This window comes from Streptomyces sp. NPDC028991 (assembly GCF_055564775.1).
Map to the genome: position 1 here is coordinate 1 of NZ_JBVHVP010000014.1, position 54,845 is coordinate 54,845.

The following is a 54,845-nucleotide window of genomic DNA, read 5'->3' on the forward strand; positions in this document are numbered from 1 at the left end:
GATCAGGTCGGGGTATCAACATATCTGGCGTTGACTTTTGGCACGCTGTTGAGTTCTCAAGGAACGGACGCTTCCTTTGTACTCACCCGAGAGACCCTCTCAGGCTTTCCTCCGGGCGCTTCCCTTCGGTCTTGCGTTTCCGACTCTATCAGATCCTTTTCGATCCGATTCCCTGTCGGCGGGTTTGCCGAAAGTCTTTGGGCTTTCGCCCGTCGGCCTTTCGACATTCACTACGTTAGCCGATTCCTCCGTGGACTCATAATCGAGTCTCGCGAGTTTGAATTCAGACATGCGGACACGCCGAATTCGCCCCCGCTGAGGGGAAGTCGAAGGTAGTGGGTGGCCGCTTCCGGCTGCAGGCGATCGCCGTACCCGGGTCAAGCGGCTCGGGCTACGTTACGCCCCTGCCTAGGCGGAGTCAACTTCGGCGTCGACGCGGCACATGGGCCCGGTACGGGCTGACCGTCGGGTCGTCGGCGACCCAGTAACGCCAGGGGTGGACGCCGCCCTCGCCGGCCACCCCGGTGCGCGGACCGTTGTCCACCCGGTCGCGGGGCACGGCGGCGCCGGTCAGGATGCGCAGGGGGGTGTCCCCGGCCGTACACGCGTCCGTGCCGTTCAGGGAGCGGTCGACGTCCAGAGCGGTGGCCAGGCGTGCCGGGCCCTTGGCCAGTTCCTTGTCATTACGGGCGGAGAGTCGTCGGGTGCGGGCCAGCTCGGCGCCCTCGATGATCTCGCCGGCGCGGAGCAGGACGGCGCTCGCTCTGCCCTCGGGACCGCACACCAGGTTCATGCAGAACCACATGCCGTAGGTGAAGTAGACGTACACGTGGCCGGGCGGACCGAACATCACCTCGTTGCGGGGTGTGCGACCGCGGTAGGCGTGGGAGCCGGGGTCGTTCTGACCGTCGTAGGCCTCGACCTCTGTCAGGCGGAGGGCGATCGGTCCGTCCGGGGTGTTGCGGACGAGGATGCGGCCCAGGAGGTCGGGGGCCACCTCGAGGATGGGGCGGTCGAAGAAGGTCCTGGGCAGAGGCGTACGGTCGGGGCTCGCGATCATGCCGTCCGAGCGTAACGCAGCCGGGGCCGCGCACGGGGTGGTCGGGGAGTGCCCGCCTTGCCAGGGTGTGGGGCGTGGAACCGGCCACGGCGGAATCGCGTTTCTAGGGGTCAAGGGTTCACACAATGCCTGGAGAGGGAGAGACATGGCGTTCAAGAAGCTGCTCGCGAGCCTGGGGGCCGGCGGGGCTTCGGTCGAGACCGTGCTGAGCGAGGTCAACGTCGTTCCGGGCGGTGTCGTCCAGGGCGAGGTGCGGATCCAGGGCGGGTCGGTCGATCAGCGGATCGAGGCTTTGTCGGTGGGGCTCCAGGCCAAGGTCGAGGTGGAGAACGGCGACCAGGAGTACAAGCAGGACATCGAGTTCACGAAGAGCCGGCTCGGCGGTGCCTTCGAGCTGAAGGCGAACGCGGTGCACGCGGTGCAGTTCGGGCTCGAGATTCCGTGGGAGACGCCGATCACCACGATCGATGGGCAGCCGCTGCGTGGCATGAACATCGGCGTGACCACGGAGCTGGAGATCGCGCGCGCCGTGGACTCCGGTGACCTGGACCCGATCGACGTGCACCCGCTGCCGGCGCAGAAGGCGATCCTGGACGCGTTCATCCACCTGGGCTTCCGCTTCAAGAGCGCGGACATGGAACGCGGCCACATCCGGGGTACCCGGCAGAAGCTGCCCTTCTACCAGGAGATCGAGTTCCTTCCCCCGCAGCAGTACCGGGGGCTGAACCAGGTCGAGCTGAGCTTCGTGGCCGACGCGCAGGCGATGGACGTCGTGCTCGAGATGGACAAGAGGCCGGGGCTGTTCAGCGAGGGCAGCGACACGTTCCGTTCCTTCAAGGTGGGGCTGGACGACTACCAGGGGACCGACTGGGTCGCGTACCTCAACCAGTGGCTGTCGGAGGTCGGCAGCAAGCGCAACTGGTTCTAGGGTCCTAGGCTCGGTCGTCTCTGCACCAAACGATCAGGAGGTACCGAGGTGACCGAGCTCAAGCGGCGTCCGCTCCCCCATGACTTCCACCCGCCCGTGCCGTCGTTCACGGTCACGAGTGAGGACGTCCAAGAGGGCGCGACGCTCAAGGACGCTCAGGTTCACGCGGCCGGCAACACCTCGCCGCAGCTGCGGTGGGAAGGTTTCCCCGCCGAGACCAAGAGCTTCGCCGTGACGTGCTACGACCCGGACGCCCCGACGGGCAGCGGGTTCTGGCACTGGGTGGTGTTCGACATCCCGGCCTCTGTGACCGAGCTTCCGGCGGGCGCGGGCAGTGGCAAGTTCGAGGGGCTGCCGGAGGGCGCCGTACAAGCGCGCAACGACTACGGCAGCAAGGACTTCGGCGGTGCCGCGCCGCCGGCCGGAGACGGACCGCACCGGTATGTGTTCACTGTGTACGCCGTGGACCAGGAGAAGCTGGGGCCGGACGCGGAGGCCACTGCGGCGTTCGTCGGCTTCAATCTGCGGTTCCACACGATCGCGCGTGCCCAGCTGATCGGTGAGTACGAGGTGCCCGCCGAGGGCTAGTGTTCCGAGCGTTCACGGAACGTTTGCCCGCCCCTGGTCTTGGAATGGATCAGGGGCGGGCATTTTTGTTGCGGGGGTGGCGGGGGTGCGTCCCCCGTGGGAGCAGCGGATATTGCGTTGTCCATCTCGGCGTGCCCGGCCAGAGTTGACCACAGCCCGCCAGGGGGTGGGCCGGTGCGCACGGGAGGTGGGGCTGGTATGCGGGACACGCTGGTACTGAACGCGAGCTTCGAGCCGTTGTCGACGGTGACGCTCAACCGAGCCGTCGTTCTGGTGCTCCAGGACAAGGCCGTCGTCGAACAGGCCCACCCCGAACTGCGCATGCGCGGAGCCGCGCTCGACATACCGGCGCCCCGTGTGATCAGGCTGTGCCAATACGTACGGGTGCCTTTCCGAAGACGCGCTCCGTGGTCGAGGCGGGGTGTGCTGGTCCGGGACCGGCACCGGTGCGCGTACTGCGGGCGGCGGGCGACGACCGTCGACCACGTGGTGCCGCGGTCGCACGGCGGGCAGGACACCTGGCTGAACACGGTGGCCTCCTGCGCGGAGGACAATCACCGCAAGGCGAACCGGACGCCGGAGCAGGCGGGGATGCCGCTGCTGCGGAAGCCGTTCGAGCCGACGCCCGCCGACGCGATGTTGCTGGCGCTGGCGCAGGACGACTTCGAGGCGCTGCCGGGGTGGTTGGCACTGGCCGCGGCGTGACGGCTTCGCCGTGGGAGCTGCCGTAGGAGCTTGGGTTTCGCCCGGGTGCCGGCCGTGTGTGGCTGGTCGCGCGGTTCCCCGCGCCCCTGAAAGGGCGCGGGTGAAGCCCTGCGTCAAGGAGTACCGGCTAGTCGATCGACGGCTTCTCGCGGCGCTCCTGAGGTGGGACCGTGGCGCCGCCTCCGGTGCCCGAACCGCCGCCGAGGCCACCGAGGTTGCCCATGGCGCCGGACAGGCCCTTGAGGGCGTCGCCGATCTCGCTGGGGACGATCCAGAGCTTGTTGGCGTCGCCCTCGGCGATCTTCGGCAGCATCTGGAGGTACTGGTAGGAGAGCAGCTTCTGGTCCGGGTCGCCGGCGTGGATGGCTTCGAAGACCGTACGGACGGCCTGGGCTTCGCCCTCGGCGCGGAGAGCGGCGGCCTTGGCCTCGCCTTCGGCGCGCAGGATCTGGGACTGCTTCTCGCCCTCGGCGCGCAGGATCTCGGACTGCCGGACACCCTCGGCCTGGAGGATCGCGGCGCGCTTGTCGCGGTCGGCGCGCATCTGCTTCTCCATCGAGTCCTGGATGGAGGTGGGCGGTTCGATGGCCTTGAGTTCGACGCGGTTGACGCGGATGCCCCACTTGCCGGTGGCCTCGTCGAGGACGCCGCGCAGGGCCGCGTTGATCTCCTCGCGGGAGGTCAGGGTGCGCTCCAGGTCCATGCCGCCGATGATGTTGCGCAGGGTCGTGACGGTCAGCTGCTCGATGGCCTGGATGTAGCTGGCGACCTCGTAGGTCGCGGCGCGTGCGTCGGTCACCTGGTAGTAGATGACGGTGTCGATGTTGACGACCAGGTTGTCCTGGGTGATGACCGGCTGCGGTGGGAAGGGAACGACTTGTTCGCGCAGGTCGATGCGGTTGCGGATGGTGTCGATGAACGGGACGACGATGTTGAGGCCCGCGTTCAGCGTCCGCGTGTAGCGGCCGAAGCGCTCGACGATGGCGGCGCTGGCCTGCGGGATGACCTGGATGGTCTTGATCAGGGCGATGAAGACCAACACCACCAGGATGATCAAGACGATGATGACCGGTTCCATCGCGGTTGTCCGTCTCCTTCTCCGCCTCGGCGCTCTGGCAGATCCTATTGACCCTGACGACTGCTCATCTTACGGCTGTTGAGGATCTTGCTGGTCGAGTCTGACAGACCGTCCCGCACCCCGGAGGGTCTTCGGTCCACTTGCGTCCGGCGAGGTCACATGATGATCGCCGTGGCCCCCTCGATGTCCACGACGTCCACTTCCTCGCCCGTCTCGTAGGTCCGCCCGGTGTCGAGTGCGCGCGCCGACCAGACTTCTCCCGCGAGCTTGATCCGGCCGCCGGAGCCGTCGACCCGCTCCAGTACGACCGCCTGTCTGCCCTTCAGGGCGTCCACGCCCGAGGCCAGTTGGGGCCGTTGGGAGCGGTGCCGGGCGGCGATGGGCCGCACGACGGCGATGAGGGCGACCGAGACGATGACGAAGACGAGTACCTGGACGACGACGTCCGCGCCGACCCCGGATGCGACGGCGGCGGCGACCGCGCCGACGGCGAGCATCCCGAACTCCGGCATCGCGGTCACGACGAGCGGGATTCCGAGCGCTGCCGCGGCGACGAGCCACCACACCCATGCGTCGATGTCGTTCACATGGTCATGGTAGGTCCGCAGCCCGTGCCGGGGACAGGGCGCATGGGGGGCGGGTCAGGACAGCGGGAGCCCCTGCGCGGTCCAGCGGTCGCCGGCCTGCTCGACGACGAGCGGGAGCCCGAAGCAGAGGGAGAGGTTGCGGGAGGTGAGCTCGAGCTCCAGCGGGCCCGCTGCCATGACCTCGCCCTGACGGATCATCAGGACGTGGGTAAAGCCCGGGGCGATCTCCTCGACGTGGTGGGTGACCATGATCATGGAGGGGGCGATCGGGTCGCGGGCGAGGCGGCCGAGGCGGCGGACGAGGTCCTCGCGTCCGCCGAGGTCGAGGCCGGCGGCCGGCTCGTCCAGGAGCAGCAGCTCGGGGTCGGTCATCAGGGCGCGGGCGATCAGGGTGCGCTTGCGCTCGCCCTCGGAGAGGGTGCCGAACCTCCGGTCCAGGTACTCGGTCATGCCGAGGCGGTCGAGGAAGGCGCGGGCGCGCTGCTCGTCGATGTCCTCGTACTCCTCCTGCCAGCCGGCGGTCATGCCGTAGGCGGCGGTCAGCACGGTCTGCAGGACGGTCTGGCGCTTGGGCAGCTTGTCGGCCATGGCGATGCCCGCCATGCCGATGCGCGGGCGCAGTTCGAAGACGTCGGTACCGGGCGCGCCGAGGGTCTCGCCGAGGATCGTGGCGGTGCCCGTGCTGGGGTAGAGGTAGCTGGACGCGACATTGAGGAGGGTGGTCTTGCCGGCGCCGTTGGGGCCCAGGATGACCCAGCGCTCACCCTCCTTCACCGACCAGGAGACCTGGTCCACCAGAGCCCGGCCCTCGCGGACCACGGATACGTCCTGAAGCTCCAGAACATCGCTCATGAGCGCGTTGTCTCCCCTTGCATTGTGGCCGGTCTCGGCTGTCGCGTACGCCTCTGGCTCGGGCCGCCGCGCCGGTGGGCGCAGGCCCTCCAGGAAATCTACGCCACCGGTCGGCTTCACCGTTCCATCGGTCCGGTCCTTAGGGTGGGGGCATGCTCTCGGAACCACGCGCAGGGCGCCTTGCCGCCTGGGGAAATGCCCTTATTGCCGGAATGGTCTCGCCGGATGACGCCGCGCTCGCGATCGTCGGCGATGACGTGGTGCACCGGGTGGAGGGACTGCCGGGCGAGTCGGCGCCGGTCGGTCTCACGCTGGCGCTGGGGCGGCTGCGGGCGCTCGGGGCGACCGGGCTCCGCATCGCGCTGCCCGCACCCGGGCATCCGCTGGGGCTGAGCGGGCCGCCGGCCTTCAACGCGCGGGCGCTGGAGGCCGAGGAGGCGGTGATCTGTCACGGTGCCGCGCTCGGGCTGGTGCCGGAGGTGTACGAGGCCGGGCCCGAGGGTGATGTGCATGTGGAGGTCGTCTGGCACTGCCTGCCGGCGCGGGAGACGCCGCCGGCCGATGTGCCCTCCCTCGGGGAGGCGGAGCGGGAGCTGGCGGAGGCGCTGCGGGAGGCGACGGAGGTGCTGACGCGGCTGGACGTCGCCGGGTCGGGGCCGGTGGCGGAGGCGGCGGTCGCCGCGTACCGGGCACGGGCGGAGCGGGGGCGGGAAGTGCTGGCGCCGGGGTATCCGCCACGGGCGGTACGGGTGCTGGAGCTGGCTCAGCGAGTGGGGGCGTTGGTGTCGCTGGCGGGTGGGAACGGGCACGGGGGTGCGGTGAGCGCGTCCGAGATGGCGGCTCGGGGTGAGGCGTTGCGGCCGGTGGAGCGGACGGCTCGGCGGGCGCAGGTCGCGGCGTACAACTCCGTTGTGGAGGAGCGGGAGCGGGGGGCGCGGTGACGACGTCCTTTGGAACTGTCCGCAGCGGGGGTGTGCGACTGCCCGAAGCGGGAGGATGGGCGGCTGCCCGCGGTGGAGGAAAGCGACCGGCCTCCCGGGTGGGGGCCCGGGAGGCCGTGGTTGGCTTGGTGGCCTGGGTCAGTGGTTGACGCCGAGGTTGCCGAAGGCCGGGTTCAGGACGCCGATGACGTTGACGCTGTTGCCGACGGCGTTCACCGGGATGTGGACCGGCGCCTGGACGACGTTGCCCGAGGCGACGCCCGGGGAGCCGATGGCCTCGCCGTGGGCGACGGAGCCGTCGGTGGCGGAGGCCATGCCCGCACCGGCGGCGATCAGCCCGCCCGCCATCATCGTCACGGCCGCTGCCTTCTTCAGGTTCTTCACTTGCAAGCCCTCCTCGCGATTGCCGCGGCAGTCGCCGCAGCACGCACTGGAGAACGGCCGGACCCCTCGAAGGATGCGCCAAATGGGGGACATTCCCACGACGGTATGAATCTCTGACCGGAAGGGAACCCTCCAGGTTGCCGCCGCGTACGCGGTCAGCCGGTCACACCGTGCCGCACGGCCCACAGCGCGGCCTGGGTGCGGTCCGCGAGATCGAGCTTCATCAGGATGTTCGACACGTGGGTCTTCACGGTCTTCTCGGAGAGGACGAGGGCGCGCGCGATCTCCCGGTTGGAGCGGCCGTCCGCTATCAGGCCCAGCACCTCGCGCTCCCGCTCCGTGAGGGAGCCCGCTCTGCCCTGGCCGGAGTTGCTCTCCTCCTGGGAGAGCAGCGCACCCGCGACCTCGGGCTGGAGCAGGATGTGGCCTGCGTGGACGGAGCGGATGGCGCCCGCCAGCGCGTCGGGATCGACGTCCTTGTAGACGTAACCGGCCGCGCCCGCCCGCAGGGCCGGGACCACCGTGCGCTGTTCGGTGAAGCTCGTGACGACCAGCACGCGCGCGTGGTTGTCCAGCTCACGGAGTCTGCGCAGCGCGTCGACACCGTCCATGCCCGGCATCTTGACGTCCATGAGGATCACGTCGGGTTTCAGCTCCTCGGCGCGGTCGACTCCCTCGGCGCCGTCCGCGGCCTCGCCCACCACCTCGATGTCGTCCTGCACCTCCAGGAAGGTGCGCAGGCCCCGGCGGACCACCTGGTGGTCGTCGACGAGCAGCACCCTGATTGCGTCAGCCACCGGGGACCTCCATCTCGATCGTGGTGCCCTTGCCGGGCGCCGACTCCACGGTCAGTCTGCCGCCGGCGCCGTTCGCCCGGTCGCGCATGGAGACCAGGCCCAGGTGGCGCCCCGCGCGGCGCACCGTACCCGGGTCGAATCCGCTGCCGTCGTCGGCGACCCGCAGTACGGCTCCGGTGCCGCGCCGGTGCAGCGTCACGTCGACGTGCTCCGCCGCGGAGTGGCGCAGGGCGTTGTGCAGGGCCTCCTGGGCGACGCGCAGCATCGCCTCCTCCTGGGAGGCGGGCAGGGCCCTGACTCCGTGGCCGGCGAAGGTCACGCGCGCGCTGTGGGCGCGGTCGAGGACCTGGATCTGGGTGCGGAGGGTGGCGACCAGGCCGTCCTCGTCCAGGGCGGCGGGGCGCAGTTCGACGACGGCGGCGCGCAGTTCGTCGGCGGCCTCCGCGGCGAGCGCGGCGACCTGTTGCAGTTCGCCCTTGGCGCGCGTGGGGTCACGGTCGACCAGGGTGGCCGCGGCCTGGGCGGTCAGGCGCAGCGAGAACAGTTTCTGGCTGACCGCGTCGTGCAGTTCGTGGGCGAGGCGGGAGCGCTCCTCGGCGATGGTCAGCTCGCGGCTGCGTTCGTACAGGCGGGCGTTGGTGAGGGCGATCGCGGCGTGCTGGGCGAGGATGCCCAGCAGTTCCTCGTCGTCCGGAGTGAAACCGCAGGTGCCCTCGGGCTTCGGGCAGTTCTTGTTGGCCAGGAAGAGCGCCCCGATGACCTCGTCGCCGTCGCGGATCGGCAGCCCCAGGAAGTCGACCAGGTCGGGGTGGGCCGACGGCCAGCCCTCGAAGCGGGAGTCCTTGCGGACGTCGGCGAGGCGCTGGGGGGTGGCCTCGTGCAGCATCGCGGCGAGGATGCCGTGCTGGCGCGGCAGGGGGCCGATGGCCTTCCACTGCTCTTCGCTGACGCCGTCCACCACGAACTGGGCGAAGCCACCGTGATCGTCGGGGACGCCCAGTGCGGCGTACTGCGCGTCGAGCAGCTCGCGGGCCGAGGCGACGATCGTCTTGAGGACGTCGCGCACCTCGAGGTGTCTGCTCATGGCCAGCAGCGCGGAGCTGACCGCGGCGAGGCCGGACCGGGGGCCGTGACTCATGTCCTCACGGTACCGGCGGGCGCCGACAGCGGGATCGGACCTGTGGCCGTCGTCGCCTAGGGCGGTGGGCCTAGGCCCGAGGTCCCGCCCGTCGGTCCTAGGGCGAAGGGCCCCGCACGGTTGCGGCCCGTGCCCGAGGCGGCCGGTACGGCCCGGTTCCTACGTTGAGGACCACCGCCGGACGGATCGGGCGGTGTGGACGACGAGGGGACGTGTGTCATGCCGGTTGCCATCATCACGGGGGCTTCGAAGGGACTGGGCCGGGCGCTCGCCGAGGCCCTGGCGGCACGGGGCTGGGACCTGGTGCTGGACTCCAGGACGCAGGCGGCACTCGAGGAGACGGCCGCGGCGCTGGCGGCGTACGGCACGCGCGTGACGGCGCTGCCCGGGGATGTGACGGACGCCCGGCACCGGGCGGCGCTGGTGTCGGCGGCCTGGCGGCTGGGAGGTGTGGACCTGCTGGTGAGCAACGCGAGCGCGCTGGGCGCGGAGCCGCTGGTGCGGCTGGAGGAGTTGCCGGTGGAGGGACTGCGGCGAGCACTGGAGGTGAACGTCGTGGCCGCGCTGGGCCTGGTGCAGGAGGCGCTGCCGCTGCTGCGGGCGGCCCCGGCGGGCGCGGTGCTGACCGTCAGCTCGGACGCCGCGGCGGAGGCGTACGAGACCTGGGGCGGCTACGGGGCGTCGAAGGCGGCCCTCGACCAGCTGGCGGCGGTGCTGGGCACCGAGGAGCCGGGGCTGCGGGTCTGGGCGGTCGATCCCGGGGACATGGCCACGGATCTGTACGCGGCGGCCGTACCGGACGACGACGATCCGCGGCCCGATCCGGTGAGCGTCGTGCCGGCCCTGCTCAGGCTCCTGGACGAGCGGCCGGCGAGCGGTCGCTACGGTGCTCCGGCGTTGCTGGAGGGACCGCGGTGACGCTCGCACTGCGCGTTCCGGAGGATCTGTCGGCGCGGGTGCCGGTCGAGCAGCGGGGGCCGGGGCTGGACCGGGACGGTGTACGGCTGCTGGTGTCGCGGGGCACCGAGGTGTCGCATCACGGGTTCCGGCAGCTGCCGGGGCTGCTGCGGGCCGGGGATCTGCTGATCGTCAACACCTCGGCCACGCTGGCCGCCGCCGTGGACGGGCGGGTCGGGCACGCGCGCGTGGTGGTGCACTTCTCCACGCGCGGGGACGACGGCCGGTGGGCGGTGGAGCTGCGGGATCCCGACGGACGGGGCACCACGCGCGCGCGTGCGAGGGCAGGGGCAGGGGCAGGGGCAGGGGCAGGGGCAGGGGCAGGGCGCGAAGAGCTTCCTTCGAAGGGCGGTGGCGGGAAACGGGCGGGCGGACCGCGTGGGACGGAGGTGCGGCTGCCGGGCGGTGCGCGGCTGGTGCTGGAGGAGCCGATGAGTCCGCGCGGGGAACGGTTGTGGTGGGCGCGGGTTTCGGGGGCGGAGGTGCCTGTGGTGCTGCGGGAGCACGGGCGGCCCATTCGCTACTCCTATACGGAGCGGGACCAGCCGTTGTCCGCGTACCAGACGGTGTTCGCGCTGCCGTCCGCGGACGGGACGGGCAGCGCGGAGATGCCGAGCGCGGCGCGGCCCTTCACAGCGCGGCTGGTGGCGGAGCTGGTGAGCCGGGGGGTGCAGTTCGCGCCGGTGGTCCTGCACACGGGAGTGGCGTCGGCCGAGGCGCACGAGCCGCCGTATCCGGAGCGGTTCTCCGTGCCGGAGGCGTCGGCACGGCTGATCAACGCCGCGAAGGCGGGTGGCGGCCGGGTGATCGCGGTCGGAACCACGGCCGTGCGGGCAGTGGAGTCGGCGGCCGGGGCCGGCGGGGTCGTACGGGCCCGGGCGGGGTGGACCGGTCTGGTCGTGACTCCGGAGCGCGGGGTGCGTGCGGTGGACGGGCTGCTGACGGGGCTGCACGAGCCCGAGGCCTCGCATCTGCTGATGCTGGAGGCGGTGGCGGGGCGGGCGGCGATCGACCGCGGGTACGAGGCGGCGGTGCGTGGGCGCTACCTGTGGCACGAGTTCGGCGACGTCCATCTCCTCCTGCCGTAGAAGGGCGGTGCACAGGCCCTCACGCCCTGCATTGCTTCAGCAACCAACGGTGAGAAGGGCGGGGGTCGGATGTGAGCCCGCGCATAGGGCGCACATCACGTACGAAGGGGAGTAGGAGACGACTCGTCCGTTTTGAGCGGGGCAGACAGTCCAATCTGCCCCGTTTTGCACTTCCCTGATCCACTAGCTCGGATAGTACGTCACACCTTTGCCTCCGAATTTTGCGGCCGCTAAGAATTGCTCTCGTCGCTCAACGCCGTGGGTTGTCGCCCCGCGGCGTTCGTGCCGGAAGCATCCCTGTCCCCACCGGACGAGAGCGACCTCCGCGCTATTCGAAGAGGTCTATCCCGCCATGCCCAAGAACATCTTCACCCGTGGTCATAGTCGTCCCCTGAACCGCACCCACAAGTTCGCGATAGCCGGTGTCGGCACGCTCGGCGCCGCCGCCGTCGCGCTCACCGCGGTCCCGGCCAGCGGGCAGACGACCACGAGCGAGGCTGCCGCTCCGAAGGCCAAGGTGGCGTACAGCACCGAGCAGATCCAGGACGTGCACGCCGGTGTGACCGGCCAGCTCGCCGGCGCCAGCCAGAAGGTCGCCGCCATCGAGGCGAAGAAGGAGGCGGCCACCGAGGCCGCCGCCAAGCAGAAGGCCGCTGCCGAGAAGAAGGCCGCTGCCGAGAAGGCCGCGGAGAAGCGCGAGGCCAAGGAGACCGCCAGCCGGTCCGCCAAGCGCGCCGAGGTCAAGAAGGCCTCGACGAAGTCCTACCCGGACAACCTCGACGGCTGGATCCGCGAGGCCAGGGCCATCCTGGCCAAGCACGACATCCCCGGCAGCTACGAGGGCATCCACCGCAACATCATGCGGGAGTCCTCCGGCAACCCGAAGGCCATCAACGACTGGGACATCAACGCCATCAACGGCATCCCGTCCAAGGGCCTGCTCCAGGTGATCCCGCCGACGTTCAAGGCCTACCACGTGCCCGGCACGTCCTGGAACATCTACGACCCGGTCGCCAACATCGCCGCCGCCTGCAACTACGCCGCGGACAAGTACGGCACCATGGACAACGTCGACAGCGCGTACTGAGGTCGGCGCGGACCTCTTCACGACGTCGCCGACGCCGATCCCAACGCCGAAGGGCGGCACCCTCCTGACGGGGTGCCGCCCTTCGGGGCCTCGCGGCCGCGGGCTGCTCGCGGATGACGGGACTACTTGCGCATGACCTCCGGCTCGTGGCGACGCAGGAAGCGCGCCACGAAGAACCCGCAGATCACGCCGAGGGCGATCAGCGCGGCCATGTTCAGGCCCCACGTGCCGACGGTGTGCTCCCACAGCGGGTCGGCCTCGGCACCCTGCTCGGGCGGGCTGATCTTGTTGAAGTCCAGCGTGGCGCCGGCCGCGGCGACCGCCCAGCGCGAGGGCATCAGGTACGAGAACTGGTTGACGCCGACCGCGCCGTTGAGGGCGAAGAGGCAGCCGGTGAAAACGACCTGGATGATCGCGAACATGACCAGCAGCGGCATCGTCTTCTCGGCGGTCTTCACCAGCGAGGAAATGATCAGACCGAACATCATCGAGCTGAAGCCCAGCGCCATGATCGGCAGCGACAGCTCGACGAGCGTCAGGCCGCCGAGGACGAGGCCCTCCTCGGGGATCTCCCGGGAGGCGAAGCCGATGACGCCCACCAGCAGGCCCTGCAGCACGGTGATCATGCCGAGCACGAAGACCTTGGACATCAGGTACGCGGAGCGCGACAGGCCGGTCGCGCGCTCCCGCTCGTAGATGACCCGTTCCTTGATCAGTTCCCGGACGGAGTTCGCGGCACCGGCGAAGCAGGCGCCGACCGCCAGGATCAGCAGGACCGTGGTGGCGGTGCCGTTGGGAATGATCCGGCCGGTCTGCGGGTTGGCCGGATTGGGCAGCAGGCCCTTGTCGGCGTCGATGAGCAGGCTCACCGCACCCAGTACTGCCGGCAGGATCACCATCAGGGCGAGGAAGCCCTTGTCCGAGACGATCACCGACACATAGCGCCGCACCAGCGTGACGAACTGGGACATCCAGCCCTGCGGCTTCGGCGGCTTCATCGCCTGCATCGCCGGTACCTGTACGGACTGCGGCGCGACGGCGTCGATGTCCGCGGCGTACATCTGGTAGTGCTGCGAGCCCTTCCAGCGGCCTGCCCAGTCGTAGTCGCGGTAGTTCTCGAAGGCGGAGAAGACGTCGGCCCAGGTGTCGTAGCCGAAGAAGTTCAGCGCCTCCTCCGGCGGGCCGAAGTAGGCCACCGAGCCGCCCGGCGCCATCACCAGCAGCTTGTCGCAGATCGCCAACTCGGCCACCGAGTGGGTGACGACGAGGACGGTGCGGCCGTCGTCGGCGAGGCCACGCAGCAGCTGCATGACGTCGCGGTCCATGCCCGGGTCGAGGCCGGAGGTCGGCTCGTCCAGGAAGATCAGCGACGGCTTGGTGAGCAGCTCCAGGGCCACGGAGACGCGCTTGCGCTGACCGCCGGACAGGGACGTGACCTTCTTGTCCTTGTGGATGTCCAGCTTGAGCTCGCGCAGCACCTCGTCGATACGGGCATCACGCTCGGCGGCCGTGGTGTCGGCCGGGAAGCGCAGCTTCGCCGCGTACTTGAGGGCCTTCTTGACGGTCAGCTCCTTGTGCAGGATGTCGTCCTGCGGGACCAGACCGATGCGTTGGCGCAGCTCGGCGAACTGCTTGTACAGGTCCCGGTTGTCGTAGAGGACCTCGCCCTGGTCGGCGGGCCGGTAACCGGTGAGTGCCTTGAGCAGGGTCGACTTGCCGGAGCCGGACGGGCCGATGACCGCGATCAGCGACTTCTCGGGGACGCCGAAGGAGACGTCCTTGAGGATCTGCTTGCCGCCGTCGACCGTGACGGTCAGGTGACGGGCGGAGAAGGACACCTCGCCGGTGTCGACGAACTCCTCGAGCCGGTCCCCGACGATCCGGAACGTCGAGTGGCCGACGCCCACGACGTCGGCCGGGCCGAGCAGCTGTGAGCCGCCCTTGGCGATCGGCTGGCCGTTGACGTACGTGCCGTTGTGCGAGCCCAGGTCACGGATCTCCATGCGCCCGTCGGGCGTCGCGTGGAACTCCGCGTGATTGCGGGACACCTGCAAGTCGGAGACGACCAGCTCGTTCTCCAGGGCACGGCCGATGCGCATCACGCGGCCGAGCGAGAACTGGTGGAACGTGGTCGGACTGCGGTCGCCGTAGACCGGCGGCGCCCCCGCCGCGCCGCCGGGCCCCTGCTGCTGGGGAAACTGCGGTGCGGCCTGCTGCGGCTGCGGCGCGTGCTGCTGCCAACCGGCCTGCTGCTGTCCGTGCTGCTGAGCCTGCTGCTGTCCGTGCTGCTGGGCCTGGTGGTGCGGTGCCTGCTGCTGCTGCGGCTCCTGCGGCGGTGCCTGCTGGGCCCAGCCGGCGTTCGCGCCCTGCGCGGCGTACGGCTGCTGCTGGGGCTGGGCCTGCGGCGTGCCGACGGCGGCCTGTGCGCCGGTCAGGCTCACGCGCGGTCCGTCGGTCGCGTTGCCCAGGTTCAGCACCGTGCCGGCGCCGAGCTCCAGCTGCTGGATCCGCTGCCCGTGCACGAACGTGCCGTTGGTACTGCCGTGATCCTCGACGACCCAACCGCGGCCGTTGAAACTGATCGTGGCATGCCGCCAGGAGACCCTGGCGTCGTCGAAGACAAGCTCCCCCTGCGGATCGCGTCCGAGCGCGTATGACCGGGACGGATCGAGCGTCCAGGTCTGTCCATTGGATTCCAGTACGAGTTCCGGCACTCCATGCCCCACTGAGTTGTCCCCCGATTTGCCCCCGTCGCGGGGAGTCTAGGGATGTCGAACATCGGGGGGAACTATTTCAGGCTCGGCCCCCTGACCGAAAGTCGGGCCTTGTGAAAACTGCGTAGGCACCCTTCGGCCGTTCCCGTTGACGGGGTTGAAACCTGCCCGGAAAGTGGTAATCCACGCGAGGGGGACATGCGCGGCAACTCCGCCGCGCAGCGGATCGGGGGGTCTGCCATGAGCGCGTCCACAAGCTTCGGAACCGGGGGCCACGGCACCAAGGTGCCCTGGGGAGACGTCCTGCTGTCCGCGATCGCCTCCGTGAGCTGGGCGTTGATCGGCATGGCGGGCACGGCGGCGCTCGGGCTGCACCTGCTCGACGCGGACTCGGCGGGCTCGCTGGGCCCGCTGACGGCTGCGGTCGTGGCGCTCGGGGCGGGTGGTTCGGTCACGCCGTCCGGTGATGTGTCCGCGTTCGGACTGAAAGGGGCGGAGGCACACACGGCCATCGAGATCACGCCACTGGGTGTCGGTCTCGTAGGTGCGCTGCTCCTGTCGTTCTTCTTCCTACGGTCCCTGCGGGCGGCCGGAGTCGTGGTCGCACCCGCCGAACTCTTCGCGCGCGCGGGCGCGGTGATCGCCCTCTTCGCGGCGATGACGGGCGGACTGGCCTGGGCGGGACACGACGTCGTCACGATCGACGGCGGCTCGCTCGGACTGGACGACCTGCCGGGCGCCGGGGGCGGGGGCGGGGGCGGGGGCCTCGAGATTCCCGGACTCGGTGACGTGGGGGACATCGGCGGGCTGCTGCCCGACCGGATCGGTGACCTCGTCGGCGCCGAGGCCTCGGTCGGCTTCACCGTCGACACCGCGCCGACGCTGCTGGGCGGGCTGGTCTGGTCCGCCGGAGTCCTGCTCATCGCGCTGCTGGCCGCGCGCCGCACTCCCCTGCCGCGCGGGTGCGAGGCCGTGCACCGAGTGGTGCGGCCGGCCGTGTCGGCCGTCGTCACCGTGGCTCTCACCGCGGTGGCGGCCGGCTTCGCGGCGGCGGCCTACGCGGCGATCGGCGACGACCATCCCCGGCGGATCGCGGGCGCCGCGCTGCTCGGCGCACCGAACGGGGTCTGGCTCGGCATTCCGGTCGGCCTGTTCGTGCCGTGGGACGGACACGCCACGGGCGGGCTGGTGGGGGTGCTCCCCGCTCCGCTGGACGAGCTGCTGAGCGCGGGCGCGGAGGAACCGGTCACGCTCGGTCGGCTGGCGGAACTGGACGGGCGGGTGTGGCTCCTGGGGGTGGCGGCGGCACTGACGATGGTGCTGGCCGGCGTACTGACGGCGGTACGGACGCCGGTGACCCGGGGCGACGCGCGCTCCCTCGCTTTCGCCGGGCGGTGCGCGCTGCGGCTGGGCTTCGTGACCGCGCTGACGCTCCCGCTCCTGGCCTGGCTGACGGAGGTGTCCGTGAACGCCTCGCTGTCGGTGCTCGGCGTCGACGCGTTCGGCGCGGGTATCGATCTGCGTGGTCACCTCGGAACGGCGCTGCTGCTGGGCGCGGTGTGGGGTGTGGCCGCCGGGGCCGCCGGGGCGCTGCTGGCGCGGGCGAGCGGGGCGGCCGGGGCTCGGGCGACGCCGTTGGCACGGAGTGCCGGGACGGCGGGGGCGGACGCCGCGGACGGGGGTGGCGTGATCGCGGGCGCCGCGACGTGCGCGGGGCCCGTGGCGGGCCCGTACCGGCCGGGCGCGCCACACCGGCCGCCCGGCCCCGGCGCCAATCCGTACACACAGCCTCGGGAGGCGGCGGGGGCGGGAGAGCCCGAGGATGCGCGGGCGGGGACGCGTACGCCGCCACCGCCCGCCGCCGGGCGGATGCCGGGGAGCGGACGGCCCGCCGGTCCGGGGAAGGGGCCCGGGACCGCGGGTCGGCCGCCGGAGGGCGCGGGGCGACAGCCCGAGGGCGACGAGCGGCAGCCCGGCGGCGACGATGTGTACGGGGCCCCTACCGTGGCCGGGCCGCTGGGGCCTCCGACGGGAAGGCCTCGGCGACCTCCCCGGCCAGGGGAGCGCCCCGGAGGCCGGCCGCCGTCCCGGTGGGGCGAGGGCCCGCCTCCGCCACCGCCCCCGCCCCCGCCTCCGGCGCCACCGCGGCGCCCCGGAAACGGCCAGTAGGGGGCTCGGGCCGGCCAGGCGGATGGCGTCCGTCCCCACCTCCGCCGGATTCACCGAACCGCCCCCTCCCGGGGAACGGAAGTGGTCGCCTGCGTCCTGCATCGTGTCCTGCCGCCCTTCCAGCGTCCGTCCCGGTGCTTCGAAGTCGACGGCAGGGCACCGGTGCGGCGGCCTCCGCGGCCCGGAGGACGGGCCCGAGGCCGGTCGCCTTCCTCACCGGGACCAAAGGCGGCCGGCTCCCCCGTGTCCGGGGCCGACGGCGAGGACGGAGCGGGCCGGGCAGGCCTCGGGTGTCGTGTCCGTCAGGCGGACCGCGGCGGCGGAAGGCACCGGGTGCCGGATACGGTTGGAGCACCATGAGCGCTTCGCAGACCTCTGACGTTCCCACGCTTCTCGTCAAGATCTTCGGCAAGGACCGGCCGGGCATCACGGCCGGCCTGTTCGACACCCTCGCCGCCTACTCCGTCGACGTGGTCGACATCGAGCAGGTCGTCACCCGTGGCCGGATAGTGCTGTGCGCACTGGTGACGGAGCCGCCCCGGGGCCTCGAGGGCGATCTGCGGGCGACCGTCCACAGCTGGGCGGAGTCGCTGAAGCTGCAGGCCGAGATCATCTCCGGCATCGGCGACAACCGGCCGCGCGGTCTCGGCCGCTCGCTGGTCACGGTGCTCGGTCACCCGCTCACCGCGGAGGCGACCGCCGCCATAGCGGCCCGGATCACCGAGTCCGGCAGCAACATCGACCGTATCTTCCGGCTTGCCAAGTACCCGGTCACCGCGGTCGAGTTCGCGGTCTCCGGTGTGGAGACCGAGCCCCTGCGCACCGCGCTGGCGACCGAGGCCTCGGCGCTCGGTGTGGACGTCGCGGTCGTCTCGGCGGGACTGCACCGGCGGGCGCAGCGCCTGGTCGTGATGGACGTGGACTCCACGCTGATCCAGGACGAGGTCATCGAGCTGTTCGCCGCGCACGCCGGCTGCGATGACAAGGTCGCCGAGGTGACGGCGTCCGCGATGCGCGGGGAGCTGGACTTCGAGCAGTCGCTGCACGCGCGCGTGGCGCTGCTGGCGGGGTTGGACGCCTCGGTGGTGGAGAAGGTGCGCAGCGAGGTGCGGCTGACGCCGGGTGCCCGCACCCTGATCCGCACGCTGAAGCGGCTCGGCTACCAGGTGGGGGTCGTCTCCGGCGGCTTCACCCAGGTCACCGACGATCTGAAGGAGCGGCTGGGGCTGGACTTCGCCCAGGCCAACACGCTGGAGATCGTCGACGGGAAGCTGACCGGGCGGGTCACCGGGGAGATCGTCGACCGGGCCGGCAAGGCGCGGCTGCTCCGCAGGTTCGCCGCCGAGGCGGGCGTACCGCTGTCGCAGACCGTGGCGATCGGTGACGGCGCCAACGACCTGGACATGCTGAACGCGGCGGGGCTCGGCGTCGCCTTCAACGCCAAGCCGGTGGTGCGGGAGGCCGCGCACACGGCGGTGAACGTGCCCTTCCTCGACACCGTCCTGTACCTGCTGGGCATCACCCGCGAAGAGGTCGAGGCTGCCGACACACTGGACGAGGGCCTCGGCGAGGGCCTCGGCCTGCCTCTCGACCGGATCTGACCCGGCGGTCGAGCGACCGGCACAGTGGTGCCGACGGCGGCGGGGACCCGACACGGGTAAGGACCCGACACCGGCGAGCACCCGACACCGGCGAGCACCCGGCGCCGGCGAGGGCCGGACCCAGCGGGCACCCCGACCCGCCATAGGGCCCGGACCGCGAGGGGGCCGGGCCTTATAGCGCGTGGTCGGATCAGCATGGAGCCGGCTCGGCATGGAGCCGGATCGGCCTGGGCCGGATCGGCCGGGCCCGCCCCGCGGAGACTGGCCCCGCGAAGACCGGACCCACGAAGACCGGACCCACGGAGACGGGAGCCGCGGAAACCGGACCCACGAAGACGGGAGCCGCGGAAACCGGAGCCGCGGAGGCCGGATCAGTCGGTCGGCGCCCAGTAGTCGGCCAGGGAGGCCGTGCCCGGTTCCACGTCCTTCCAGGAGCCCGTGAAGGTCAGAACGGCGAAGGCGGCGGTCGGGAAGCCCCGGCTGCCCATCCGCTCCCGGGCTTCGTCCTCGGACGAGCCGGCCAGGATCTCGACGAGCCCCTCCATGCCCGGGTTGTGGCCGATCACCAGCACGTTACGCAGGTCGTCGGGGGTTTCGTTGAGCACGGCGATCAGCTCACCGGGCGAGGCCTCGTAGATCCGCTCCTCATAAACGGTCTTCGGCCGCTGCGGGAACTCCTGGACGGCGAGCTTCCACGTCTCGCGGGTCCGGGTCGAGGTGGAGCACAGGGCCTGGTCGAAGGGGATGCCGGTATCCGCCAGCCGGCGCCCGGCCTCTGCGGCGTCCTTGCGGCCCCGATCGGCGAGCGGTCGCTCGTGGTCGGTCACCTGTGGCCAGTCGGCTTTCGCATGCCGGAAAAGGACAATCCTGCGGGGTTCTGCGACGCTCATGGCATCCAGCTTCGCATGAAACAGGCCACGGGGCGCAGGGAGTTGACATGCGGATTCACCGCCTCGAGCGCTTCCCGGGCGCCGATCGGGCTCAGTACGCGATCAGCTGCCGCACCCGCTCCAGGAGGTGGGAGATCGCCGGCTCGCCGGCGGCGGCGTGGGCCTCGGAGGGGTCGAGTATCAGCAGGAGCAGCGTGGAGAAGGCGAGCACGGGCAGGGCGAGGGCCCACCAGGGCAGCCGGATCTCGACGCCGCCCCGGGTCGCCTGGGGAGGCCGGGTGTGGATAGGGGCCGACATGAGTGCCTCCGCTGGTCTTCGGGCGTCCCGGTCCGTGCTCCGCGGCCCGCCTGTCGCGGGCACATCTCGAAGCTACGGAATCCGCGGGCCCCGGCCCATCCGGAGGTCCACCCACTTGACCCTGACCCCCACCCCTAGGGGATGGGGGGGGGTTAACCCCACCATCGGGCGGACGGGGCCGTCGTCACGGCGAGGCGATCGTGGCGATGATGCCGATGATCACGAAGATCGCCAGGAAGGCACCGAAGACGATCAGCATCTTCTTCTGGCCGTGCTGAGGGTTTGGGTCGAGGACTGGCATACGGCAAGTCTCGCATCCGTCGCCCGCACCGGGGCAGGCGGGCCGGGCCAGAGGCGGGCGGGCCGCCGACCGGGGCAGGCGGGCCGGCGCCGGGGTCAGCGGGCCGCTTCCTCCTCCACCGTGCGGTCACGGCCGGCCAGGAAGCCCACCACGATCTGCGGCACCATCAGGGCGCTCATCAGCGCGATCGGCAGGCCCCAGCCCCCGCTGTGCTGGTAGAGCACGCCCACCAGCAGCGGCCCGGGGATGGAGATCAGGTAGCCGGTGCTCTGCGCGAAGGCGGACAGCTGGGCGACGCCGGCACCGGTCCTGGCCCGCATCCCGACCATGGTCAGGGCGAGCGGGAAGGCGCAGTTGGAGACGCCGAGCAGCAGGGCCCAGGCCCAGGCGCCGCCGGCCGGGGCGAAGTACAGGCCGGCGTATCCGGCGAGCCCGCACAGACCCAGTACCAGCACGATCGGGCCCTGGTGGGGCAGGCGGGTCGCCACGCGCGGGATGACGAAGGCGAGCGGCACGCCCATCACCATGATGACGGCGAGCAGCAGCCCCGCGGTGCCGGCGGAGACGCCCGCGTCCCGGAAGATCTGCGCCATCCAGCCCATCGTGATGTAGGCGGCGGTGGCCTGGAGGCCGAAGAAGACGGCGAGCGCCCAGGCCGTCCGGCTGCGGGTGATCCGCAGCGGGGGTTGTCCGGCGGACCGCTCCGTCGGCCGGTCCGCACGCGCGGTCGCGGACTCGGCGGTGGTCCCGTCAGCCGCGTCCCCGTCCCCGTCCCCGTCGGAGATGTTCCCGTCGGAGATGTTCCGGTCGGAGACGTCCCGGGCGGGCGGCGGCGTGGACGGTGCCTTCCGGTCCCGTACGAACGGGATCCACGGCAGGACGGCCGCCGCCCCCACCGCGGCCCACACGGCGAGGCCCGGCTGCCAGTGCCCGCCCAGCGCGTTCGTCACGGGCACGGTCGCCGCGGCGGCGATCGAGGTGCCGAACGCGAGCGCCATCGAGTACAGGCCGGTCATGGAACCGACCCGGTCGGGGAAGTAGCGCTTGACGATGACCGGCATCAGGACGTTGCTGACCGCGATCCCCATCAGCGCGAGGGCGGTGGCGGCCAGGAAGCCTGCCGTGCCGCCCGCGTACGGGCGTATGAGCAGGCCTGCGGTGATGGCGGCCATGCCCGCGCAGACCACCGCGCCGGGTCCGAAGCGGCGAGCCAGCCGCGGGGCGGTGACCCCGAAGACGGCGAAGCAGAGCGGGGGCACGGACGTGAGCAGTCCGGCCACGCTGCCGCTCATGCCCAGCCCGTCGCGGACCTCTTCCAGGAGTGCGCCCAGGCTCGTGATCGCGGGGCGCAGATTGAACGCGGCCAGGACGATGCCGAGGAGGAGCAGGCGGGTCGTCCACGTCGTCCACGCGCGCGTGCCGGGCGTTTCGGGCGCGCTGCCGGGCACCCGGGCGTGGGGCCCGGCCGGCTCGCCGTGGGTCGTGGACTTCGGGGATTCCGTCCGAGTTTCGGTCCGAGTCTCCGTCCGGGTTTCGTCATGAGGCATGAGACCCATCATAGGATCATGGGATGATTGATTGTCCACTCGCGTGCGAAGGTGAGCCATGCCCCTGAGTCACCCCCGTCGTTCGGCGCTGTCCGAGCAGGTCATCGCGGCGCTGCGCCAGCAGATCGCCTCGGGCGAGTGGCCGGTCGGCTCCCGCATCCCGACCGAGCCCGAGTTGGTCGAACAGCTCGGTGTCGCCCGGAACACGGTCCGCGAGGCGGTCCGCGCGCTGGCCCACAACGGCCTGCTGGACATCCGCCAGGGCTCCGGCACGTATGTCGCGGCGACCAGCGAGCTGGCGGGCGTGATGCAGCGCCGCTTCGCCGACACCGACCCCCGGCACATCGCCGAGCTGCGTTCGACCCTGGAGTCCGCCGCCGCCCGGCTCGCCGCCGAGCGGCGCACGGAGAGGGACCTCAAGCAGCTCGACGCCCTGCTGGTGCGCCGCGAGGAGGCCTGGGAGTCGGGCGACGCGGAGACGTTCGTGACGGCGGACGCGACCTTCCACCTGGCCGTCGTGGCCGCCTCGCACAATGACGTGATGATCGCGATGTACGCGGATCTGGGCGAGGTGATGCGGGACTGGCTGCGCGTGGACGTCGGCAGCGTGCTGACGCCGGAGACGCACATGGACCACACACGGCTGGTCGACGCGATCCGCGCGGGGGACGCCGTGACGGCCGCCGAAGAGGCCGCCGGCTATCCGTTCCTGTGCCGCCCGGGCCGGCTCAGCGCGCCCGCCGGTGGCTGACCCACGCCGCCCGGACCTCCTTCCAGCAGCGTCCGTCCAGCCGTACGGTCTGGGCGGGCCCCGCCCGGACCGCCGGACCGTCGCCGTCGAGGTCCCACCATCGGGCGCACTCGACGTGCAGACGCACGTGGTCGGCCTCGGGGTACGGGTTGTGGCAGTAGGCGGTCACGTCGGATTCGTCGACGCGCACCCTGCACTCGGCGCCGAAGAGCCGTCCCGACACGGTGTCCGCGGTGTCCGCGGCGGGCACGCGCGCGTGGGACATCGCTTCGTACGGCAGGAGCAGCACGCACGCGAGGGCGACGGTCGCTGAGGCCAGGCGGGGGAAAAGTCGCACAAGGGACCTCCTCGGCCGTACTGGGGAGGAAAAGCGCGTGGTGAAGACGTACTTCAGCGTGCGCCGCCGGCCGCCCCGCCGCCCCACCGACAGAGCCGAACGGGTGACAAGCCAAGGGCCCGCGCCCGTGACGGACGCGGGCCCCGAGAGGGCGGCGGGTCAGGCGCCGACGGCGTGCAGGCCACCGTCCACGTGGACGATCTCGCCCGTGGTCTTCGGGAACCAGTCGCTCAGCAGCGCGACGACACCGCGGCCGGCCGGCTCCGGGTCCTTCAGGTCCCACTCCAGCGGGGCGCGGTTGTCCCACACCGCGGCGAGCTCGGCGAAGCCCGGGATGGACTTGGCGGCCATGGAACCGATCGGGCCCGCGGAGACGAGGTTGCAGCGGATGTTCTGCTTGCCCAGGTCACGGGCCATGTAGCGGCTGGTGGCCTCCAGGGCGGCCTTGGCCGGGCCCATCCAGTCGTACTGCGGCCAGGCGTACTGGGCGTCGAAGGTGAGGCCGACGACCGAGCCGCCGTTCTGCATCAGCGGCAGGCAGGCCATGGTCAGCGACTTCAGGGAGTACGCCGAGACGTGCATGGCGGTGGCGACCGACTCGAACGGCGTGTTCAGGAAGTTGCCGCCGAGCGCGTCCTGCGGCGCGAAACCGATGGAGTGGACGACGCCGTCGAGACCGCCCAGCTCCTCGCCGACGATGTCGGCCAGGCGCCCGAGGTGCTCGTCATTGGTGACGTCGAGCTCGATGACCTTGGTGGGCTTGGGCAGCTTCTTGGCGATGCGCTCGGTCAGCGTGGGCCGCGGAAACGCGGTCAGGATGATCTCGGCGCCCTGCTCCTGGGCCAGCTTGGCGGTGTGGAAGGCGATGGAGGACTCCATCAGCACACCGGTGATCAGGACGCGCTTGCCCTCGAGAATTCCGCTCATGGTGATCAGTGACCCATTCCCAGTCCGCCGTCAACGGGGATGACGGCTCCAGTGATGTACGAGGCGTCGTCCGAGGCGAGGAACCGCACCGTCGCGGCGACCTCCTCGGGCTGCGCGTACCGGCCCAGCGGCACCTGCGACACGATGTTCGAGCGCTGCTCGTCGGTGAGCGCCTTGGTCATGTCCGTGTCGACGAAGCCCGGCGCGACGACGTTGAAGGTGAGGTTGCGCGAGCCCAGCTCACGGGCGAGGGAGCGCGCGAACCCGACCAGGGCGGCCTTGGAGGCGGCGTAGTTCGCCTGCCCCGCGGAGCCGAGCAGCCCGACCACCGACGAGATGAGCACCACGCGGCCCTTCTTGGCGCGCAGCATGCCACGGTTGGCGCGCTTGACCACGCGGAAGGTGCCGGTGAGGTTCGTGTCGACGACGGAGGTGAAGTCCTCCTCGGACATGCGCATCAGGAGCTGGTCCTTGGTCACGCCGGCGTTGGCGACCAGGACCTCGACGGGACCGTGCGCTTCCTCGACCTCCTTGTAGGCCTGCTCCACCTGCTCGCTGTCCGTGATGTCGCACTTGACGGCGAGGCAGCCCAGGTCGGTCAGGGCCGTCGGCGGCTCACCCGAGCGGTACGTGATCGCGACCTTGTCGCCGGCGTCGGCGAAAGCGCGGGCGATGGCGAGGCCGATGCCCCGGTTGCCTCCGGTGACGAGAACCGAGCGGCTCAACGGATCACCCTTTCGATAGCGGTCTGGTATCCGCCCGGACATCCGATTGGCATGCGGCGATGACAGGCGGCTTCCTCGAAAACCTATCGGTCCCCGTCGGTCCGCAAAGACTCGGGCACCCACAGTGGCTTACGGGGCTGGCTGTCGGGTCCCTACAGAAGCGGCCCGGCCGGGGCAGGACCCGGTCGCGAGGGCCCGGCCTCGACCCGAAAGGTGTGGTCCCCGTCCGGCCCGACGCGACATGATGCGGCGCAGCCCCCGGTGTCGCGGCAGACGACCGGTCATGTCGACAGAAAGAGACGCAGGTGCCTCAAAGCATCGACGAAGCCTTCACGGCACTCCCCCTACGCGCCCTCGCCGACGCGGCCCTCGCACGCGCGCGTGCGCTCGGTGCCGAGCACGCCGACTTCCGCCTTGAGCGGGTCCGCAACGCTTCCTGGCGGCTGCGGGACGCCAAGCCCGCCGGGTCCTCGGACACCACCGACCTCGGGTACGCGGTACGCGTGGTGCACGGCGGTACGTGGGGTTTCGCGTCCGGTGTGGACCTGACGATGGACGCCGCCGCCAGGGTCGCCTCGCAGGCGGTGGCGATGGCGAAGCTGTCCGCGCGGGTGATCAAGGCGGCGGGGTCCGAGGAGCGCGTGGAGCTGGCCGACGAGCCCGTGCACGCCGACCGGACGTGGATCTCGTCGTACGAGACCGATCCCTTCGCCGTGCCGGACGCGGAGAAGTCGGCGCTGCTGGCCGACTGGAGCGCGCGGCTGCTGGCGGCCGACGGGGTCGACCACGTCGACGCCTCGCTGCTCACCGTGCACGAGAACAAGTTCTACGCGGACACCGCCGGGACGGCGACCACGCAGCAGCGGGTGCGGCTGCACCCGATGCTCACCGCCGTGTCCGTGGACGACTCCAGCGGCGAGTTCGACTCGATGCGCACCCTGGCGCCGCCCGCCGGGCGCGGCTGGGAGTACCTGACCGGCACCGGCTGGGACTGGGACGCGGAGCTGGCCGCGATTCCCGGGCTGCTGGCCGAGAAGATGCGGGCGCCGAGCGTCGAGGCGGGCCTGTACGACCTCGTCGTGGACCCGTCGAACCTGTGGCTGACCATCCACGAGTCCATCGGGCACGCGACCGAGCTGGACCGCGCCCTCGGCTACGAGGCCGCCTACGCCGGCACCTCCTTCGCCACCTTCGACCAGCTCGGCAAGCTGCGCTACGGCTCCGAGCTGATGAACGTGACCGGCGACCGCACCGCCGAGCACGGGCTCGCGACCATCGGGTACGACGACGAGGGTGTCGAGGGCCAGTCCTGGGACCTGGTGAAGGACGGCACGCTGGTCGGCTACCAGCTCGACCGGCGCATCGCGCGGCTCACCGGGTTCGAGCGGTCCAACGGCTGCGCCTATGCCGACTCCCCCGCCCATGTGCCCGTGCAGCGCATGGCCAACGTGTCGCTGCGGCCGGATCCCGGCGGGCTGTCCACCGAGGATCTGATCGGGGGCGTGGAACGGGGGATCTACGTCGTCGGGGACCGGTCCTGGTCCATCGACATGCAGCGCTACAACTTCCAGTTCACCGGACAGCGGTTCTTCCGGATCGAGAACGGGCGGCTCGCCGGTCAGCTGCGGGACGTGGCCTACCAGGCGACGACCACCGACTTCTGGGGGTCCATGGCGGCCGTCGGCGGCCCCCAGACGTACGTCCTCGGCGGCGCCTTCAACTGCGGCAAGGCCCAGCCGGGACAGGTCGCGGCCGTCTCGCACGGCTGCCCGTCCGCCCTCTTCAAGGGAGTCAACATCCTGAACACCACCCAGGAGGCCGGCCGATGAGCGCGGGTACGAGCAGGCCGCACGAGATCGTCGAGCGGGCGCTGGAGCTGTCCCGGGCCGACGGGTGCGTGGTCATCGCCGACGAGGAGTCCACCGCCAACCTGCGCTGGGCGGGCAACGCGCTCACCACCAACGGCGTCACCCGCGGGCGCACGCTCACCGTCGTCGCCACCGTGGACGGGCAGGAGGGCACGGCGTCCGGGGTCGTGTCGCGTTCGGCGGTGACCGTGGAGGAGCTGGAGCCCCTGGTGCGCGCCGCGGAGGCCGCCGCGCGCGGCGCCGGACCGGCCGAGGACGCGCAGCCGCTGGTCACCGGCGTACCCGCCTCGCCCGACTTCACCGACGCGCCCGCGGAGACCTCGTCGGACGTGTTCGCCGACTTCGCGCCGGCCCTCGGGGAGGCGTTCGCACGCGCGCGTGCGGGCGGCCGGGAGCTGTACGGCTTCGCCAACCACGAGCTGACGTCGACGTACGTGGGGACGTCCACGGGGCTCCGGCTGCGGCACGACCAGCCCAACGGGACGCTGGAGCTGAACGCCAAGTCGCCCGACCGCACCCGGTCGGCGTGGGCGGGGCGCGCCACGCGGGACTTCGAGGACGTCGACCCGGCGGCTCTCGACGCCGAGCTGGCCGTACGGCTGGGCTGGGCCGAGCGGCGGGTGGAGCTGCCCGCGGGCCGGTACGAGACGCTGCTGCCGCCGACCGCGGTCGCGGACCTGCTGATCTACCAGCTGTGGTCGGCATCGGGGCGGGACGCGGCCGAGGGACGCACGGTGTTCTCGAAGCCGGGTGGCGGCACGCGCGTCGGCGAGCGGCTCGGCGAGCTGCCGCTGAACCTGCGCAGCGATCCGCACGAGCCGGGTCTTCAGTGCGCGCCGTTCGTGGTCGCGCACTCCTCGGGCGGCGACCAGTCGGTGTTCGACAACGGGCTGCCGGCCGGGGCCACCGACTGGATCCGCGCGGGCGAGCTGAACCGGCTGACGACCACCCGGCACAGCGCCGGGATGACCGGGCTGCCGGTGGCACCCGCGATCGGCAACCTGATCCTGGACGGCGGCACCGACCGCTCCCTGGAGGAGATGGTCGCCTCCACGGAGCGCGGGCTGCTGCTCACCTGCCTCTGGTACATCCGCGAGGTCGACCCGGCGACGCTGCTGCTCACCGGGCTGACCCGGGACGGCGTCTACCTCGTCGAGAGCGGCGAGGTCGTCGGCGAGGTGAACAACTTCCGGTTCAACGAGTCGCCGGTGAGTCTGCTGGGCCGGGCCACGGAGGCGGGGCGCACGGACAAGACGCTGCCCAGGGAATGGTGCGACTGGTTCACCAGGGCCGCGATGCCCGCGCTGCGCGTCCCCGATTTCAATATGAGCTCTGTCAGCCAGGGCGTATAACCTCGTAGTCGGCCGTCACCCGACTGCCCGAAGATCATCAGCACGCATGAGCACGTAGGAGACACGAGAACCGTGACGGACATCGTCGACGAGTTGCAGTGGCGCGGGCTGTTCGCCCAGTCCACCGACGAGAACGCACTGCGCAAGGCGCTCGCGGACGGTCCCGTCACGTTCTATTGCGGTTTCGACCCGACCGCGCCGTCCCTGCACGTGGGGCACCTGGTGCAGGTGCTCACCGTGCGCCGGCTCCAGCAGGCCGGTCACCGGCCGCTGGCGCTGGTCGGCGGTGCCACGGGCCAGATCGGCGACCCGCGTCCGACCGCTGAGCGCACGCTGAACTCGCCGGAGACCGTCGCGGGCTGGGTCGAGCGGCTGCGCGGCCAGATCGAGCCGTTCCTGTCCTTCGAGGGCGAGAACGCGGCCGTGATGGTCAACAACCTCGACTGGACCGAGGGGCTCTCCGCGATCGAGTTCCTGCGGGACATCGGCAAGCACTTCCGGGTCAACAAGATGCTGACCAAGGACTCGGTCGCCCGGCGGCTGGAGTCCTCCGAGGGCATCAGCTACACGGAGTTCAGCTACCAGCTGCTCCAGGCCATGGACTTCCTCCAGCTCTACCGGAGGTACGGCTGCACGCTCCAGGGGGGCGGCAGCGACCAGTGGGGCAATCTCACGGCCGGCCTCGACCTGCTGCACCGGCTGGAGCCGGACGCCACCGTGCACGCGTACGCGACGCCGCTGATGACGAAGGCGGACGGCACCAAGTTCGGCAAGACCGAGGGCGGCGCCGTCTGGCTCGACCCGGAGCTGACCACGCCGTACGCGTTCTACCAGTTCTGGCTGAACGCGGACGACCGGGACATCTCGAAGTACCTGCGCATCCTGTCCTTCCGGTCCCGCGAGGAGCTGGAGGAGCTGGAGCGGCAGACCGAGGAACGTCCGCAGGCCCGGGCCGCACAGCGCGCGCTGGCCGAGGAGCTGACGACGCTGGTGCACGGTGCCGGCCAGACGGCCGCCGTGATCGCCGCGTCCAAGGCTCTCTTCGGCCAGGGCGACCTGGCGGAGCTGGACGAGCGGACGCTGGCCGCGGCCCTCTCCGAGCTGCCGCACGTCAAGGTCGCCGAGCCGGGCCCGGTCGTGGACCTGTTCGCCGAGGTCGGCCTGGTCGCCAGCAAGTCCGCCGCGCGCCGCACGGTCAAGGAGGGCGGCGCCTACGTGAACAACGCCAAGGTCACCGGCGAGGACGCCGTCCCCGCCGAGACGGACCTGCTGCACGGGCGCTGGCTGGTGCTGCGCCGCGGCAAGAAGAACCTGGCCGCGGTGGAGGTCACCGGCTCCTGAGTGTGCGTACGAGGGGCGGTTCCCGGTACCTCGCGGCCACCGGAGACCGCCCCTTCGCCGTACGGGGTCCGGGCGGACGGTCAGGCCCGCTCGCGCGTCTTCCTCTTGCCGCGCACCGACATGTAGATCGCGTCACCGACGGCGACGATGATGACGGCGGCCACCAGCTGGAAGACGTGCCGCCACCAGTCGATGCCGGAGGTCGCGTCCACGCCCGCCGCCCGCGCGACCGCGTTGCCCGCGATGGCGCCGAGCATGCCGAAGATGGTCGTCAGCCACAGAGGGCTGTGCTGCTTGCCGGGAATGATCGCCTTGGCGATCAGCCCGAGTACGAATCCGACGATGATCGCCCACAACCAGCCCATGACTGCCTCCTCGTACGGTTCCACGCGAGCATTACCGCAAGTGTTCGGCCGTACCGCGTACGGCGCATGCCGGGTACGGCCGAACGAGGTGTCCCGGTACGTGGCGCGGCGCACGCGGTGCGCGCGGCCCGTGGGTGCCCCGGTCTCGTAGGCGGCGCAGGTGCGGCGTAACGTGGAGAGTTGTCCGGGACCGGCGTCCCCGAGCGGCCGCGGACGAGAGCGGGGCGGGGGCAGTCCGATGCGGGCGGATGGTGGAACCAGATGCGGAAGCAGAGTGCCGGCGGCAACGTCGAGGTGTTCCGGATCACCGGGGCCCGGACGGGTCTCCAGGAGGACGTGCGCGGGCGGCAGCGCCGGTACATCATCTCGATGTCGGTCCGTACGGTGTCGGTGGTCCTCGCGGCCTGTCTGTGGAACGTGGAACGGCACGTCGCGATCGTGGCCCTGGTCCTCGGTGCGGTCCTGCCGTACATCGCGGTCGTGATCGCCAACGCCGGGCGCGAGAACGCGCCATCGTTGCCGTCGACGTTCGTCACGGCGCCGAGCCGGCAGATGATCATGCCTCCGCGGGCCGACGACGGCCCCGCGGAATCCGTCCCGGAAGATGTCGTGTCCGACCCGGCGCCGGGTGCGGCGGGCGAGCCGCGCGGCAGATCGTGACTGTGGGTGCCTCGCCGGGAGGGCCGTCGATTCCGCGCCAGGCCTGAGAAATCCTCAGATCAATCATGTAGTTCCGGTGCCGGGTGGCGGGTGACCCGTGACATACTTCGTACGCGCTCCGCATCCCCCGTCGGAGCGACGGACCGACGCCGGGCAGCTCCCCCCGTGGCTGCTCGGCGTCGCCTTGTTTGTGGACCTGTGAGACGAACTGTGAGTGACGACACCACCCCGATCTGCTCCGCCAAGGGCTGCCGCACCGCCGCCGTGTGGGTGCTGGCGTGGAACAATCCGAAGCTTCACACGCCGGAGCGGCGCAAGACGTGGATCGCGTGCGAGGAGCACCGTGAGCATCTGTCCCAGTTCCTCGGCGTCCGGGGTTTCCTGAAGGACGTGGTCCCGCTGGCGGACTGGGAATCCTCCGACGACGCCTAGCAGCGGGCCGGTGCCGGCCGGCCACGTCACTCACCTGCGACCCGGCCCGAACGGCAGACCCTAGCCCCCGATCGCCGACATCGGCCGGTCGGGCTGGACGAAGGTCGGGTCGTCGAGGCCGGCGCCGGCCTTCTTGCCCCACATGGCCAGCCGCCAGATGCGGGCGATCTCCTCGTCGGGGGCGTCGGAGCGCAGGGCGGCGCGCAGGTCGGTCTCCTCGCGGGCGAACAGACAGGTGCGCACCTGGCCGTCGGCGGTCAGGCGGGTGCGGTCGCAGGCCGAGCAGAACGGGCGGGTGACGGAGGCGATGACGCCGACGCGGTGCGGTCCGCCGTCCACGAGCCAGCGCTCGGCGGGGGCCGAGCCGCGCTCCTCGGAGCCCTCGGCGGTCAGCTCGAAGCGGGTGCGCAGGGAGGTGAGGATGTCACCGGCGGTGACCATGCCCTCGCGCTTCCAGCCGTGCTGGGCGTCCAGGGGCATCTGTTCGATGAAGCGCAGCTCGTAGTCGTGCTCGACGGCCCAGGCGAGGAGGTCGGGTGCCTCGTCGTCGTTGAGCCCGGGCATCAGGACGGAGTTGACCTTCACCGGGGTCAGACCGGCCTCGCGGGCGGCCTCCAGGCCCTCCAGGACGTCCTTGTGGCGGTCCCGGCGGGTGAGGGTCTTGAAGACGTCCGGGCGCAGGGTGTCCAGCGACACGTTGACCCGGTCCAGGCCCGCGGCCTTCAGGGCCGGCGCGGTGCGCCTGAGGCCGATGCCGTTGGTCGTGAGGGACGTCTGGGGGCGCGGCTCCAGGGCGGCGACCCGCTCGACGATGCCGGTCAGGCCGGGGCGCAGCAGGGGCTCACCGCCGGTGAAGCGGACCTCCTCGATGCCCAGCGAGGTGACCGCGATGTCGATGAGGCGGACGATCTCGTCGTCCGTGAGCAGGTCGGGCTTGGCCAGCCACTGGAGGCCCTCTTCGGGCATGCAGTAGGTGCAGCGCAGATTGCAGCGGTCGGTGAGCGAGACCCTCAGGTCGGTAGCCACTCGGCCATAGGTGTCGATGAGCACGTGGGCCCCCTCCCTCGACGCGGATCGGTGGAGCACTTCTCTCCTCCGATACCTGCGAGCCTACGTGACGGGTCCGACATCGACAGCGGCCCGATCCCACGACGTGGGACGCGGCCGCGTCGTAGGGATCTACGAGCGGCCGCGTCGCCGGGGGCCCGGTGGGCGGCCCCCGGGTGGCTCGGTGCGTGGCTCAGTGTGCTCCGGTGCCGGTCAGGGACCGGACCTCCAGCTCCGCGTACTTCTTCACGTCGGGCTCCTCCTTCGACAGGACGGTGCCGAGCCAGCCCATGAGGAAGCCGAACGGGATGGAGATGATCCCCGGGTTCTTCAGCGGGAACCAGGCGAAGTCGACGTCCGGGAACATCGCCTTGGGGTCGCCGGAGACCACGGGCGAGAACAGCACCAGGCCGACGGCGACGATCAGACCGCCGTAGATCGACCACAGGGCGCCCTGGGTGGTGAACCGCTTCCAGAAGAGGCTGTACAGGATCGTCGGCAGGTTGGCGGACGCGGCGACCGCGAAGGCCAGGGCGACCAGACCGGCCACGTTCAGGTCGCGGGCGAGGGCGCCGAGCGCGATGGAGACGATGCCGATGAGGACGGTCGCCCAGCGGGCCGCCCGCATCTCCTCCTTCTCGGTGGCCTTGCCCTTGCGGATGACGCTGGCGTAGATGTCGTGCGCGAAGGACGACGACGAGGCGAGGGTGAGGCCGGCGACCACGGCGAGGATGGTCGCGAAGGCCACCGCCGAGATCGTGGCGAGCAGGATCGCGCCCCAGGTCGAGTCGACGCCGCCCACGTGCAGGGCGAGCAGCGGTGCGGCCGTGTTGCCGGAGGGGTTGGACGCGATGATCTCCTTCTGCCCTACCAGCGCGGCGGCGCCGAAGCCGAGCGCGATGGTCATCAGGTAGAAGGCGCCGATGATGCCGATCGCCCAGTTCACGGACTTACGGGCGGCCTTGGCGTTGGGCACCGTGTAGAAGCGGATCAGGATGTGCGGCAGGCCGGCCGTGCCGAGCACCAGGGCGATGCCCAGGGAGATGAAGTCGAGCTTGGTGGTGCCGCTGGCGCCGTACTGGAGGCCGGGCTCCAGGAAGGCGGCGCCCTTGCCGCTGTTCTCGGCGGCCGTGCCCAGCAGGTCGGAGATGTTGAAGTTGAACTTCAGCAGCACCAGGAAGGTGATCAGGATGGTGCCGCCGATCAGCAGCACGGCCTTGACCATCTGGACCCAGGTGGTGCCCTTCATGCCGCCGATGGAGACGTACACGATCATCAGGAGACCGACGAGGGCGACGATCAGGATCTTGCCCGCGTCGGAGGTGATGCCGAGCAGCAGCGAGACGAGGATGCCCGCGCCCGCCATCTGGGCCAGCAGGTAGAAGATCGACACGACGATCGTGGAGGTGCCGGCGGCGGTGCGCACGGGGCGCTGGCGCATGCGGTAGGCGAGGACGTCGCCCATCGTGTAGCGGCCGGAGTTCCGCAGCGGCTCGGCCACCAGGAGCAGGGCGACCAGCCAGGCGACCAGGAAGCCGATGGAGTAGAGGAAGCCGTCGTAGCCGAAGAGGGCGATGGCGCCGGCGATGCCGAGGAAGGACGCGGCCGACATGTAGTCGCCGGAGACGGCGAGTCCGTTCTGGAAGGCGCTGAACTGGCGGCCGCCCGCGTAGAAGTCGGCGGCGTCCTTGGTCTGGCGGCCCGCCCAGACGGTGATGCCGAGCGTCGCGAGGACGAAGACCGCGAAGAGCGTGATGATCAGCGGGCGGTGCTCGCTGGCCTCGTTGGCGGCCAGTTCGGCGGCGAAAACGGTCTGTGCGGGGCTCATGCGCCGCCCTCCATCCGGGACTTGATGGCCTCCGCCTTGGGGTCGAGCTTCGCGGCGGCGTACCGCGAGTACCACCAGGCGATGAGGAACGTGGTGACGAACTGGGCGATGCCGAAGACGAAGGCGACGTTGATGTTGCCGAACAGCTTGGTGCCCATGAAGCCGCCGGCGTAGTTCGACAGCAGCACGTACAGCAGGTACCAGGCCACGAAGGCGATCGTCAGCGGAAACGCGAAGGAGCGGAAGGAGCGGCGCAGTTCGGCGAACTCAGCGCTCTGCTGCACTTCGGAGAACTCCTCGGCGGAGGGAAGTGGGCGTTCCTCTTTCGAGGGGGGCGGTGCGTCGGTGGCCACGGAGTCTCCTCGTACGACGGACATGACGGCTTGGACCTCGGTGTTCTCGCAGGGGGCTGATCGTGCTCGGGCTCCCTGTCCAACGACACGGCGCCCCCCGCGCACCGGTTCAACACCCGGAGCACTTTCCGAAGTCACCCGCGGCGGGTCATTGCTGGCCAGGGAGTGCGGGGGATAGCTTCGCCCTGCACCACTCCGTCATGTACCTGCCCGACCACCACCTGTGACTCGGGCCGGTTTCGTTTCCGGATGATGTGGAGACCCCATGGATCATCTGTATGCGCCGCACTCGTCGCGAACCCGGCGTTCCAGACGGCGGCTCGCCCTCGCCGTACCCGTCGTACTGTCACTGACCGCGTCGCTCGGCTTCCTGCCGGCGGCCGCCTCGGCCGCCCCGCAGGCGGAAGCCGCCGCCCAGGCGGCGCGGGCCGCCCCGGCCGCGGACGCGCCCAGCCTGGCGTACGTCGTCAACACGAGGACGGACCACCGCACGATCGCGTCGGTGAAGCGGGCGATATCCGAGGCCGGCGGCAGCGTCGTCACCACGTACCGGAAGATCGGCGTGATCGTCGTCCACTCGTCGAATCCGGAATTCGGCGAGCGGATACGCGAGGCCCCCGGGGTGCGCTCGGCGGGCGCGACCCGTACCGCGCCGCTGACCGCCGCCGGGACCACGGACCAGGGCGCCGCCGAGCTGCTCTCCGCCGAGCAGGCCGCGCGGACCGCGAAGGCGTCCGCCGCCGCGGGCGCCGGCGAGCCGCTGGAAGCGGACCAGTGGGACCTGCGCGCGATAGGCGCCGACAAGGCCGCGCAGATCAACCCGGGCAGCTCCCGGGTCACCGTCGCCGTCATCGACACCGGCGTGGACGACACCCATCCCGACCTCGCCCCGAACTTCTCCGCCTCGCAGTCCGCCAACTGCGTCGGTGGCAAGGCCGACACCAGCGAGGGCGCCTGGCGGCCGTACACCGCCGACGACTACCACGGCACCCACGTGGCCGGTGAGATAGCCGCCGCCCGCAACGGCATCGGCGTCGCGGGCGTGGCGCCGGGCGTGAAGGTGTCGAGCATCAAGGTGAGCGACCCGGACAACGGGCTCTTCTACCCCGAGAACGTCGTGTGCGCGTTCATGTTCGCCGCCGACCACGGCGTGGAGATCACGAACAACAGCTACTACGTGGACCCCTGGCTGTACAACTGCATGGACGACCCGGACCAGCGGGCGATCGTCGACGCGGTCAACCGGGCCCAGCTGTACGCCCAGCGCAAGGGCACGCTGCACCTCGCCTCCGCCGGCAACTCCAACCACGACCTGGACTCCGACGCGATCGTCGACGACTCCAGCCCCGACGACTCCACGCCGGTGACGCGGACCATCGACCCGCACGAGTGCTACGACGTGCCGACCCAGCTGCCGGGCATCGTCACCGTCAGCGCGACGGGCGTCGACAAGGAGAAGTCCTACTACTCCTCGTACGGCAAGGGTGTCGTGGACGTCGCGGCGCCGGGCGGCGACGGGCGGTACCAGATCCCGGACACGCCGTCGAAGAACGGCCGCATCCTGTCCACCATGCCGAACAACGAGTACGGCTACCTGCAAGGCACTTCGATGGCCTCGCCGCACGCCGCGGGCGTCGCCGCGCTGTTGAAGTCGGAGTACCGGCACGCATCCCCCGCGATGCTCCAGGCGCTGCTGAAGGCACAGGCGGACAACCCGGGCTGCCCGGCCTCCTACGACCAGGACGGCGACGGCACGCAGGACGCCACGTGCGCGGGCGGCAAGCGGACCAACGGCTTCTATGGCTTCGGCATCGTCAACGCGCTGCGCGCGGTGAGGTGACCGGCTCGTACCTCCCCGATCCGGGGTTTCACTCCCTTCCGCGAACCAACTGGAGACATCGCACATGACAGCGTTCCACCCGCGTCACCGTCGTGCCCTCGCGATCCCGGCCGGCATGGCCGTGGCAGCGTCCCTCGCCTTCCTGCCGGGCGTCCCCGCCTCCGCCGCGGAGGCCTCGGAGACCGCTCAGGCCGCACCCGCCCTCTCGGCCGACGCGGCGTCCCCGCTCTCCTACGTCGTCAACGTCCGCGCCGGGCAGGGCCCTTCGGCGCATGTGAAGCGGGCGATAGCCAAGGCCGGCGGCACGATCGTGACGTCGTACGACCGCATCGGCGTGATCGTCGTCCACTCCTCGGACCCGGACTTCGCCAAGACCGTCCGCAAGGTGCGCGGCGTGCAGTCGGCCGGCGCCACCCGCACCGCGCCGCTGCCCTCGGCCGCCACGACCGACACGGGTGCGCCGCGGGTGCTCGGCAGTCGGGAGATCGCCGCCGCCCAGGCCGCCGCCCAGGCCGCCGAGGGGCAGGACCCGCTGCAGCCCCTCCAGTGGGACCTGCCCGCCATCAAGGCGGACAAGGCGCACGAGAAGTCGCTGGGCAGCAGCAAGGTGACGGTCGCGGTCATCGACACCGGCGTGGACGACACTCACCCCGACATCGCCCCGAACTTCGACCGGGACGCCTCCGTCAACTGCGTCTCGGGCAAGCCGGACACCACCGACGGCGCCTGGCGGCCGAGCGCGGCGGAGAGCCCGCACGGCACGCACGTGGCCGGGGAGATCGCCGCCGCCAAGAACGGCGTCGGCATGACCGGCGTGGCGCCCGGGGTGAAGGTCTCCGGCATCAAGGTGTCCAACCCCGACGGCTTCTTCTACACCGAGGCCGTGGTCTGCGGCTTCATGTGGGCGGCCGAGCACGACGTGGACGTGACCAACAACAGCTATTACACCGACCCCTGGTACTTCAACTGCAAGGACGACCCGGACCAGAAGGCGCTCCTGGAGGCGGTCACCCGGGCCTCGCGGTACGCGGAGCGCAAGGGCGCGGTCAACGTCGCCGCGGCCGGCAACGAGAACTACGACCTGGCGGCCGACGAGATCACCGACCCGGTCTCCCCGAACGACTCCACGCCCTCGGACCGGGTGATCGACCCGTCCGAGTGCCTCGACATCCCGACCCAGCTGCCGGGTGTCGTGACGGTCGCGTCGACCGGCGCCAAGGACCTCAAGTCGTCCTTCTCCAACCACGGCCTGGGGGTGGTCGACATCGCCGCCCCCGGCGGCGACTCGACGGCCTACCAGACGCCGGAGCCGCCCGCGACCAGCGGACTGATCCTGGGCACGCTGCCCGGCGGCAAGTGGGGCTACATGGCCGGTACGTCGATGGCGTCGCCGCACGTCGCGGGCGTCGCGGCCCTGATCAAGTCGACGCATCCGTACGCCTCGCCGGCCATGGTCAAGGCCCTGCTGTACGCACAGGCCGACGCCACGCCGTGCACCAAGCCGTACGACATCGACGGCGACGGCAAGGTCGACGCGGTGTGCGAGGGCTCCAAGAACCGCAACGGCTTCTACGGCTGGGGCATGACCGACGCGCTGGACGCGGTGACCTGGTAGCCGCGGTCCTGGTGGCCGCCGGAGCGCTGGTGGCCGCCGGTACTCGCACGACTCACACGCGCGCGTGAAGCGGGCCGGGAGCAGCCTCCCGGCCCGCTTCCGCGCTCCCGCCGCACGGTGGACGTGACGCGGGGTGGACGTGAGGCCGGGGGATGTGACGCGTCCCTCACCCGTGCCCGGGCCGTCCCGAACCGTACGGGCGGCCGAGAACGTCCTCATGTGTGGAACGCCGGACCGCCAGTCGTTTTCCGGAACTTGCCCGGATCCGGGGAGCTGGTGAAGATCTCGAGGTGACCTTGACAAGACCTCCGTTCCGGAACGTCGGCACCGGACGGCGCGCGCGGCCCGCCGGCACCGCCGGCACCGCCGGTACCGCCCGGACCGTGGCCGTGCTCGTGCTGGTGGTGCTGGCCGCGCTGATACCCGTCCTCGGCCCGTCCCCCGCCCTGCACGGCACCGGGGAGGCCGAGGCACCCGGCACCGGCGGCATAGCCCTGCTGCGCACGGTGCTCTTCGCCGCGCTGAGCGTTCCGGTCGGCGAGCTCTTCGTGAACCGGCTGGCCCGGTCGCTCCCCGGCGCTCCCCCGGACCGGCCACACGGCTGGTCGCCGTACGCGGCCGCCGTCGGTTTCGTCGCCGCGCTGGGTCTGGCGTCGGTCGTGGCCACGGGCAATCTGGTGCCGGACAGCGTCGCCGACATCGACGTCGGCGGCCTCTACGAGTCCCGTGACGGCAAGCTCGCGCTCCTGGAGGTCAACGGGTTCCTGGCGGCCGGCCTGTGCGCCACTTCGCGCCGGCCGGGCCTCCAGGTCTGGCCGCTGGCCGCCGTGATCGTCGCGGAGGCACTGCGCGCACACCCCACCACCGAGTACAGCCCGCTCCTCGGCTCCGGCCTGACCCTCGTCCACCTGACGTGCGCCTCGCTGTGGGCGGGCGGCCTCCTGTACGCGCTGCGGGTCCTGCGGCAGTGGCGGGGCGCCGAGGCGGGTCCGGCGCTGCTGGGCCTCTACGCGCGCGTGGCGGCCGTTCTGCTCGCCGCCATCACGGCGACGGGGGTGTGCAGTTCGCTGCGCCGGATGCCGCCGGGCACAATCGTGGACCAGTTGACGGACACGGCGTACGGGCGGGTCCTGCTCGCCAAGGTGATCCTGGTGGCCGCCGTCGCCGCGCTCGCCCTGTGGGCCAGGGTCCGGCTGAGCCGCGCGGCCGACCCGCTGACCGCCTGCTCGCCCGCGCGCGCGGAGGTCGCCGCGCTGGGCGTGGTGGTCGCGGTGTCGGGCCTCCTGACGGCCCTTCCGATACCGATCCGGTGGTGATCCCGATCCGGTGGTGATCCCGCACCCGTAGCCGGTCGCACGGCACCGCTACACCCCGGCGACGTCCAGCAGGGAACCCGTCGCGTACGTGACCGCCATGGCCAGGGCGCCGCCTGTCGCGTTGCGCAGCACCGCCCGGCCCGGCGGGGCCGCGCCCAGACGGGCGCTGCTCCAGCCCGTGAGGACGAGAGCGCCCAGCACGCAGCCGACGGTGACCGCCAGCCGCGGGCCGGCCGGCGGCAGCACGATCGCCAGCAGTGGCAGCAACGCGCCGACGGTGAACGCCAGGAAGCTGGCCCAGGCCGCGTGCCACGGGTTGGTCAGCTCGTCGGGGTCGATGCCGAGCTCCACGCGCGCGTGGGCGCGCAGCGCGTCCCGCCGGGTCAGCTGCTCGGCCGCCTCCCTGGCGACGTCACGGCTCAGTCCGCGGTCCGCCAGGAGGCCGGCCAGTTCCTCCAGCTCGGCCTCCGGCCGCTCGCGCAGTTCCCGTTTCTCCACGGCCAGCGCCGCCTTCTCGGAGTCGCGCTGGGTGGAGACGGACACGTACTCCCCCGCCGCCATCGACAGCGAGCCGGCGAGCAGTCCCGCCAGGCCGGCCGTCAGCAGGGCGGAGCGGTCGTCCGTCGCGCCGGCCACACCCACGACGAGCCCCGCGGTGGACACGATGCCGTCGTTGGCGCCGAGGACGGCCGCCCGCAGCCAGTTGAGCCGGGTGCCGAGGGCAGCGCCGTGGGCCTCGTCGTGCGTGGGTTGCGTCACATGGCGGAGGATGCCACCCGGCGGGCGGTGCGCCCCGGACCGACGCTCCGCGGCCGTCTCCGCGCGCCTTGCCGGCGCAACCGCTCCCGGCCGCGCGGAACTTGACGGAGGGATCGTTTCGCCGGGCACCACGGGGTACCTGCGGGACCGGAGTGTCAGTCGCGGCCCGTATCCTCATGGACCATGCTCGAAGACCACACGACCGCAGCGCCGCCCGCCACGGCGTGGCCGACCGCGTATCCGCAGGGGTACGCGGTCGTTGACGTGGAGACCACCGGCCTGGCCCGCGACGACCGCATCATCTCCGCGGCCGTCTACCGACTGGACGCCCGCGGCGAGGTCGAGGACCACTGGTACACGCTGGTCAATCCGCAGCGGGACCCAGGCCCCGTGTGGATACACGGTCTGACGAGCGACGTGCTGGCGGGGGCGCCACTCTTCCCGGACGTCGCCGAGGAGTTCGCGGCCCGGCTCGACGGGCGGGTGCTCGTCGCGCACAACGCCGTCTTCGACTGGCAGATGATCGCCCGCGAGTACGCGCGCGCGAAGCGCGAGGCGCCGGTGCGGCAACGGCTGTGCACGATCGCGCTCTCCAAGGAGCTGGAGCTGCCGCTGCCCAACCACAAGCTGGAGTCGCTGGCTGCCCACTTCGGTGTCGTACAGCAGCGGGCCCACCACGCGCTGGACGACGCGCGCGTGCTGGCGGAGGCGTTCCGGCCGAGCCTGCTCGCCGCGGCGGCGGGCGGCGTGCGGCTGCCGCTGCACGAGTGCCGGCCGCTGACCGAGTGGTCGGACCGGCCCGCTCCCCGGATCGGGCAGCAGGCGGGCTACGGCGGTTACCGCCAGACCAGTTGGCGCCCCTCCCGCAAAAGGCCCGCATGCCCCTATCCCAACCCCGGCCGGTACGAAGAGGGCAAACGCCTCAAGCAGGGCATGCGGGTCGCCTTCTCAGGTGACACCTCCGTCGAGCGGGACCTGCTGGAGGACCGCGCGACCGACGCCGGACTGCATGTCGCCACCAGCCTCTCCCGCCTGACCAGCCTGCTGGTCACCAACGACCCGGACTCCGGCACGTCGAAGGTGGTCAAGGCCCGCCAGTACGGCACGCCGGTGGTGGACGAGGCGGCGTTCGGGCAGCTGCTCGCGGACATCGAGCCCGCGGACGGCTGAGCCGCGGGCGAGCCGAGCCGCGGGTGAGCCGAGCCGTGGGTGAGCGGAGCCGTGGGTGAGCCGTACGGACGGGTGATTCCGGGCGACTCGCCCACCGCCCGCTCGCCCGCGCCGCGGTGACGGCTCACCCTGTGGCGCATGGCGACATGTGAAGTCTGCGGCAACAACTACGGAATGACCTTCGAGGTCCACGCCCAGGGAGCGGTGCACGTCTTCGACTGCTTCTCCTGCGCGATCCACCGGATGGCGCCCATCTGCGAGCACTGCCGGGTGCAGATCATCGGCCAGGGCGTCGAGGTCGAGGGCCACTGGTTCTGCGGCGCCCACTGCGCCCGCGCGGAGGGAAGGGCGGGGATCGTCGACAAGGTCTAGAGCCACGGCCGACGGCGGCGTAGGGCCGTACCCGCCGCATCACACCCCACGACCGAGTTGTACCGTCGTGGGGTGTACCGCTTCCTGTTGTCCCGCCAGTGGGTGATCCTCACCCTCGTGGCGCTCGCGCTCATCCCGACGATGATCGAGCTGGGCTTCTGGCAGCTGCACCGCCACGAGCGCAGGGTCGCCCTGAACAGGGTGATCGCGGACTCCCTGGCGGCGGAGCCCGTGCCGGCGGAGTCCATGACCTCGCCGGGAGCGAAGGTCGACGACGAGGACCTCTACCGCCGGGTGACGGCGAAGGGGCACTTCGACCGGGCCGACGAGGTCGTCGTGCGCCGCCGCACCAACTCGGACGACCGGGTCGGCTACCACGTCCTGACCCCGTTCGTCCTGGACGACGGCAAGGTCCTCATCGTCAACCGGGGCTGGATCCCGTCGAACGAGGGAAGCCAGACCGCCTTCCCGAAGATCCCGGCGCCCCCGGAGGGCGAGATCACCGTCACCGGCCGGCTGATGCCCGACCAGACGACCGAGGACAGCGGTATCAAGAACGTCGAGGGACTGCCCGACCGCCAGGTCATGCTGATCAACAGCGAGCAGCAGGCCGAGCGCCTCGGCAAGCCGGTCCTCGGCGGCTACGTCGAGCTGACCGAGCCCAAGCCGTCCGGCGACACCCCGGAGCTGATCGCGGCGCCCGACCACGACAGCATCGGCAACCACATGGCGTACGCCGTCCAGTGGTGGCTGTTCGCGGCGGGCGTCCCGGTCGGCTGGTTCGTCCTGGCCCGCCGTGAGGCGCGGGACCGGGCGACGGAGGACGAGCGGGAGACCGCGGAGGCGGAGCCCGCGGCGGTGTAGCCCGGCCCACGGTGCCGTGCCCCCGTGGCGGTGTGACCGGCCGCGCTGTGGCCGGCCGCGCTGTGGCCGGCCGCGCTGTGGCCGGTGGCCGGTACGGGACCGTTCGGCGGGAGGACTGCGGCGGATCCGATTGCGCCGTCTCCGCTCGGGAAGACGGAAACCCGTGCACCCCCAAATCGAGGACTACGCGCTCATCGGCGACCAGCAGACCGCGGCCCTGGTCGGCACGGACGGTTCCGTGGACTGGCTCTGTCTGCCCCGCTTCGACTCCGCCGCCTGCTTCGCCAAACTGCTCGGCGACGAGGACAACGGCCACTGGCGCATCGCCCCCAAGGGCGCCGAGCGCTGCACGCGGCGTGCCTACCGGCCGGATACCCTCGTCCTGGACACCGAGTGGGAGACCGCGGAGGGCACCGTGCGGGTCACCGACCTGATGCCCCAGCGCGACCGCGCCCCGGACGTCGTACGCATCGTGGAGGGCCTGAGCGGTGAGGTCACCATGCACAGCGTGCTCCGGCTGCGCTTCGACTACGGCTCGATCGTCCCGTGGATGCGCAGGGCCGACGGGCACCGGGTGGCCGTGGCCGGTCCGGACGCGGCGTGGCTGCGCAGTGAGCCCGAGGTACACAGCTGGGGGCAGGACTTCGGGACGCACGCGGAGTTCACCGTCGCCGCGGGCGAGAAGGTCGCGTTCGTCCTGACCTGGCATCCCTCGCACGAGTCCCGCCCGCCGCTGGTCGACCCGTTCGTCTCGCTGGAGCACAGCGTCGAGGACTGGCGTGCCTGGGTCGCGCACTGCCGCTACGACGGGCCGTACCGGGACGCCGTCGTCCGTTCCCTGATCACCCTCAAGGCGCTCACCTACCTGCCGACCGGCGGCATCGTGGCCGCCCCCACCACCTCGCTGCCCGAGGAACCGGGCGGCGTGCGCAACTGGGACTACCGCTTCTGCTGGCTGCGCGACTCCACCCTCACCCTGGGCGCCCTGCTGTCGGCCGGATATCTGGAGGAGGCCGAGGCCTGGCGCGACTGGCTGCTGCGCGCGGTCGCGGGCAACCCGGCCGACCTGCAGATCATGTACGGCCTGGCGGGCGAGCGGCGGCTGCCCGAGTTCGAGCTGCCGTGGCTGTCCGGCTTCGCCGAGTCGACGCCCGTGCGGATCGGCAACGACGCCGTGAACCAGCTCCAGCTGGACGTGTACGGCGAGGTCATGGACTCGCTGTCGCTGGCCCGGCTGGCGGGCATGCACCCGCAGCCGCAGATGTGGGAGCTCCAGTGCGCCCTGATGGACTTCCTGGCCACGGCGTGGCGGGAGCCCGACGAGGGGCTGTGGGAGGTGCGCGGCGGGCGCCGGCAGTTCGTGCACTCGAAGGTGATGACGTGGGTGGCCCTGGACCGGGCCGTGCGCACGGTGGAGGAGCATCCCGAGCTGGGCGGTGGCGACCCGGACGGCTGGCGCGCGCTGCGCGAGGAGGTGCACCGCGAGGTGTGCGAGAAGGGCTACGACCCGGAACGCAACACCTTCACCCAGTCCTACGGTTCGCGTGAGCTGGACGCCTCCCTGCTGCTCATCCCGCGCGTGGGCTTCCTGCCGCCGGACGATCCGCGGGTCGTCGGCACGGTCGACGCGATCGGCAAGGAGCTGACCCGGGACGGTTTGGTGCGCCGCTACAGCACCGAGGGGGACCCGGTCGACGGGTTGCCGGGCAGTGAGGGGACCTTCCTGGTGTGCTCGTTCTGGTACGCGGACGCACTGCACGCGACCGGCCGGGCGAAGGAGGCCCGGGAGCTGTTCGAGCGGCTGGTGGGGCTCGCCAACGACGTGGGGCTGCTGGCCGAGGAGTACGACCCGGTGGCCGGCCACCAGCTCGGCAACTTCCCGCAGGCGTTCAGCCACATCGGCCTGGTGAACACGGCCCTCGCCCTGTTCGGGGACCAGGAGGCAGGATAGGGCCATGGATCTTGGACTGAAGGACCGGGTGTACGTCGTCACGGGAGCCACCCGGGGCCTGGGCAACGCCGCCGCGCGCGAGCTGGTCGCCGACGGGGCGAAGGTGGTCGTCACGGGGCGGGACGAGAAGAGCGTCACCGACGCCGCGGCCGCGCTGGGCCCGGACGTGGTGGGGGTGGCCGCCGACAACGCCGACCCCGGAGCCGCCGGCCGGCTGATCGCGACCGCCCGTGAGCGCTTCGGCCGCTTCGACGGCGTACTGATCAGTGTGGGCGGGCCGCCGCCCGGCTTCGTCGCGGACAACACGGACGACCAGTGGCAGACGGCGTTCGAGTCGGTCTTCCTCGGTGCGGTGCGGCTGGCCCGGACGGCGGCGGCGGAGCTGGAGTCGGGCGGTGCCATCGGCTTCGTGCTGTCGGGCTCGGTGCACGAGCCGATCCCGGGCCTGACCATCTCCAACGGCCTGCGGCCGGGGCTGGCCGGTTTCGCCAAGTCCCTCGCCGACGAGCTGGGCCCGCGCGGCATCCGTGTCGTCGGCCTGCTGCCGGGCCGCGTCGACACCGACCGGGTGCGCGAGCTGGACGGCCTGTCCGCCGACCCGGAGGCGACCAGGGCGGCCGCCGAGTCCCGCATCCCGCTGCGCCGCTACGGTGCCCCGGAGGAGTTCGGCCGCGCTGCGGCGTTCCTGCTGTCCCCGGCGGCGTCCTACCTGACGGGCGTGATGCTGCCGGTGGACGGCGGAGTACGGCACGGGTTCTAGCGGAGTACGGCACGGTTCCGGAGGGATTGGTCCGCAGGGTGGACGCGGACCATCCACCCGGCCGGGGGGCGGCCCCGCCGGGGGCCGCCCCGAAGGGGCCGTGCCCCCGGCCGACCGTGCGAGGCTCAGCTGACTCGCTCGGCCCGGTGCTTGACGCCCCGGAGATGGACCTCCGCGGGGAGGGTTTCGAGGTTCGCCGAATCACGGGCGTGGGTCAGGGCGTGCGTGGTGAGGTCGTCGAGGGCGGTGCCGGGGTCCACGTGGGGGGCCAGGAGCAGGCGGACGCGGGTCGCCGGGGCGGCGCGGCGGCCGGTGAGGCGGACCCTGGCCTGTTCGACCCCGTCCACCCGGTCCGCCTCCTGGGCTAGGACGGTCTCCAGGGCCCGGCCGCGCAGCACCGCGCCCTCGCCGTCCCCCGTGTCGACGAGGACCTCGGCGAGCCGGCGGCGGCGTACCACCGCGACCAGCCACCACAGGGCGAGCAGCAGCAGGACGGCGAGTGCGGCGATGACGACCGGCCACCACCATCCGGCGTCCCGCCACCGGGTCCGGTCGTCGGTGCTGAGCAGCACGTCGTGCCGCCCGTCGTGGAGCCACCAGGAGGGCGCGGGCGCGCCGAGTCCGATGGCGAGGACCGAGCCGCCGAGGGCCAGCAGGACCAGGCCCACGAGCCCGAGCAGCACACGGTCGACGGTCCTGAGCACCGCCCTCACCCCTTTCGCCCCGGCCGTGCGACCCGCAACGACACGGCGGGCGGCCGGGCCAGTCCCAGCCCGCGCACCGCGTCGTCGAGCACGCCGTCCAGATCGGTCCGTACGTCGTCCAGTTCCCGGAAGTGCGACAGCGCGCGCACGCGGGCCTTCCGCCGGCGCATCCTGACCCGCGCGGACTGCACCCCGGCGACCTCCATGGCCCGGTCGCGCAGCACCGATGCGGCGGCGTCCCGGTGGAGCCCCGCGCGTACGTCCGGTCGGGTGCGCCGCATCGGGAGCACCTTGCGGAGGCCGGGGGTGAGGGCCAGGGCGAGCAGCCAGAGCCCGAGGGCCGCGGCGACTCCGGCGCCGACCAGGACCCACACGTCGTCGAGGGGCCGTTCGGCCAGCTGCCGGGCCAGTTCCCGGCGCCAGCCGAGGGCCGAACGGCCGGCCCGCACGGCGACCACGTCGTAGAGGAAGACGCCCGCGACGAGCACAAGCAGCAGCGCGACGATGCCCGCGGGGACACGGCGCGCGGACCAGAAGCGGCCGGCCGGCCCGGCGCCGCGACCGGGGTCGGGGCCGGGGTCGGGGTCGGGCGGCGGCCCGGTGCCGGATGCCGGCTGCTTCTCCATGTCGGGTGTCATGACGGGCAGGCGCCGCGTGCTCCCTTCGGCGTCCTGGGACTCGCTCATCGCGTCCTCCCCTGTCTCACGCCGTACTCCGCCGCCAGGTGCAGCCGCTCCACGTGGACCGCGACCTCCGGCACCGCCATTCCCACCAACGCGCGTACCCGCTGGACGACTTGGTGACGCACCCGACCGCAGCGGGCGCCGATGTCGCACGGGTAGTCGAGTTCGAGATGAACCCGGACGTGGGCGGTGTCGTGCCGGACGACGACGGTGGCGTGCGGGCGCTCGGCATCCGGGTGGAGCCGACCGACCGCCTCGCGCGCCGCCTGCGCGGCGACCTTGGCGACCACCCGGTCGGCGATCCGCGTGGCACCGCGCTCGCCCGGCGGAACGACGGCCGAGGGTTCGAGGAGCTCACCGGCCCCACCGCTCACGCCGGTCACCGCCGCCGGTCGTCTCGGGTGCGGAAGAAGTCACCGAGTTCCATGTCCCCCTCCAGAAAGCGACCGACTACGAACCCGACGGCGCCCAGGGCCGCCACCAGCAGGAAGGCCCCGAATCCGCCGAAGTACCCGGCGAAACCCAGTGCCATGCCGGCGATCATTCCGACCACGGCCATGCTCATGGTGTGCTCTCCTCAGTCACCGTCCGCGTCACTTGATCCGGGGCTCCGGCTCCTCGTCCTCCTCGTCGGGCAGCTTCACGTCACTCACCGCGATGTTGACCTCGACGACCTCCAGGCCGGTCATCCGCTCCACGGCCGCGACCACGTTCTCCCGTACGTCCCCTGCGACGTCCGAGATCGACACGCCGTACTCGACGACGATCTCCAGGTCGAGCGCGGTCTGCCTCTCGCCGACCTCGGCCTTCACGCCGCGCGTCACTCCCGACTTGGTCCCGCCGGGCACCCGGTCGCGCACGGCACCGAAGGTGCGTGACATCCCGCTGCCCATGGCGTGCACACCGGCGACGTCGCGTGCCGCCATTCCGGTGATCTTCTCCACGACGCCGTCGGCGATGGTGGTGCGGCCGCGGTCGGCGGGGGCTCCCCCACCACGCCGGGCGCCCTGCCCACGCTGTGCACCGGTCTCGGTTGTTTCCTTCTCCGTCAAATCACTCATGACCGCAGTCCCTTCGGGTCCGTCCTTCCTGTCCACCGTAAGCACGGTTGCGCGATCGCGCGTCGTGGATGCGGCAAGCTGGAGGAATGACGACGGCGGACCGGTGGACGCGGGCGGTGCGGGATCAGATGCGGCTCGGCAGGTTGCTGCCGCTGGGCGGTCCACGGGACGGCGCGTGGATCGCCGAACGTGCGGCACGGGAGGTGCTGCTCACCGCGGCCCGGGGCGTGGCCGGCGTGCGTCCGGGCCCCGGCCTGCGGATCGCGTCCGCGGGCCCGGACGACGCGTCCGAACCGGCCGTACCGCCGCCGCCGAGTGCCCTGCCGCCCGGCCCGCTGCGGGTGACGGCCGACTTCGCGGCGACCGTGGGGCCCGCGGCGACGACGGCCGAGCCGCTGCCGGCGACGGCCGCCCGCCTGCGCGCCGCGCTTACGGCGGCGGCGCGGGGCCTCGGCCTGACGGTGACCGACGTGGACCTGCGGGCGACGGCCCTGCTGGACGCGACCACGGAGCCGGAGCCGGACCCGCACCGGGAGCCGGATCCTGGCCCGGGCCGGGAGCCGGACCCGGCTCCCGGAGACGAGCCGCGCCGTCCCCGAGCCGTTGATCCGGGTGACAGGAGCGAAGGGGGCGAGGGGCGCGAGGGGGACGAGGGCCGTGCGGCCGACGCCGCGCTCGCGGTCCCGGGCGTGACCCGGCTGACGTCGACACTGGGCCGTCCCGTGAACGTCACGGAGCTGCCACGGGAGCAGGCCTCCCTGCCGCGCCGCCATGTCCGGGTGGAACTGGCGGTGGACGCGGACCACCGGGCCGTGGAGGTGGCCCGACGGGTCCGCGCGGCGGTGACGGAGGCCCTGCCGGACCGGCCGTCGGTTGCGGTGCTGGTGACGGCGGTCGGCTGAGCAGCCGACCACGCCGGCGGCGAACCTTCCTCGACCACCGCGATCAGCGCGATCGCCCCGTCCGCCCCGGCCGACGGATCACGCTGACCGACGGATCGACGAAGCGGTGGACCGACGAACCAGTGGACCGGCTGACCGGCTGACCGGCTGACCGGCTGACCGGCAGGACTGTGATCCGGCAGGACTGCGGACCGGCCGGCCTGCGGACCGGCTCACCGGTGGTACCGGCGGGCCGTGGCGGCGGTGACCGTTGCGAAAGGTCCCCGGTCCCCGGCCACCGGCCACCGGCCACCGGCCACCGGCCACCGGCCACCGGCCGAAGTGAGCCGCGGCGCCGGCAGCGGCCGTCGGGCCGCCGCGGTCGCGCCCGCGTTACTCCCCCAGCCCGGCCAGGTCGCGCAAGCGGCGTCCCTGTGCGGCCCGCTCGGCGGCGCGCTGGGCCTCGTAGTCCCGGTTCCGGGCGCCCTGGAGCAGGGCCTTGGTCTCGATGACCGCGTCGCGTGGCGCGGCCAGGACCGCCGACGCCAGGTCGTGCACGGCGCCGTCGAGCTGGTCGGCGGGCACGGCGAGGTTGGCCAGCCCGGTGTTCACCGCCTCCTCGGCCATGACGAAGCGGCCCGTCGCGCAGATCTCCAGCGCGCGGGCGTAGCCGACCAGGGACACCAGGGGGTGCGTGCCCGTCAGGTCCGGCACGAGGCCGAGGCTGGTCTCGCGCATGGCGAACTGGACGTCGTTCGCGACGACCCGCAGGTCACAGGCGAGGGCCAGCTGGAAGCCGGCCCCGATGGCATGCCCCTGCACGGCGGCCACCGACAGGATGTCGCTGCGCCGCCACCAGGTGAACGCCTCCTGGTACTCGGTGATGGTCGCGTCCAGCTCGGCGTCGCCGCCCCGCGCGAGGTCGATGAACGACGGTTCGCCGTCGAAGCCCTCGGGCGTGAACGCCTGCCGGTCGAGCCCGGCCGAGAAGGACTTGCCCTCGGCGCGGAGCACCACGACCCGGACGGAACCGGGCAGCAGCCGACCGGCTTCGGTGAGCGCCCGCCACAGAGCGGGACTCTGCGCGTTGCGCTTGGCCGGGTTGGTCAGCGTCACCGTGGCGATCGCGTCGTCGACGGTGAGCCGCACGCCGTCCTTTTCGAGTGCGGGACCGGGATCGTGCGCGGGCGAAGCCATGGGGTGCCTCCGAAAGGTGCGGTCGTCGTCCCCGCCGCGCGCCGGCTGCGACGCCGTACGACGGCAGAGCTAAGTGACTGCACAGTAACCACCCGGACGGTCGGACGACCGGCCGGGTGGCCACCTTCACTTTCGGAGTCGAGGGGCCGCCCGGAGCATCAGGCCGATGTGGCCTTTTTGCCCCGGGTAGCCCCGCCACGCCCTCGGAGCGTGACACCCGACTCGCTGAGCATGCGGTGCACAAAGCCATACGAGCGGCCGGTTTCCTCGGCCAACGCCCGGATGCTCGCACCGGCGTCGTACTTCTTCTTCAGGTCTGCCGCGAGCTTGTCGCGCGCGGCGCCGGTTACCCGGCTGCCCTTCTTCAGAGTCTCGGCCACCCGGTCCTCCTCATGGGAAGTGCGCTCTGGTCTCCTCATGATCACCCCTCCAGGGCTTCATGGCCACCCATTCGGCAAGGTCGATGAGCCAAGGTTGTGACGACAGGAGCGAGTCCCCACATACGGAATCTGCGATTCCAGAGAATCCCGTCCGTACGGCCGAACGGGTTTCTCCGTGAAGTTCCAGGTCAGACAGGTATCGCGGCCGGGCCCCCGGCACACGGGGACCCGGCCGCGAAATCGATGTAGGACACACCTCGTGATGAGGAGATCTCACACAGATGGTGGATCACGGATCGGCCGAATGATCCATAACCAGTGGATCATCCATTCGATCAAGCCAGGGCGACGAGATCCGCGTAGTCGGCGCCCCACAGGTCCTCGACGCCGTCCGGAAGCAGAATGATCCGCTCCGGCTGGAGCGCCTCGACGGCGCCCTCGTCGTGGGTGACCAGGACGACGGCGCCCTTGTAGGTGCGCAGCGCCCCGAGGATCTCCTCGCGGCTGGCGGGGTCGAGGTTGTTGGTGGGCTCGTCGAGCAGCAGCACGTTGGCCGAGGACACCACGAGGGTCGCCAGCGCGAGGCGGGTCTTCTCGCCGCCGGACAGGACGCCGGCCGGCTTGTCGACGTCGTCGCCGGAGAACAGGAACGAGCCCAGCGTCTTGCGGACCTCGACGAGGTCGAGGTCGGGGTTGGCGGAGCGCATGTTCTCCAGGACGGTGCGCTCGGGGTCGAGGGTCTCGTGCTCCTGCGCGTAGTAGCCGAGCTTGAGGCCGTGGCCCTCGATCACCTGGCCGGTGTCGGGCTTCTCGACGCCGCCGAGCAGGCGCAGCAGGGTGGTCTTGCCGGCGCCGTTGAGGCCGAGGATGACGACCCGGGAGCCCTTGTCGATGGCCAGGTCGACGTCCGTGAAGATCTCCAGGGAGCCGTACGACTTGGAGAGGCCCTCGGCGGTCAGCGGGGTCTTGCCGCAGGGCGCGGGCTCGGGGAAGCGGAGCTTGGCGACCTTGTCGGACTTCCGCTCGGACTCCAGGCCGGCCAGCAGCTTGTCCGCGCGGCGGGCCATGTTCTGCGCGGCGACGGTCTTGGTGGCCTTGGCGCGCATCTTGTCGGCCTGCGAATGGAGGGCGGAGGCCTTCTTCTCCGCGTTCTGCCGTTCGCGCTTGCGGCGCTTCTCGTCGGCCTCGCGCTGCTGCTGGTAGAGCCGCCAGCCCATGTTGTAGACGTCGATCTGGGAGCGGTTGGCGTCCAGGTAGAACACCTTGTTGACGACCGTCTCGACCAGGTCGACGTCGTGGGAGATCACGATGAAGCCGCCGCGGTAGGTCTTGAGGTAGTCGCGCAGCCAGACGATCGAGTCGGCGTCGAGGTGGTTGGTCGGCTCGTCGAGCAGCAGGGTGTCGGCGTCCGAGAACAGGATCCGGGCCAGCTCGATACGGCGGCGCTGACCGCCGGAGAGCGTGTGCAGGGGCTGGCCGAGCACCCGGTCGGGCAGGTTGAGCGCGGCGGCGATGGTGGCGGCCTCGGCCTCGGCGGCGTACCCGCCCTTGGTGAGGAACTCCGTCTCCTGGCGCTCGTACTGCTTGAGTGCCTTCTCGCGGGTGGCGCCCTGGCCGTTGGCGATGCGCTGCTCGTTCTCGCGCATCTTGCGGATCAGGACGTCCAGGCCGCGCGCGGACAGGACGCGGTCGCGGGCGAGCACGTCCAGGTCGCCGGTGCGCGGGTCCTGCGGGAGGTAGCCGACCTCGCCGGAGCGGGTGACGGTGCCGCCGGCGGGCTGGCCCTCGCCGGCGAGGACCTTGGTGAGGGTGGTCTTGCCGGCGCCGTTGCGGCCGACCAGGCCGATGCGGTCGCCCTTGGCGATGCGGAAGGTGGCGCTTTCGATGAGGACGCGGGCACCGGCGCGCAGCTCGATGCCGGAGGCGGAGATCACGGTCAGACTCCTGGGCGGGTGGTTGGCGGGATGGGCGGCTGGAGGACGTTCCCGCCGTCTAATGCGCGAGGAGAATGGCCATGGGGGCCAGTCTAACGGGGCCGTGCAACCGCTTTTCCCGGGTCGCCGGTGTCCGCGGCTCCCTGTTCGGAGCTCCCGTGTTCGGGAGCGCGGGTCCGGGGCGTTGTCGGTGGGCGGTGCAAGACTGGGCGACAGGGCTGGATTCCATGGTTTTCCGGACTTCGGGGATCTTCATGGCATCCACTCCTCCGGGTACCGGCTCACAAAGGAGTGATCGGCATGGCAGGCATGGACGGCGGGAACCCCAGCGTCTACCCGACGCTGCTGTACGCAGACGCCAAGGCGGCGGTCCGGCAGCTCACACAGGCCTTCGGCTTCAGGGAACTGGCGGTGTACGAGGGCGAGGACGGCTCGGTGGCCCACGCCGAGCTGGCCCAGGGCAACGGCGCGGTCATGCTCGGCTCGAAGGGCACGGGCAGCCGCTTCGACGAGGCGATGAAGAACGCCGGTACGACGGGGGTGTACGTCGTGGTGTCGGACGTCGACGCCCACCACCGGCGGGCGGTGGAACACGGTGCGGAAATCCTGATGCCTCCGACGGACCAGGACTACGGATCGCGGGACTACATGGCCCGGGACCTGGAGGGCAACATCTGGAGCTTCGGCACGTACGCGCCTGAGATCCGCGGGTAGCCTCCGGCGGTTCGCGGCGGGCCGAGTGGTTGGTCCGGGTCCGGGTCCGCGTCCGGGTCGGCGGCAGGGCCCCGCACCAGCACCAGCACCCGAACCCGCCGCGCCGGGCCGGGCCGGGCCGGGCCGCGCGGGCGGATGCCCGGCGTGATCAGCTGCCTCCGGTGTGGACCTGGAAGGCCGCCCTGCGCACGGCTTTGGCCAGGGCGGGATCGGGGTGCGCCGCGGCGAGGGCGACCAGGACCTGCACGGTGCGGGGGTGACCGACGGCCCGGACCTCGTCCAGCAGGGCCGGGACGGTGGGCTGCACCGCCGACTCCAGGTGCCTCACGAGCAGCGGGGCCTCACCGTGGTCGGCGACGGCGGCCGCGGTGTCGACCCACAGCCACGTGGCCTCCTGGCGGGTGAGCACCTCGTGGGCGTCCTCGGGGTCGGCGCCGTCGTGCTCGGCCAGCCAGAGCAGGGCGTACGGCCGCAGCGTCGGCTCGTCGAGGACGGCGCGGACGTCGGGCTCGGCGGGTGCGCCGACGACGCGCAGCGCCTCGAAGGCGAGGCCGCGCAGCAGGGCGTCCTCACCACGCGCGCCGCCGAGCAACTCGGCGACGGCGCTGCCGACGGGGCGGGCGGCGAGCCAGGCGCGGTACTCGGCGCGGGCGGCGTTCGGGCGGAGCTGGGCACAGCCGCGGAGCATGTCCTCGGCCGACTGTTCGATGTTTCCGGCGGGGCTCTGCGCGGCGACGCAGATCTGCTCCAGCTTGACCCAGACCGCCCAGTTGCCGAGCGGAGTGAGCGTGGCGTGTCCGTCGCCGCAGGTGAGGGCTCCGACGGAGGCCAGGGCATGCAGGGCCCAGTCCAGGAGCGGGGCGAGCGGCGTGCCGGCGGTGGGGTCCGCGAGCGGTACGGCAGGAGGGGTCTGTGGCGTGCCGGGCTCGAGACGCGGGCCGTAGGGGACCTCGCAGCGCTCGGTACGCAGTTCGGTGACGCGCTGCTCGAGCAGGTCCAGCAGTTGCGCCACCGGCACCGGCCCGGCGGACAGCTGGAGGAAGGAGAGCACCTGGGGCATCGCGGAGATGACCTCGGCCACGGCCGCGGGCTCCTGCCCGTCGGGCTCGGGGTGGGCCAGCGACCACGCGTCGAAGAGGGCGACCCAGCCGCGCAGCACGGCGCTGTCGTCGCGGTTCCAGGCGCGCAGCCGCCAGCCGGGGCGGGCGCTGTCGCCGTGCACCTCGATCAGTCCGGCCAGCCGGGCGGTGTCCCAGTCGGCGCGGACCTTGGCCACGGTCAGGCCCAGCTCCCGGGCCGCCTGGTCGGCGGTCGCGTCGGAGAGCGTGGCCTTGCCGTCGGCGGTCGCGCTGCCGCGGCCGGGGCCGAGGGCGGTATCGGCCCAGCGGGCGACACGGGCCGCGTCGGCCAGACCGGAGCGTGCCATTCTGGCCAGCTCCGACCGGGCCGGTGTGCCCTCCGGGGGTCGCGGCGCGGCGCGGCGCGGACGCCGCTGAGTCATCGCTTGGGGGGCGGCGGCCAGGGGTCGCGGGCGGACGAGTCGAAGCCTGGAGTCGCGCGGGATACGGGACGTCACGGGTGCAGTCTTCCGGTTGACGGTCCGAAAACCCAAACGGAATGCCACGGCCGGTGCCGGGGACGGCGGGCGCGCGGGCCCGGGGCGGCGTCGGGGCATCGGAACAGGCCAGTGGCACGGCGCTAAACGGAACCGGAGCGGGGGGTGACGGGCCCGAGGTGCTCGGGGGTCACACCAGTGGGGTCATGAAGCGGCGCAGGGTCTCTTCGTAGTCGTCGGGGTCGGCGTTCCACATGGCGCCGTGCGGGGCGCCCTCGACCGTGTGGAGGGCGACCAGGCGCGGGTGCGTGTCGGCGAGGCGGCGGGAGAGCCGCCACGGGGACACCACGTCGTCGGGGCCGTGGAAGATCAGGGTCGGGACCGCCGGACGGTGGAGGCCCGCCGTGTGGACGTCGCTGTCGGCGTGCAGTCCGGCGCGGCCCTGGGCGGCGCGGACGGCGAGCGGGAGGAGCGCGCCCGGGGTGCGGCGGGCGGTGGCCAGGGCACGCAGGGTGGTCTCCCAGCTCAGTACCGGGGAGTCCAGCACGAGCCCCGCGATGCGCTCGCGTACGCCGGAGAGCGCCGCGGTGCGCAGGGCCATGGTGGCGCCGGTGGACCAGCCGAGCAGGACGACCTTGCGGGCACCGTGGTCGAGGGCGTAGCGGACGGCCGCGTCCAGGTCGCGCCACTCGGTCTCGCCGAAGTGGTGGAGGCCGTCGGGCGAGGGCGGGGCACCGACGTCGCCGCGGTAGGCGAGGGCGAGCACCGGGACGTGCCGGCGGCGCAGGGGCGCCATGAAGTTCATGGCCTGTTCGCGGGTGGCACCCAGGCCGTGTACGGCGATGATCCAGGTCGGGCGGGAGCCGGGCAGGAACCAGGCCGGGAGCGGGCCGAGTTCGCCGGGGACCTCGACGTCGGTGTATTCGAGGTCGAGGGCGGTGCCCGGGTTCCCGACGTACAGGTTCGGGGTGAGCCAGGCCCGGTCGCCGGCCGTGAGGGTGCCGTGCGTGACGCGTTCGAGGCGGCGGACGACCGTGTCGGCGCCGTGCTCGGCCGTGCCGAGGACCGGGCCGACCACGGCGTGCGAGCCGTCACCGGCGAGGCCGTACCGGCCGGGGCGCAGTGCGGCCAGATCCCGGGTGAGGGTAATCTGCCCGGCGGCGGTGCCGTGCACGGTGAGCCGGGGTTCGGTGGGCAGGGGCCGGCCGGGAGCCGCCTTGAGCGCGGCGTCGCTGGCGAGCCGGCCGGCGGCGACGCTCGCTGCACCGGCCGCCAGGGCTGCGGTGACGGCGGCGGCCGTTGCTGTGACAGTGCGCATGGGGCCAGTCTCCTGGTGGAGTCCTAGGGCGGCCAGTGGGCGGGCGGCGGGGGGTGACGAGTCCCCGCCGGTCGC

At 71.9% G+C, this 54,845-nt stretch carries 54 protein-coding genes and 1 pseudogene; 25 read left to right on the forward strand and 30 right to left on the reverse strand.

The window, feature by feature from the left end:
- Positions 1-418: 418 nt before the first annotated feature.
- Positions 419-1,060: a DNA-3-methyladenine glycosylase gene (locus ACZ4V1_RS24710; RefSeq protein WP_468339681.1), complete on the reverse strand. Its 642-nt coding sequence runs from the start codon at positions 1,058-1,060 to the stop codon at positions 419-421.
- 145 nt (positions 1,061-1,205) lie between these two features.
- Between ACZ4V1_RS24710 and ACZ4V1_RS24715 the strand changes: the two genes are divergently transcribed.
- The 3 genes from ACZ4V1_RS24715 (at position 1,206) to ACZ4V1_RS24725 (ending at position 3,281) form a co-directional block, all read left to right on the forward strand.
- On the forward strand, positions 1,206-1,988 hold the full coding sequence (locus ACZ4V1_RS24715; protein WP_468339683.1) for a sporulation protein: 783 nt from the start codon (positions 1,206-1,208) through the stop codon (positions 1,986-1,988).
- Between the two features lie 48 nt (positions 1,989-2,036).
- The gene (locus ACZ4V1_RS24720; protein ID WP_468339685.1) at positions 2,037-2,576 is read left to right on the forward strand and encodes a YbhB/YbcL family Raf kinase inhibitor-like protein; all 540 of its coding nucleotides are present in this window, start codon (positions 2,037-2,039) and stop codon (positions 2,574-2,576) included.
- Positions 2,577-2,774: 198 nt separating this feature from the next.
- The gene (locus tag ACZ4V1_RS24725; protein WP_468339687.1) at positions 2,775-3,281 is read left to right on the forward strand and encodes an HNH endonuclease; all 507 of its coding nucleotides are present in this window, start codon (positions 2,775-2,777) and stop codon (positions 3,279-3,281) included.
- A gap of 127 nt (positions 3,282-3,408) precedes the next feature.
- Here the strand turns inward: ACZ4V1_RS24725 and ACZ4V1_RS24730 are convergent, their stop codons facing one another.
- The 3 genes and pseudogenes from ACZ4V1_RS24730 to ACZ4V1_RS24740 form a co-directional block, all read right to left on the reverse strand.
- Positions 3,409-4,359 (reverse strand): SPFH domain-containing protein, encoded by a 951-nt coding sequence (locus ACZ4V1_RS24730; protein WP_468339689.1) that lies wholly within the window; start codon positions 4,357-4,359, stop codon positions 3,409-3,411.
- A 155-nt stretch (positions 4,360-4,514) separates the two neighbouring features.
- Positions 4,515-4,946: an NfeD family protein gene (locus ACZ4V1_RS24735; protein WP_468339691.1), complete on the reverse strand. Its 432-nt coding sequence runs from the start codon at positions 4,944-4,946 to the stop codon at positions 4,515-4,517.
- 321 nt (positions 4,947-5,267) lie between these two features.
- Positions 5,268-5,798: pseudogene (locus ACZ4V1_RS24740) on the reverse strand (ABC transporter ATP-binding protein); the annotation flags it as partial.
- A gap of 152 nt (positions 5,799-5,950) precedes the next feature.
- On the opposite strand from ACZ4V1_RS24740, the gene ACZ4V1_RS24745 reads away from it, so the two are divergent.
- Positions 5,951-6,739, forward strand: a complete 789-nt coding sequence (locus ACZ4V1_RS24745) for a hypothetical protein (protein ID WP_468339693.1) — start codon at positions 5,951-5,953, stop codon at positions 6,737-6,739.
- Positions 6,740-6,877: 138 nt separating this feature from the next.
- On the opposite strand, the gene chpE is transcribed toward ACZ4V1_RS24745, so the two are convergent.
- The 3 genes from chpE to ACZ4V1_RS24760 all read right to left on the reverse strand — a co-directional run bounded on the left by chpE (position 6,878) and on the right by ACZ4V1_RS24760 (position 9,058).
- The gene (gene chpE / locus ACZ4V1_RS24750) at positions 6,878-7,123 is read right to left on the reverse strand and encodes a chaplin ChpE (RefSeq protein WP_351399190.1); all 246 of its coding nucleotides are present in this window, start codon (positions 7,121-7,123) and stop codon (positions 6,878-6,880) included.
- A 155-nt stretch (positions 7,124-7,278) separates the two neighbouring features.
- Positions 7,279-7,920: a response regulator gene (locus ACZ4V1_RS24755; protein WP_468339695.1), complete on the reverse strand. Its 642-nt coding sequence runs from the start codon at positions 7,918-7,920 to the stop codon at positions 7,279-7,281.
- On the reverse strand, positions 7,913-9,058 hold the full coding sequence (locus ACZ4V1_RS24760; RefSeq protein ID WP_468339698.1) for a GAF domain-containing sensor histidine kinase: 1,146 nt from the start codon (positions 9,056-9,058) through the stop codon (positions 7,913-7,915). Before ACZ4V1_RS24760 ends, ACZ4V1_RS24755 begins: the two co-directional genes overlap by 8 nt.
- Before the next feature lie 219 nt (positions 9,059-9,277).
- On the opposite strand from ACZ4V1_RS24760, the gene ACZ4V1_RS24765 reads away from it, so the two are divergent.
- From ACZ4V1_RS24765 to ACZ4V1_RS24775, 3 genes are all read left to right on the forward strand, one after another.
- Complete coding sequence (locus ACZ4V1_RS24765) at positions 9,278-9,976, forward strand: SDR family NAD(P)-dependent oxidoreductase (RefSeq protein WP_468339700.1); 699 nt, start codon at positions 9,278-9,280, stop codon at positions 9,974-9,976.
- Complete coding sequence (locus ACZ4V1_RS24770) at positions 9,973-11,103, forward strand: S-adenosylmethionine:tRNA ribosyltransferase-isomerase (protein WP_468339702.1); 1,131 nt, start codon at positions 9,973-9,975, stop codon at positions 11,101-11,103. The genes ACZ4V1_RS24765 and ACZ4V1_RS24770 overlap by 4 nt, the downstream gene beginning before the upstream one ends.
- Positions 11,104-11,455: 352 nt before the next feature.
- The gene (locus tag ACZ4V1_RS24775) at positions 11,456-12,190 is read left to right on the forward strand and encodes a transglycosylase SLT domain-containing protein (protein WP_468339704.1); all 735 of its coding nucleotides are present in this window, start codon (positions 11,456-11,458) and stop codon (positions 12,188-12,190) included.
- Between the two features lie 122 nt (positions 12,191-12,312).
- Here ACZ4V1_RS24775 and ACZ4V1_RS24780 read toward each other — a convergent pair whose 3' ends face one another.
- Positions 12,313-14,904, reverse strand: coding sequence for an ABC transporter ATP-binding protein/permease (locus ACZ4V1_RS24780; RefSeq protein ID WP_468340013.1), 2,592 nt, complete (start codon positions 14,902-14,904; stop codon positions 12,313-12,315).
- 240 nt (positions 14,905-15,144) lie between these two features.
- On the opposite strand from ACZ4V1_RS24780, the gene ACZ4V1_RS24785 reads away from it, so the two are divergent.
- Together ACZ4V1_RS24785 and serB are read left to right on the forward strand one after the other, a co-directional pair.
- A complete protein-coding gene (locus ACZ4V1_RS24785; RefSeq protein ID WP_468339706.1) occupies positions 15,145-17,073 on the forward strand; it encodes a streptophobe family protein in 1,929 nt (642 codons plus the stop codon).
- Between the two features lie 356 nt (positions 17,074-17,429).
- Positions 17,430-18,674: a phosphoserine phosphatase SerB gene (gene serB, locus ACZ4V1_RS24790; RefSeq protein WP_468339708.1), complete on the forward strand. Its 1,245-nt coding sequence runs from the start codon at positions 17,430-17,432 to the stop codon at positions 18,672-18,674.
- Between the two features lie 371 nt (positions 18,675-19,045).
- On the opposite strand, the gene ACZ4V1_RS24795 is transcribed toward serB, so the two are convergent.
- From ACZ4V1_RS24795 to ACZ4V1_RS24810, 4 genes are all read right to left on the reverse strand, one after another.
- Positions 19,046-19,564 (reverse strand): SixA phosphatase family protein, encoded by a 519-nt coding sequence (locus tag ACZ4V1_RS24795; RefSeq protein WP_468339710.1) that lies wholly within the window; start codon positions 19,562-19,564, stop codon positions 19,046-19,048.
- 91 nt (positions 19,565-19,655) lie between these two features.
- A complete protein-coding gene (locus ACZ4V1_RS24800) occupies positions 19,656-19,862 on the reverse strand; it encodes a hypothetical protein (RefSeq protein ID WP_468339712.1) in 207 nt (68 codons plus the stop codon).
- A gap of 184 nt (positions 19,863-20,046) precedes the next feature.
- Entirely contained in the window at positions 20,047-20,163 is a 117-nt protein-coding gene (locus tag ACZ4V1_RS24805) for an SGM_5486 family transporter-associated protein (protein WP_011027990.1), read from the reverse strand.
- Between the two features lie 95 nt (positions 20,164-20,258).
- Positions 20,259-21,710, reverse strand: coding sequence for a CynX/NimT family MFS transporter (locus ACZ4V1_RS24810; protein ID WP_468339714.1), 1,452 nt, complete (start codon positions 21,708-21,710; stop codon positions 20,259-20,261).
- A 58-nt stretch (positions 21,711-21,768) separates the two neighbouring features.
- Here ACZ4V1_RS24810 and ACZ4V1_RS24815 point away from each other — a divergent pair, with 58 nt between their 5' ends.
- The gene (locus tag ACZ4V1_RS24815; RefSeq protein WP_468339716.1) at positions 21,769-22,461 is read left to right on the forward strand and encodes a FadR/GntR family transcriptional regulator; all 693 of its coding nucleotides are present in this window, start codon (positions 21,769-21,771) and stop codon (positions 22,459-22,461) included.
- Here ACZ4V1_RS24815 and ACZ4V1_RS24820 read toward each other — a convergent pair.
- The 3 genes from ACZ4V1_RS24820 to fabG all read right to left on the reverse strand — a co-directional run bounded on the left by ACZ4V1_RS24820 (position 22,439) and on the right by fabG (position 24,450).
- On the reverse strand, positions 22,439-22,798 hold the full coding sequence (locus tag ACZ4V1_RS24820) for a hypothetical protein (protein ID WP_468339718.1): 360 nt from the start codon (positions 22,796-22,798) through the stop codon (positions 22,439-22,441). The genes ACZ4V1_RS24815 and ACZ4V1_RS24820 overlap by 23 nt on opposite strands.
- Before the next feature lie 159 nt (positions 22,799-22,957).
- Positions 22,958-23,725: an enoyl-ACP reductase FabI gene (gene fabI, locus ACZ4V1_RS24825; RefSeq protein ID WP_468339720.1), complete on the reverse strand. Its 768-nt coding sequence runs from the start codon at positions 23,723-23,725 to the stop codon at positions 22,958-22,960.
- A 5-nt stretch (positions 23,726-23,730) separates the two neighbouring features.
- Positions 23,731-24,450, reverse strand: coding sequence for a 3-oxoacyl-[acyl-carrier-protein] reductase (gene fabG, locus ACZ4V1_RS24830; RefSeq protein WP_468339722.1), 720 nt, complete (start codon positions 24,448-24,450; stop codon positions 23,731-23,733).
- A gap of 305 nt (positions 24,451-24,755) precedes the next feature.
- On the opposite strand from fabG, the gene ACZ4V1_RS24835 reads away from it, so the two are divergent.
- The 3 genes from ACZ4V1_RS24835 to tyrS all read left to right on the forward strand — a co-directional run bounded on the left by ACZ4V1_RS24835 (position 24,756) and on the right by tyrS (position 29,011).
- A complete protein-coding gene (locus ACZ4V1_RS24835; RefSeq protein WP_468339724.1) occupies positions 24,756-26,279 on the forward strand; it encodes a TldD/PmbA family protein in 1,524 nt (507 codons plus the stop codon).
- Positions 26,276-27,670: a metallopeptidase TldD-related protein gene (locus ACZ4V1_RS24840; RefSeq protein WP_468339726.1), complete on the forward strand. Its 1,395-nt coding sequence runs from the start codon at positions 26,276-26,278 to the stop codon at positions 27,668-27,670. The genes ACZ4V1_RS24835 and ACZ4V1_RS24840 overlap by 4 nt, the downstream gene beginning before the upstream one ends.
- Positions 27,671-27,742: 72 nt before the next feature.
- Entirely contained in the window at positions 27,743-29,011 is a 1,269-nt protein-coding gene (gene tyrS, locus ACZ4V1_RS24845; protein WP_468339728.1) for a tyrosine--tRNA ligase, read from the forward strand.
- Positions 29,012-29,091: 80 nt separating this feature from the next.
- On the opposite strand, the gene ACZ4V1_RS24850 is transcribed toward tyrS, so the two are convergent.
- Positions 29,092-29,376, reverse strand: a complete 285-nt coding sequence (locus tag ACZ4V1_RS24850) for a GlsB/YeaQ/YmgE family stress response membrane protein (protein WP_468339730.1) — start codon at positions 29,374-29,376, stop codon at positions 29,092-29,094.
- A gap of 261 nt (positions 29,377-29,637) precedes the next feature.
- Here ACZ4V1_RS24850 and ACZ4V1_RS24855 point away from each other — a divergent pair, with 261 nt between their 5' ends.
- Positions 29,638-30,036: a DUF3099 domain-containing protein gene (locus tag ACZ4V1_RS24855; protein ID WP_468339732.1), complete on the forward strand. Its 399-nt coding sequence runs from the start codon at positions 29,638-29,640 to the stop codon at positions 30,034-30,036.
- A gap of 210 nt (positions 30,037-30,246) precedes the next feature.
- Positions 30,247-30,468, forward strand: a complete 222-nt coding sequence (locus tag ACZ4V1_RS24860) for a hypothetical protein (RefSeq protein WP_468339733.1) — start codon at positions 30,247-30,249, stop codon at positions 30,466-30,468.
- 60 nt (positions 30,469-30,528) lie between these two features.
- On the opposite strand, the gene moaA is transcribed toward ACZ4V1_RS24860, so the two are convergent.
- From moaA to ACZ4V1_RS24875, 3 genes are all read right to left on the reverse strand, one after another.
- Positions 30,529-31,518, reverse strand: a complete 990-nt coding sequence (gene moaA, locus ACZ4V1_RS24865; protein ID WP_468339735.1) for a GTP 3',8-cyclase MoaA — start codon at positions 31,516-31,518, stop codon at positions 30,529-30,531.
- A 190-nt stretch (positions 31,519-31,708) separates the two neighbouring features.
- Entirely contained in the window at positions 31,709-33,343 is a 1,635-nt protein-coding gene (locus ACZ4V1_RS24870; protein WP_468339737.1) for a solute symporter family protein, read from the reverse strand.
- Positions 33,340-33,696, reverse strand: coding sequence for a DUF485 domain-containing protein (locus ACZ4V1_RS24875; RefSeq protein WP_375922535.1), 357 nt, complete (start codon positions 33,694-33,696; stop codon positions 33,340-33,342). The genes ACZ4V1_RS24870 and ACZ4V1_RS24875 overlap by 4 nt, the downstream gene beginning before the upstream one ends.
- 265 nt (positions 33,697-33,961) lie before the next feature.
- On the opposite strand from ACZ4V1_RS24875, the gene ACZ4V1_RS24880 reads away from it, so the two are divergent.
- From ACZ4V1_RS24880 to ACZ4V1_RS24890, 3 genes are all read left to right on the forward strand, one after another.
- A complete protein-coding gene (locus ACZ4V1_RS24880; RefSeq protein ID WP_468339739.1) occupies positions 33,962-35,536 on the forward strand; it encodes a S8 family peptidase in 1,575 nt (524 codons plus the stop codon).
- Positions 35,537-35,600: 64 nt separating this feature from the next.
- Entirely contained in the window at positions 35,601-37,151 is a 1,551-nt protein-coding gene (locus tag ACZ4V1_RS24885) for a S8 family peptidase (RefSeq protein ID WP_468339741.1), read from the forward strand.
- Positions 37,152-37,441: 290 nt separating this feature from the next.
- The gene (locus tag ACZ4V1_RS24890; protein ID WP_468339743.1) at positions 37,442-38,467 is read left to right on the forward strand and encodes a CopD family protein; all 1,026 of its coding nucleotides are present in this window, start codon (positions 37,442-37,444) and stop codon (positions 38,465-38,467) included.
- 48 nt (positions 38,468-38,515) lie between these two features.
- Here the strand turns inward: ACZ4V1_RS24890 and ACZ4V1_RS24895 are convergent, their stop codons facing one another.
- Positions 38,516-39,226 (reverse strand): VIT1/CCC1 transporter family protein, encoded by a 711-nt coding sequence (locus ACZ4V1_RS24895; RefSeq protein WP_468339745.1) that lies wholly within the window; start codon positions 39,224-39,226, stop codon positions 38,516-38,518.
- A 183-nt stretch (positions 39,227-39,409) separates the two neighbouring features.
- On the opposite strand from ACZ4V1_RS24895, the gene ACZ4V1_RS24900 reads away from it, so the two are divergent.
- The 5 genes from ACZ4V1_RS24900 (at position 39,410) to ACZ4V1_RS24920 (ending at position 44,343) form a co-directional block, all read left to right on the forward strand.
- Positions 39,410-40,396, forward strand: a complete 987-nt coding sequence (locus tag ACZ4V1_RS24900; protein WP_468339746.1) for a DEDDh family exonuclease — start codon at positions 39,410-39,412, stop codon at positions 40,394-40,396.
- A 138-nt stretch (positions 40,397-40,534) separates the two neighbouring features.
- On the forward strand, positions 40,535-40,768 hold the full coding sequence (locus tag ACZ4V1_RS24905) for a hypothetical protein (RefSeq protein WP_121746319.1): 234 nt from the start codon (positions 40,535-40,537) through the stop codon (positions 40,766-40,768).
- 72 nt (positions 40,769-40,840) lie between these two features.
- A complete protein-coding gene (locus ACZ4V1_RS24910) occupies positions 40,841-41,632 on the forward strand; it encodes an SURF1 family cytochrome oxidase biogenesis protein (RefSeq protein ID WP_468339748.1) in 792 nt (263 codons plus the stop codon).
- 163 nt (positions 41,633-41,795) lie between these two features.
- Positions 41,796-43,583, forward strand: coding sequence for a glycoside hydrolase family 15 protein (locus tag ACZ4V1_RS24915; protein ID WP_468339750.1), 1,788 nt, complete (start codon positions 41,796-41,798; stop codon positions 43,581-43,583).
- Positions 43,584-43,587: 4 nt separating this feature from the next.
- The gene (locus tag ACZ4V1_RS24920) at positions 43,588-44,343 is read left to right on the forward strand and encodes an SDR family oxidoreductase (RefSeq protein WP_468339752.1); all 756 of its coding nucleotides are present in this window, start codon (positions 43,588-43,590) and stop codon (positions 44,341-44,343) included.
- Positions 44,344-44,468: 125 nt separating this feature from the next.
- On the opposite strand, the gene amaP is transcribed toward ACZ4V1_RS24920, so the two are convergent.
- The 5 genes from amaP to ACZ4V1_RS24945 are packed head-to-tail and all read right to left on the reverse strand — an operon-like array spanning position 44,469 to position 46,791.
- Positions 44,469-45,056 (reverse strand): alkaline shock response membrane anchor protein AmaP, encoded by a 588-nt coding sequence (amaP, locus tag ACZ4V1_RS24925; RefSeq protein WP_468339754.1) that lies wholly within the window; start codon positions 45,054-45,056, stop codon positions 44,469-44,471.
- Positions 45,053-45,733, reverse strand: coding sequence for a DUF6286 domain-containing protein (locus ACZ4V1_RS24930; protein WP_468339755.1), 681 nt, complete (start codon positions 45,731-45,733; stop codon positions 45,053-45,055). Before ACZ4V1_RS24930 ends, amaP begins: the two co-directional genes overlap by 4 nt.
- Positions 45,730-46,113, reverse strand: a complete 384-nt coding sequence (locus ACZ4V1_RS24935) for a hypothetical protein (protein ID WP_468339757.1) — start codon at positions 46,111-46,113, stop codon at positions 45,730-45,732. The genes ACZ4V1_RS24930 and ACZ4V1_RS24935 overlap by 4 nt, the downstream gene beginning before the upstream one ends.
- Entirely contained in the window at positions 46,110-46,295 is a 186-nt protein-coding gene (locus tag ACZ4V1_RS24940; protein WP_003976987.1) for a hypothetical protein, read from the reverse strand. The genes ACZ4V1_RS24935 and ACZ4V1_RS24940 overlap by 4 nt, the downstream gene beginning before the upstream one ends.
- A gap of 28 nt (positions 46,296-46,323) precedes the next feature.
- Positions 46,324-46,791, reverse strand: coding sequence for an Asp23/Gls24 family envelope stress response protein (locus tag ACZ4V1_RS24945; RefSeq protein ID WP_055416248.1), 468 nt, complete (start codon positions 46,789-46,791; stop codon positions 46,324-46,326).
- A gap of 86 nt (positions 46,792-46,877) precedes the next feature.
- Here ACZ4V1_RS24945 and ACZ4V1_RS24950 point away from each other — a divergent pair, with 86 nt between their 5' ends.
- Entirely contained in the window at positions 46,878-47,693 is an 816-nt protein-coding gene (locus tag ACZ4V1_RS24950; RefSeq protein WP_468339760.1) for a nucleopolyhedrovirus P10 family protein, read from the forward strand.
- A 372-nt stretch (positions 47,694-48,065) separates the two neighbouring features.
- Here ACZ4V1_RS24950 and ACZ4V1_RS24955 read toward each other — a convergent pair whose 3' ends face one another.
- The 3 genes from ACZ4V1_RS24955 to ACZ4V1_RS24965 form a co-directional block, all read right to left on the reverse strand.
- Positions 48,066-48,869: an enoyl-CoA hydratase/isomerase family protein gene (locus tag ACZ4V1_RS24955; RefSeq protein WP_468339762.1), complete on the reverse strand. Its 804-nt coding sequence runs from the start codon at positions 48,867-48,869 to the stop codon at positions 48,066-48,068.
- Positions 48,870-49,027: 158 nt separating this feature from the next.
- Positions 49,028-49,249 (reverse strand): helix-turn-helix domain-containing protein, encoded by a 222-nt coding sequence (locus ACZ4V1_RS24960; RefSeq protein ID WP_003976983.1) that lies wholly within the window; start codon positions 49,247-49,249, stop codon positions 49,028-49,030.
- Between the two features lie 335 nt (positions 49,250-49,584).
- The gene (locus ACZ4V1_RS24965) at positions 49,585-51,183 is read right to left on the reverse strand and encodes an ABC-F family ATP-binding cassette domain-containing protein (protein ID WP_468339764.1); all 1,599 of its coding nucleotides are present in this window, start codon (positions 51,181-51,183) and stop codon (positions 49,585-49,587) included.
- A 300-nt stretch (positions 51,184-51,483) separates the two neighbouring features.
- Between ACZ4V1_RS24965 and ACZ4V1_RS24970 the strand changes: the two genes are divergently transcribed.
- Positions 51,484-51,897: a VOC family protein gene (locus ACZ4V1_RS24970; protein WP_468339766.1), complete on the forward strand. Its 414-nt coding sequence runs from the start codon at positions 51,484-51,486 to the stop codon at positions 51,895-51,897.
- Between the two features lie 148 nt (positions 51,898-52,045).
- Here the strand turns inward: ACZ4V1_RS24970 and ACZ4V1_RS24975 are convergent, their stop codons facing one another.
- Complete coding sequence (locus ACZ4V1_RS24975) at positions 52,046-53,473, reverse strand: hypothetical protein (RefSeq protein WP_468339768.1); 1,428 nt, start codon at positions 53,471-53,473, stop codon at positions 52,046-52,048.
- 169 nt (positions 53,474-53,642) lie between these two features.
- Positions 53,643-54,770, reverse strand: coding sequence for an alpha/beta hydrolase family protein (locus ACZ4V1_RS24980; RefSeq protein ID WP_468339770.1), 1,128 nt, complete (start codon positions 54,768-54,770; stop codon positions 53,643-53,645).
- Positions 54,771-54,845 lie beyond the last annotated feature (75 nt).

What these genes read in the sequence shown, in the direction of transcription:
- ACZ4V1_RS24710 (WP_468339681.1), bottom strand. Translation starts at nt 1,060, where the DNA reads ATGATCGCGAGCCCCGACCGTACGCCTCTGCCCAGGACCTTCTTCGAC.
- ACZ4V1_RS24715 (WP_468339683.1), top strand. Translation starts at nt 1,206, where the DNA reads ATGGCGTTCAAGAAGCTGCTCGCGAGCCTGGGGGCCGGCGGGGCTTCG.
- ACZ4V1_RS24725 (WP_468339687.1), top strand. Translation starts at nt 2,775, where the DNA reads ATGCGGGACACGCTGGTACTGAACGCGAGCTTCGAGCCGTTGTCGACG.
- ACZ4V1_RS24730 (WP_468339689.1), bottom strand. Translation starts at nt 4,359, where the DNA reads ATGGAACCGGTCATCATCGTCTTGATCATCCTGGTGGTGTTGGTCTTC.
- ACZ4V1_RS24745 (WP_468339693.1), top strand. Translation starts at nt 5,951, where the DNA reads ATGCTCTCGGAACCACGCGCAGGGCGCCTTGCCGCCTGGGGAAATGCC.
- ACZ4V1_RS24760 (WP_468339698.1), bottom strand. Translation starts at nt 9,058, where the DNA reads ATGAGTCACGGCCCCCGGTCCGGCCTCGCCGCGGTCAGCTCCGCGCTG.
- ACZ4V1_RS24765 (WP_468339700.1), top strand. Translation starts at nt 9,278, where the DNA reads ATGCCGGTTGCCATCATCACGGGGGCTTCGAAGGGACTGGGCCGGGCG.
- ACZ4V1_RS24775 (WP_468339704.1), top strand. Translation starts at nt 11,456, where the DNA reads ATGCCCAAGAACATCTTCACCCGTGGTCATAGTCGTCCCCTGAACCGC.
- ACZ4V1_RS24785 (WP_468339706.1), top strand. Translation starts at nt 15,145, where the DNA reads ATGAGCGCGTCCACAAGCTTCGGAACCGGGGGCCACGGCACCAAGGTG.
- serB (WP_468339708.1), top strand. Translation starts at nt 17,430, where the DNA reads ATGAGCGCTTCGCAGACCTCTGACGTTCCCACGCTTCTCGTCAAGATC.
- ACZ4V1_RS24795 (WP_468339710.1), bottom strand. Translation starts at nt 19,564, where the DNA reads ATGAGCGTCGCAGAACCCCGCAGGATTGTCCTTTTCCGGCATGCGAAA.
- ACZ4V1_RS24800 (WP_468339712.1), bottom strand. Translation starts at nt 19,862, where the DNA reads ATGTCGGCCCCTATCCACACCCGGCCTCCCCAGGCGACCCGGGGCGGC.
- ACZ4V1_RS24805 (WP_011027990.1), bottom strand. Translation starts at nt 20,163, where the DNA reads ATGCCAGTCCTCGACCCAAACCCTCAGCACGGCCAGAAGAAGATGCTG.
- ACZ4V1_RS24810 (WP_468339714.1), bottom strand. Translation starts at nt 21,710, where the DNA reads ATGCCTCATGACGAAACCCGGACGGAGACTCGGACCGAAACTCGGACG.
- ACZ4V1_RS24815 (WP_468339716.1), top strand. Translation starts at nt 21,769, where the DNA reads ATGCCCCTGAGTCACCCCCGTCGTTCGGCGCTGTCCGAGCAGGTCATC.
- fabI (WP_468339720.1), bottom strand. Translation starts at nt 23,725, where the DNA reads ATGAGCGGAATTCTCGAGGGCAAGCGCGTCCTGATCACCGGTGTGCTG.
- ACZ4V1_RS24840 (WP_468339726.1), top strand. Translation starts at nt 26,276, where the DNA reads ATGAGCGCGGGTACGAGCAGGCCGCACGAGATCGTCGAGCGGGCGCTG.
- ACZ4V1_RS24850 (WP_468339730.1), bottom strand. Translation starts at nt 29,376, where the DNA reads ATGGGCTGGTTGTGGGCGATCATCGTCGGATTCGTACTCGGGCTGATC.
- ACZ4V1_RS24855 (WP_468339732.1), top strand. Translation starts at nt 29,638, where the DNA reads ATGCGGAAGCAGAGTGCCGGCGGCAACGTCGAGGTGTTCCGGATCACC.
- ACZ4V1_RS24870 (WP_468339737.1), bottom strand. Translation starts at nt 33,343, where the DNA reads ATGAGCCCCGCACAGACCGTTTTCGCCGCCGAACTGGCCGCCAACGAG.
- ACZ4V1_RS24880 (WP_468339739.1), top strand. Translation starts at nt 33,962, where the DNA reads ATGGATCATCTGTATGCGCCGCACTCGTCGCGAACCCGGCGTTCCAGA.
- ACZ4V1_RS24885 (WP_468339741.1), top strand. Translation starts at nt 35,601, where the DNA reads ATGACAGCGTTCCACCCGCGTCACCGTCGTGCCCTCGCGATCCCGGCC.
- ACZ4V1_RS24900 (WP_468339746.1), top strand. Translation starts at nt 39,410, where the DNA reads ATGCTCGAAGACCACACGACCGCAGCGCCGCCCGCCACGGCGTGGCCG.
- ACZ4V1_RS24905 (WP_121746319.1), top strand. Translation starts at nt 40,535, where the DNA reads ATGGCGACATGTGAAGTCTGCGGCAACAACTACGGAATGACCTTCGAG.
- ACZ4V1_RS24920 (WP_468339752.1), top strand. Translation starts at nt 43,588, where the DNA reads ATGGATCTTGGACTGAAGGACCGGGTGTACGTCGTCACGGGAGCCACC.
- ACZ4V1_RS24930 (WP_468339755.1), bottom strand. Translation starts at nt 45,733, where the DNA reads ATGAGCGAGTCCCAGGACGCCGAAGGGAGCACGCGGCGCCTGCCCGTC.
- ACZ4V1_RS24940 (WP_003976987.1), bottom strand. Translation starts at nt 46,295, where the DNA reads ATGAGCATGGCCGTGGTCGGAATGATCGCCGGCATGGCACTGGGTTTC.
- ACZ4V1_RS24945 (WP_055416248.1), bottom strand. Translation starts at nt 46,791, where the DNA reads ATGAGTGATTTGACGGAGAAGGAAACAACCGAGACCGGTGCACAGCGT.
- ACZ4V1_RS24950 (WP_468339760.1), top strand. Translation starts at nt 46,878, where the DNA reads ATGACGACGGCGGACCGGTGGACGCGGGCGGTGCGGGATCAGATGCGG.
- ACZ4V1_RS24955 (WP_468339762.1), bottom strand. Translation starts at nt 48,869, where the DNA reads ATGGCTTCGCCCGCGCACGATCCCGGTCCCGCACTCGAAAAGGACGGC.
- ACZ4V1_RS24970 (WP_468339766.1), top strand. Translation starts at nt 51,484, where the DNA reads ATGGCAGGCATGGACGGCGGGAACCCCAGCGTCTACCCGACGCTGCTG.
- ACZ4V1_RS24980 (WP_468339770.1), bottom strand. Translation starts at nt 54,770, where the DNA reads ATGCGCACTGTCACAGCAACGGCCGCCGCCGTCACCGCAGCCCTGGCG.